Below are 56,746 nucleotides of genomic sequence, written 5' to 3'. Positions count from 1 at the left end.
TGACCCTCGCGGCGCTGCCGGTCTGGGCGGGTGAGGATATTATCAAAGTCAAATCCAACAAGGATGTGGCTGCCACCATGGACGCGCTTGAGGCCGCTGTGACCGGCGCCGGGGCCACTGTCTTTGCCCGCATAGACCATGCCGGCGGCGCGAAGAGTGCGGGGATGGAGCTGCCGGACAGTCAGCTATTGATTTTCGGCAATCCCAAGCTGGGCACGCCGGCAATGCAGGATGACCCGCAGGCCGGGCTGTATCTGCCGCTGAAGGTGCTGATATATATAGACGCGTCGAGCGATATCTGGTTGGCCTATGAGGACCCCAAGGAGATGCTGGACGATTTGCCGGGCATCAGCGACGACGCGGAATATATCCGCAAGATGAGCGGGGCGCTGGCCAAGCTGACGCAAAAAGCGGCGGGCATGTAAGCCCGGTGACTATCCGGTCTTGAGTGCTGCCAGCGCCGTCTTCAGATCAATCGCCCCGTCATAGAGCGCGCGGCCGGAGATGGCGCCGTTGAGTGCTGCACCGCAGTCGCGCAGGGCGATCAGGTCGTCCAGCGAACTGACCCCGCCAGACGCGATCACCGGGATGCTGACCGCCCGCGCCAGCGCCGCCGTGGCCTCGATATTCGGGCCCTGCATGGCGCCGTCGCGGTTGATGTCGGTATAGATGATCGCGGCCACGCCCGCATCCTCGAAGGAGCGCGCCAGATCGGTGACCATCACGTCGGTCTCCTCGGCCCAGCCCTTGGTGGCGACGCGGCCGTTGCGGGCGTCAATGCCCACGGCGACCTTGCCGGGAAACTCCCGCGCGGCCTCACGCACCAGATCGGGGTTTTCCACCGCCACGGTGCCCAGGATGACCCGCGCCAGCCCTTTCGACAGCCAGCGTTCGATCGTTGCCATGTCGCGAATACCGCCGCCCAGTTGCGCGGGCACGCGCGTCGCGGCCAGAATCGCCTCGACCGGGGCGGCGTTGACCGGCGCGCCGGCGAAGGCGCCGTTCAGGTCGACCAGGTGCAGCCATTCGCAGCCCGCGTTCACGAACTCCATCGCCTGCGCGGCGGGGTCGTCGTTGAAGATGGTGGCCTGGTCCATCTCACCCTTGAACAGGCGTACGGCCTGGCCGTCCTTGAGGTCGATGGCGGGATAGAGGATCATCGCGCGGCCCTTTCAGCAGAATTCTGCCTGCCGTTTTGCACGGGATCGCGGCAATTGCAACGCGACCCAACGTCAGACTTGATCGAAAACCGCGCCTTGGTCACTGTCGCGCAAGATGTCAGGGAGGAGAAGACCATGAAAAGATTTGCACTAAGCATCGCGGCGCTTGTTCTGAGCGCGGGCACCGGCCTGGCCGATCCGGTCGAAGGTATCTGGAAAACCCAGCCCGGCGATTCCGGCGGCTACCTGCACGTGGCCGTGTCGAAATGCGGCGATGCCATCTGCGGCGTGATCCGCAAGGCGTTCGAGGATGGCGGCGCGGAGTCCGCGGATTACGAGCATCTGAACAAGCGGATGCTGTGGGATATGCAGGCCAGCGGCGACGGCAGCTATGCCGGCGGCAAGATCTGGGCGCCTGACCGCAACAAGACCTACAAATCGAAAATGACGCTCAGCGGCAATACGCTGAAAGTGTCGGGGTGCGTGGCCGTGATCTGCCGCAGTCAGAACTGGACCCGCGTCAAGTGATCCGCAGGGGCGGCGGCCCCGGTCAGAACACCGACCAGCCGGTTTTCTCGGCCAGGGTCTGCATCGCCTGTGTGCCCAGCTTGGAATTGCCGTAGTGATCAAGCCCCGGTGACCAGACCGCGACCGAGGCGATGCCCGGAACGATGGTCAGGATGCCACCGCCAACCCCGCTCTTGCCGGGCAGGCCGACACGATAGGCATATTCGCCCGACCCGTCGTAATGGCCACAGGTCATCATCAGCGCGTTGATCCGGCGGACACGATTTTGCGAGACCATGCGGGGCGCGCCCGGCACTCCGGTCAGGAATTGCCCGGCCTTGGCCAGTTGCGCGCAAGTCATCTCGATTGCGCATTGGTGGAAATAGGTGCCCAGCGTCAGTTCGGGGGCGTTCCTGAGATTGCCGTGCGACAGCAGGTAATGGGCCAGCGCGAAATTCCGGTGTCCGGTGGCGATCTCGGACTGGGCGACGCTTTCATTCATGTGGATGTCGTCATCCCCGGCCGCGGCACGCACGAATCTCAGCAGGGCGCCCAGCGTTTCGCGGGGCGTCGCACCCTCGAGCACCGTGTCGGTGGTAACGATGGCCCCCGCATTGATGAACGGATTGCGCGGCCGGCCCTTTTCCTGTTCCAGCTGGATGATGGAATCGAAGGCCTGGCCCGATGGTTCGCGTCCGACCCGGTTCCACAGCCGGTCGCCGACCTTGCCCAGGGCAAGCGCCAGCGTGAACACCTTGGAAACCGACTGGATGGAAAACGGCGCGTGCGCGTCGCCCGCGTGCAGCGTGGGTTTTCCGGGCAGGGCCACGGCGATGGCAAAGCGATTGGGATCGATACGCGCGAGGTCCGGGATGTAATCAGCAACCTTGCCCTTGTCCTCGCTTGCCGCCGCGGTCTGCGCAATGTCGTCCAGGACGCGCTGCAACTGCGGCTCTGACAGGGGCATCAGGGTGTCCAGCGCAGGAAGTTGGCAATCACCTTCAGGCCGGTGGACTGGCTTTTCTCGGGGTGGAACTGGGTACCCACGATAGTGTCGCGCCCGACAATGGCGGTGATCTGGCCGCCGTAATCGACATGCGCCAGACGCTCTGCCGGATCGTCGACGCGAAAATGATAGGAATGCACGAAATAGGCGTGGTGGCCGGTGCTGATGCCTTCGAATACCGGGTGCGGATGGTCGATCACCAGGTCGTTCCAGCCCATATGCGGCACCTTCAGCTTGCGGTCATCGGGCGCGATCGCCTCGACCGTGCCGCCGATCCAGTCAAATCCGGGGGTCTCGGTATATTCCATCCCGCGGGTCGCCAGCATCTGCATCCCGATGCAAATGCCGAAAAACGGCCTGCCGCCGTCGCGCACCGCCTCGGACGCGGCCTCGAACAGGCCGCGATGGTCGAACAGTTCCTTGCGGCAGGCGGGAAAGGCTCCGTCACCGGGCAGCACGATCCGGTCGGCACCGCGCACCACGTCAGGGTCCGAGGTCACGCGGACCTCGCCGGCGCCCACCTCGTCCGCCATGCGCCGAAACGCCTTTTCGGCGGAATGCAGGTTGCCGCTCTCGTAGTCGATGATGACAGTTGTCATGGCAGGCTAGAGCGCCCCCTTGGTCGACGGGATGGCATCGGATTTGCGCGGATCGGTCTCGACCGCCTCGCGCAGCGCCCGCGCCACGGATTTGAATGCCGCCTCGGCGATGTGGTGGCTGTTGATGCCATGCAGCCCGTCCACATGCAGGGTGATCCCGCCATGGGTGCTGAACGCCTGGAAGAACTCGCGTACCAGCTCGCAATCGAAACTGCCGATCTTGGGGGTCGGCAGATCGACGTTCCACACCAGGTAGGGCCGTCCCGACAGGTCCAGCGCCGCGCGTACCAGCGCGTCATCCATCGGCAGAAGGCAGGCGCCATAGCGGCGGATGCCGGTCTTGTCGCCCAGGGCCTGCGTCAGCGCCTGCCCAAGCGCGATCCCAACATCCTCGACGCTGTGGTGATCGTCGATATGCGTGTCACCCTTGCAGCGGATTTTCATGTCGATCAGCGAATGGCGCGCCAGCTGATCCAGCATATGATCGAAAAACCCGATGCCGGTCTGGTTATCATAGGCGCCCGAGCCATCGAGGTCGATCTCGACCGTGATGTCGGTTTCAGCCGTCTTTCGCGTGATCTTGGCGCTGCGCATGTCGCATCTCCGCTGGGGTGGTCAGGCGGGTGTATAATCAGCCTTGCGGCGCGCGCCAAGAGGCACATGGCGCGGCGTGGTGCAGGCGTTGCCGAAACACCCCCAACCGGGGCCGGTGTCAAGTGAGGAGCCAAAGCTATTGATCCGTGCGATGACACCTCGAATACCGGTCTTTGGCAAACTTGCTGATGAGACCGCGATGCACAGAGGAGAGCGCGTCAAATTTCTGCCGAATGACTTGTTTCTCAACCAGCGATTTCTTCGTGTTGTTGACAGTAAAGCAGGGTCTCGAGTTGTCTCCCTCGCGGCCTGCACAAAATCGTACCAAGCCGCCCGCGCGAAGGCATGGAAAGGATTGCGTCGCTCAGTTCATGGCGATGAGAAAAGAAATCATCTTCAACAGGCAAGCTCAAAGTCCCGCAGAAGTCACTTTGAGTGACCTTCCGGATCTGGAGGTTTCATCCAAGGCGCGTCCTATTCTGGCAAACCGGCTTCGCGCAGGTCGTTCAGAACGCGCTCCAGATCCGAATCGACGACGTATTTTCCTTCGTAATTGTGCAGAACGTCCCGGAGCGAGTACTCGGGGTCGAATTTCATCAGTTGCTCAACTGCCTTATTCGCCTCACTTCGATCGCCGCGGCACATCTGGATGATCGCCAGCACCCGATACGCCATCGGAGGTATCTCGGACATGGCGTTCATGGTCTCCAGCGCATCGTCGCAATTGCGCGTGTGCCATTGCACCCATGCAAGGTTCCATTTGATCCAGTCCTGGTGGAGCGGGTCCAGACGGACGACGCGCAGCATCAGTTCTTCGGCCTCTTCTGCCCGGCCGCCATAGGTCAAGGCTTCGGCCAGCGCGGCCATAGCGCTCGTATCATTGGGATTGAGCTCCAGCGCCTTTCGAAAGCGCGCCACCGACTTTTCAAGCTCGCCTTCCTGAATGTGCATGTACGCCATGGCCGTATGCGCATCATAATACTCGGGCGCGACCTGGACGGCCTTGCGCGCATAGCTCCGTGCGGCATCCAGTTCAACGATCGGGTCTTCGTCCGTCCATCCCCAGCGGTACCTGTTGATATGAACAAATGTCAGCCCGACATACCCGTAGGGTTGCGTCGGATCCGCCTCCACAGCGGCCAGATTGGCCAGACGGGCCTTTTCATTGCCCTCGGGAGTGAAGGAAAAGAGATGCTGACGTGCTTTCCAATTCAGCAGCAGGGCGGTCAATTTCGCTTCGTCGGACTTGATCGCTTTCTGGCCTTCGAAGTTCATGACCTTTTGCGCGACCGTCGCGACGGTCCTCTGCACGATATCATCCTGCATCGCAAAAACATCGCCAAGGTCGCTGTTGTAGACATGGGACCAAAGGCTCCGGCCCTCGATGGCATCGATCAGTTGAACGGTCACGCGCAGCCGATCGCCGCTCTTTTGCTGAGTGCCCTCCAGCAGGTATCGCACGCCGAGCGCACGGGATATCTTTGACACTTCGGTTGGACTGTCTCGAAAGCTGAAACTCGAATTTCGCGCGATGACGAAGAGTTCGGAGTAACGGGACAAATCCACGATGATGCCCTCAGCGATGGCGTCGCTGAGGTAGTTGGCATCGGAGCCGACACTGAGGTCTTCAAATGCCAGCACCGCAATCGATGGCTTGGAGGGCAAAGGCAGTTCTTCCGGCGACGCGTGCTGCTTTCGCCCCAACCCCCAGAATGCACCAAGGGCCAGAACGACGACTGCGATAACGCCGAAAACGGCAAGCCTCAGCCGACCGACGCGCGCGACATCAGGCGGCGAGGGCTTCGGCTGTACCTCATCTGAAGAATGAGAGGCCGTGACCAGTCGATAGCCCTTCTTGGGAAGCGTTTGGACAATCCTGTGATCGGCATCATTCAGTGTCCTGCGGATGTCAGCGATGCACTGGGAAAGGCTGTCGTCAGTGACAGCCGTCTTGGCCCAGACACTCTCGAACAAATCGTCCTTTGAAACGGTTTCGCCGATCCGCTCCACGAGATAGGCAAGGACTTCGGAACTTTGATGACGCAGATGAACCGGGTGCCCGGACCGATCCAGCAATTCCCCGGTCTCTACTGAAAACACAAAGTCCCCCAATGGAACTCTGCCCGATGAATTCAGATCTTTTTCAGGGCTTTCTCCGGACATTTCAACTGCCTCCATGCCCCCATGAGCCTGCGAAGACTCGCACCGTGAGGCAAGAAAATTCTCCTGCTTCTCCATTTTTGGAAAGGAAACACCATGACATCCATTGCCAAATTCCCGGTCATCGCCGCCAGCCTGCTGTGCGCCACAGCAGCGTGGCCAGCGGATTTCGAGGTCAAGAGATCCCTTGAACTTCCGTCCTCAACGCCAAAGGTTTGGAATCTGATAGGCGACTTTTGCGACATTGATGATTGGCACCCCAATGTGACCAGGTGTTCGTTGAAGGCCGTGGACGGGTCACTGGTCCGTGTGTTGACAACGGACGCCGGGGACGAAGTGACCCAAAAGCGCATCGCCCGAGAGGAAGGGTTGTCTTACACCTACAAGACCGTCAGTTCCTCGTTGCCCATCGAGAAATTCACGGCAACGTTGTCGGTTCAGCCCGGGGAAAATCTGCTCGTCGAGTGGATTGCAAATTTCTCCTCAGATGACCCGGCGATGGAACGTGTTGTGGTCGACGACATCGAACGAGGATTGTCAGCGATAGAGGGCATCTTAACCTCGCGCTGACATCGGATACGCAATTTTCGATATGTCAGGCGGCGGAAGCCAGTAGTCCGACGCCTGACGTCGCCACGTGGCCCTGAGTGTTACGCGTTGACTGGCAAGAGATATCCCTGAACGCGTAGGGCTTCTTACGTTCTGAGTACTGGCGACAGTTGTCCTGAGAATTACAGGCAGTTTTCTCTCGGTTCATTATTTGGCGGGAATGGCCGCATTGTCGTTTGGACATGTAACGACATTCAAGTAGGCACCTTGGACTTGGCACCGCTTTTCACCTCTACGGGTGTAACTCAGGGATATAGCTGACGCTGCCGAAGCCAGCTTCGAGCAGTTTGCCAAGACCCCAGGATTCGAAACGCACAGAGGCCTTGCCAGTTTTTTGGTAGATTTAGGTCGCACTGATTGGTGTGAACGCCATCGCTTCTTCGGTCAATCGACGGGAATACGATGCCAATAAGTCTTTGAATTTTGTTGGAGCGGGTGATGAGATTCGAACTCACGACATTTACCTTGGCAAGGTAACGCTCTACCCCTGAGCTACACCCGCATCCTTGGGTGAGGCGTCAGATATAAACTATGGCCGCCCCCTGCAAGCGAAAATCGCATCCCCGGCGGAATTTTTTTGCCGATGATCGGGCGCGATCCGGCCGCGCGCGGGTTTGCGTATGGCTTTACCGCGAAGCGACCGGTAGCCTTGGATCAGTACAAAACCAAATAAGGGGGAGAGAAGGATGGCCGCTTACCTGATTGCGCAAGTGAAAGTGACCGATGATGCGTGGATCCCGGACTATGCCGCGAAGGTGCACGACCTGGCGGAGAAGCACGGGGGCCGGTACCTGAGCCGCAGCGCGAATGTGACAACGCTGGAGGGGGCGGCGCTGGACGTGGACGTTATTGCGCTGATCGAGTTTCCGTCGGTTGATGCGGCACAGGCCTTTGCCGATGATCCCGAATATGCGCCCTTTGCCAAGGCCCGGCAGGGCGGCACGGTCAGCAGTCTTGTGGTGATCGACGATAGCGATGCCACGGGCGGCATTCCCTATCTGCCATCGGGCGCGGCCTGACAAAAAACCGGCGCCCGCCGGGGGCGCCGGTCCGGATTGAGCAGGGCGGAGGCTCAGAGATTGCCGCGTGAAAGCTCTGCCGCGATGTGATCCGCCTGACGGATGGCAAGCGCCACGATGGTCAGCGTCGGGTTTTCCGCGGCACCGGTGGTAAAGACCGACCCGTCCGAGACAAACAGGTTTTCGATGTCATGGGTTCGCCCGTTTGCGTTGACCACGCCATCGGCCGGGTTTTCCGACATCCGGTTGGTGCCAAGGTTGTGCGTGGACGGATAGGGCGGGGTCGGAAAGGTCCGCGTGGCGCCCACCGCGTCATAGATCGCCGCGCCCTGCTTGTAGGCGTGGTTGCGCATGGCGATGTCGTTCGGGTGGTCATCGAAATGCACGTTGGCGACCGGCATGCCGAACTGGTCCTTCACATCCATGTTCAGCGTTACGCGGTTGCTTTCCTGCGGCATGTCCTCGCCCACGATCCACATGCCGGCCATGTTTTCATAGCCGTCCAATGCGGTGGTGAATTCGCGGCCCCAGGCACCGGGGTCGAGGAATGCGGCCATGAACGGCAGGCCAAGCGCCAGCGTTTCCAGCTCGTAGCCGCCGACGAAACCGCGCGACGGATCGTGGCGCGACTCGTCCTGAATGATCCCGGCCATGGTCGTGCCGCGCCAGAAGCGAACCGGCTCGTCAAAGACCGCGTAGACTGATCCGGTCATGTGGCGCATATAGTTGCGCCCGACCTGGCCCGAGCTGTTGGCCAGGCCGTCGGGATACATCGACGTGGCCGAATTAAGCAGGATGCGGGGGCTCTCGAACGAATTGCCCGCGACGCAGACGGCGCGTGCCATCTGCTTGTGCTCATTGCCCTCGGCATCGGCATAGACGACACCGTTGACCTTACCATCTTCGCCGTGCTCGATCCTCAGCACATGGGCGCGCTCGCGCACCTCCAGATTGCCCGTGGCCTCGCCATTGGGGATGTCGGTGTAAGCGGCTGACCACTTGGCCCCCCATTTGCAACCCTGGAAGCAGAAACCGGTCTGCTGGCAGGCCGGGCGTCCATCGTTATCGACCGAATTGATCGCCATCCGCCCGGTATGGACCTCCTTGTAGCCCAGCTTCTTGGCGCCGGCCTCGAACACCTTGTAGTTGTTATTGCCCGGCAGGCCCGGAAAATTGTTGGTCCGGGTGACGCCCAGCTTCTTTTCTGCCAGATCATACCACGGTGCCATTTCCGCCCCGTCTATGGGCCAGTCAAGCAGGTTGGCGCCTTCTACCTCGCCGTAGTTGGTCAATGCCTTCCACTCATGGTCCTGAAAGCGGATGGAGGCGCCGGCCCAGTGGGTCGTTGTGCCGCCCACGGCCTTGACGATCCAGGCGGGCAGGCCGGAAAAGTCCTTGGCGACGCGCCAATCGCCGGATGTGGTGCGCGGGTCAAGCCAGGCCAGTTGGCCGAAGCTTTCCCACTCGTCGTTGACATAATCCTCGGGCAGGTAACGCCCGCCTGCCTCAAGCGCCACGACGCTCACGCCGCGTTGTGCCAACTCGTTCGCCAGAACGCCGCCACCGGCGCCGGTTCCGATCACGACAATCACGTTGTCGTCGCTCATCTCAAATGGTGCAGCCATAGTCTTTTCCTCCTCGTTGGCTATGGCTCAAAGCCAGTTGATGTCGTCAAAGCCGCGGTCGATGTAACCGCCCTCGGAATAGGATTCGCCCTCGTAGCCAAACAGCGGCCAGACCGCCTTCTGGTTATAGAGGCCGGTCACCAGCCCGCCGCGGATCTTCTGGAAAAACGCGCTGTCTTCCATGCCGCGCAGGATATCCACGCGGTCACGTTCCCAGCCGACATCCAGGTAGCTGCCATGCCCGCTGGCCCGGGCCGCCGCGTTTAGCGCCTCGATCCCGGCTTCAATCTCGTCTGCACTGTCAGGGGTGTCATAGCCCTTGACCGCGGCGACATAATATTCGTCGCCCACATGATCATGCGGATAGATGTCGCGCGCCATTTGCACCAGCGTCGCAAACGTATCGGGCTTCAGCGCGTTCATCTCGGTCGCCCAGGCGGCATCGGTGCTCGCCACGAAACCGGCGCCTATGACAAAGCTTGTCCCGGCGGCGGCGCCGCGCGACAGCAGCTCGCGCCGCGTCAGCCCTTTCATCTTAATCCTGTTCATTGCGTTTCCTCCCGTTTTTTTTCATCACTTGAAGCGACCGCCCCGCTGCAGCACCTCGATCTCGTAGCCGTCCGGATCGGTCACAAAGAAGAACTTGCCAACCAGTTCCCCGTCCGGCGCAAATTCGACGATTTTTCGCGGGTTCAGCCCTTCTGCCTCGAAGCGCGCATGCTCGCTTGCCAGATCCTCGACCAGCACGGCGAAATGACCATAGCCGTTCCCCAGATCATAGGCGTCCGACTGACCCTTGTTGATGGTCAGCTCCAATTCGAACGCACTTTCGGGATTGCTGAGATAGACGAGCGTGAAATTCTCGAAATCCAGCCGGTCGGCGATCTCCAGCGCGAAAGCCCTGCGGTAAAAATCGACTGACCGCGCCTCGTCAAGGACACGAATCATGCTGTGAATGGCTTTGGCCATCGCTTCCTCCAGATCGTTTGGCGTCTGAGGAAGCGTAGCGCGTGATGACGACGCGCGGGTAGTAAACGGTTACTACGTTGTTGAGCCGCGCCTATTCGGCGGCGATCTGCGTCGCCTCGGCGCGTTCCTCCGCCTCGAGGCGCACCAGGCAGGTGCAGCGCAGCAGCGACGTGAAGTTCTTGGGTTCGCCATGCAACTCAAGCACTTCCGCGTGCAGTTTCGACACGAATGCCGGCGTCGTCAGGTCTTCGTTTGCGGCGATCTCGTCCAGAATGCCCCAGAACGATTTTTCCAGCCGGATACTGGTGCTCTGTCCATTCAGGCGCATCCTGCGTGTTTCCAATTCATAGCGCTCGGGGTCTTGTCCCGCGAACATTCGACACATGTTTGCTCCTCCCTGGCTGCCGATCACGGCGCTTGGTCATCGCAGAAAATAGCACGCTGGCAAATAAATTCACCCCGAAACGAATAGTCCACGCTCAGACGCGCTTGCGCCGCCGCCGCTGGCGCAGCAGGTTCAGCGTCTCGACCGCGCCGCCAAAGACCATCGCGGCGTAGATGAAGCCGCGTTCGACGTGATAGTGGAAACCATCCGCCACCAGCGCCATGCCGACCATGACCAGAAAGGCCAGCGCCAGCATCTTGGTGCTGGGATGGCTTTCCACGAAATCGGCGATTGGGTTGGCCGCCACGATCATTACCATGATGGCCACGCAGACGGCGGCGATCATCACCTCCAGATGATCGGCAATACCCACGGCGGTGATCACGGAATCGACCGAAAAGACCAGATCCAGCAGCATGATCTGGAAGATCACACTCATGAACACGGCCTCGACAACGCGCTCTTCGGCGGTGTGCAGGTGATCACCCTCGACCTCGTCAAAAATCTCGGTCGCCGCCTTGTAGATCAGGAACAGCCCGCCCGCGATCAGGATGAGGTCGCGCCAGGACATTTCCCAGCCCATCACGGTGGCAATCGGTTTCGACAGGCCGACGATCCAGGCGATCGAAAACAGCAGCCCGATACGCAGGATCAGCGCCCCCATCAGCCCCAGAAAGCGCGCCCGGGCGCGCTGATGTTCGGGCAGTTTCGACGCCGCGATCGAGATGAATATCACATTGTCCACGCCCAGCACGATCTCAAGTATCGTGAGCGTCAGGAAAGATGCCCATACGGCAGGATCATTAAGCAATTCCAACATGATATGACTCGTTCCTTACGTAATTGAATGGCCGATATTGGCCGCCGCTGCCACGATCAGCATGAGGAAGGTCAGCGCCATGCCGATCCAGCGCGCCCGCACGACCTGGGGTGTGGAGCCAAAACCATAAGCATGAAGCAGGCGTCCGGCCAGCAACATCAGCCCCAGCAGATGCACCACCCATCCCGGGGCCCCCTGCAATTCGGCCATTGCCAGCAGGATAAGGCCAATCGGCGCATATTCGGCGCAATTGGCCTGCGCGCGGATCCGTTTGCGCAGATCCTTGTCGTCGCCGGTCCCGACCGAAATGCGGGCTGCGCGGCGGCGCAGGATCACGCGCACACTCAGCAGGACAAAAAGCAACCCGACGAGACCGCCATAAAGCGGGGTAATGGAAAGTGTCATGCCGCGTTCTCCTTCGGGCTGGCGTAGCTGGTGGCGTTGCGCGGGGGCAGGCCAAAATCCTCGGTATGCACGATAACACCCGTCCCGGTCAGCAACAGCAAGCCATAAGCGCCGGGTTCATCCACGGACAGGTGCTCGTCTTCGTGCGAAAGTGCCATTGGCATCTGGTGGCATGGGCTCTTGAAGATGGCGGCCGGGATATTGCCTGCCGCGCCCGAGATGGTGCGGTGCACATGACCGGCGACGAGTTGGCAGACATTTGCATGATCCTGCAGAAACTCGGCGAACTGTGCCCGGTTGCGCAGCACGATACGGTCCATGGCGTTGAAACCTGTGGTGATCGGCGGGTGATGCATGAAGATGATGGCCTTGCGATCACCGGCTGAGGTCAGCGTCCGCGCCAGCCAGTTCAGTCTCGTGGCGCAGAGCGCGCCGCTGTGTTCGATGGCGGCGGTTTCGTCGACCGTGTCCAGAAATACCAGCCGATACCCCCCGATATCCAGATAGGACTGGACAAATCCGGCCTCATCAACCGGGGTGCCGGGAAAGCTTGCCCGGAATGCGGCTCGGTTATCATGATTGCCGATCAACAGAGATACGGGCAACGCGCAGCCCGCGAGCGCTGATTTCAGACGGGCATATTCCGCGGGCGCGCCATGATGGGCCAGATCGCCGGTGATGATGATGCGGGTGGCATCGGGGTGGTTGGCAAGCGCGTGATCCAGCCCCTGCCGGAACCGCGCCATCGGGTCCAGCCCGATGATATCCGCGCCCTCGGGAACGATGTGAATATCGGTGAATACCAGCAGCTTTTGCATGTCCGTTTCCTGCGCCAAAGGGACCGGATGCAAGACTTAGAAGATTCGCGCCCGCGCGCCAGTGGGAAAATCGGGCGTGCGGAAAATAGCCCGTGCCCGGCTCTTGTCGGGGCCGGGCCGCAGATGTGGTTTATTCCAGCTCGATCAGCAGATCCTTGGCGTCGATCTGGCCGCTGGCCTGGACGTGTACCGCTTTGACCACGGCGTCGCGTTCGGCATAGATGCCGGTTTCCATCTTCATCGCCTCGATGGTCAGCAGCAGATCATCGGCCTTGACTTCCTGCCCGGCGGTCACGGCCACGCTGGCCACCACGCCGGGCATCGGGGCGCCCACATGGTTGGCGTTGCCCGGCTCGGCCTTGGGCCGCTGCGCGGTCTGTGACTTGACCAGCCGGTTCGGCACCCGGATCACGCGGGGCTGGCCGTTCAGCTCGAAGAACACGCGCACCTCGCCATCGTCCTGGGTTTCGCCCACGGCTTGCAGGCGGATCTCGAGGATCTTGCCGGGGTCGATCTCGACGCTGATCTCCTCACCTGGCTCCATCCCGTAGAAGAAGGTGCGCGTGGGAAGGGTGCGGACCGGCCCATAGGTGCGGTGCCGGCCCATGTAATCCAGGAACACCTTGGGATACATCAGGTAGCCGTTCAGGTCCTCGTCATCCACCGGCTTGCCCTCCAGCTCCTTGCTCAGGGCGGTGCGGGTGGCCTCCAGGTCGACCGGCGGCAGGTGCGCGCCGGGACGTTCGGTGTTGGGCTTGTCGCCCTTCAGCACCTTGCCGACGATCGGATCGGGGAAACCGCCCGGCGGCTGGCCCAGATTGCCGCGCATCATGTCGACGACCGAGTCGGGGAAGGCCACGTCGACCTTGGGATCCTCGACCTCGTCGCGGGTCAGGTTCTGGCTGACCATCATCAGCGCCATGTCGCCCACGACCTTTGACGAGGGCGTGACCTTGACGATATCGCCGAACATCTGGTTCACGTCGGCATAGGTGCGCGCCACCTCGGGCCAGCGTTCCTCCAGCCCCAGAGAGCGCGCCTGCGCCTTGAGGTTGGTGAACTGCCCGCCGGGCATTTCATGCAGGTAGACCTCGGAGGCCGGGGCGGCGAGGCCGCTCTCGAACGCCACATACTGCGCACGGACCTGTTCCCAGTAATCCGACATCTCGCGGATGCGGGCCATGTCGAGGCCGGTGTCGCGCTCGGTATGGGCCAGCGCCTCGACGATCGAGCCCAGGCAGGGCTGGCTGGTGCCGCCGGAAAACGCGTCCATCGCCGCATCCACCGCATCGACGCCCGCATCGGCGGCGGCCAGGATGGTCGCACCGGCAATGCCCGAGGTGTCATGGGTGTGGAAATGCACCGGGATGTCCAACTCGTCCTTGAGCGCCTTGACCAGCACCCGCGCGGCGGCGGGTTTCAGCAGGCCCGCCATATCTTTCAGCCCCAGGACATGGGCGCCGGCGGCCTGAAGCTCCTTGGCCATCGAGACATAGTATTTCAGGTCATACTTGGCGCGGTCCGGGTCCAGGATATCGCCGGTATAGCAGATCGTGCCCTCGCAGATGCGGCCGGTTTCATTCACCGCATCCATCGCCACGCGCATGTTCTCGACCCAGTTGAGGCTGTCGAAGACGCGGAATACATCCACCCCCGTCTCTGCCGCCTGGCGGACGAATTCCTGCACCACGTTATCGGGATAGTTGGTGTAGCCGACGCCGTTCGAGGCGCGCAGCAGCATCTGGGTCAGCAGGTTGGGCATGGCCCGGCGCAGATCGCGCAGCCGCTGCCACGGGCATTCCTGCAGGAATCGATAGGCCACGTCGAAAGTGGCGCCGCCCCAGCATTCAACGCTGAAGAGCTGCGGCAGGTTGGCGGCATAGGCCGGGGCGGCCCGGACCATGTCGATCGACCGCATCCGTGTGGCCAGCAGGCTTTGATGCCCGTCGCGCATGGTCGTGTCGGTCAACAGCAGGCGTTTTTCGGCCAGCATCCAGTCGGCCACCGCCTTGGCGCCTTTTTCGTTCAGCAGCGTCTTGGTGCCGGCCGGCGGATCGCCCAGCAGGGCAGGGGGTTTAGGCAGTTTCACATCCGCCCCGGTCCCGGCACGGCCCTGGGTTTCGGGGTGACCGTTGACCGTGATGTCGGCGATATAGGTCAGCACCTTGGTGCCGCGGTCGCGGCGCTTGCCGAAATTGAACAGCTCGGGTGTCTGGTCGATGAACTTGGTGGTGTATTCGTTGCTGAGGAAGGTCGGGTGCTTCAGCAGGTTCTCGACGAAGGCGATGTTGGTCGACACGCCGCGGATGCGGAATTCGCGCAGGGCGCGGTCCATCCGGGCGATGGCCGCCTGAGGGGTCTGCGCATGGGCGGTGATCTTGACCAGCAGGCTGTCATAGTACCGCGTGATCACGCCGCCGGAATAGGCGGTGCCGCCATCCAGCCGGATACCCATGCCCGTGGCCTCGCGAAAGGCGGTGATGCGGCCGTAATCGGGAATGAAATTGTTCTGCGGGTCCTCGGTGGTGATCCGGGTCTGCAGGGCGTGGCCGTTCAGGCGGATATCCTCCTGCGAGGCCTTGCCGGTGGCTTCGGCCAGGGTCTTGCCCTCGGCGATGCGGATCTGGGCCTGCACGATGTCGATGTCGGTGACTTCCTCGGTGACGGTGTGTTCGACCTGCACGCGCGGGTTCACCTCGATGAAGTAGAACTGGCCGCTTTCCATATCCATCAGGAACTCGACCGTACCGGCACATTCGTAGTCGACATGCTTGCAGATCTTGTAGCCCAGTTCGCAGATCTCGGCGCGCTGTTCGTCGGTCAGGTAGGGGGCGGGCGCGCGTTCAACGACCTTCTGGTTGCGCCGCTGGACCGAGCAGTCGCGCTCATAGAGGTGGTACATGTTGCCATGCTTGTCGCCCAGGATCTGCACCTCGACATGGCGGGCGCGCTGGATCATCTTTTCCAGATAGCCCTCGCCGTTGCCGAACGCGGCCTCGGCCTCGCGCCGGCCTTCCAGCACTTTCTCTTCCAGTTCCTCGGGCTTCATGATCGGGCGCATCCCGCGCCCGCCGCCGCCCCAGCTGGCCTTGAGCATGAAGGGATAGCCGATCTCGTCCGCCTGGCGGCGGATCTCGTCCATGTCGTCGCCCAGAACCTCGGTGGCGGGGATCACCGGCACGCCGGCCTCGACCGCAACGCGCCGGGCGCTGGCCTTGTCACCAAGGGCGCGCATCGTCGCGGCCTTGGGCCCGATGAAGGTGATGCCGTTGGCCACGCAGGCATCGACGAAATCGGGGTTTTCCGACAGCAGGCCATAGCCGGGATGGATGGCATCGGCGCCGCATTCCCGGGCCACGCGGATGATCTCGTCAATCGACAGATAGGCGGCGACCGGCCCCAGGCCCTCGCCGATGCGATAGGCCTCGTCCGCCTTGAACCTGTGCAGGCCCAGCTTGTCCTCTTCGGCAAAGACCGCGACCGTGCGCTTGCCCATTTCGTTGGCGGCACGCATGATGCGGATGGCAATCTCGCCCCGGTTGGCAATCAGGATTTTCTTGAATTCTGCCACTGGCCCATCCCCTCTGTCGCAAATTCTCGGTTCGGAATGGGGCTGCGCCCGAGTGTTTTTCTGCGTTGCGGCGCCATCCCTGCCGCCTTGTAAGATTTGCGCAAGCTTTGTGCAATGCCCCAGCGGCAACGGGTAACCCGTTCGCGACAGAAATTACCCGATTGGGCAGCGGCACGGGGCCATCGGCATTTTAAAAGTAACTTCTCTATCAAAGGCTTGTGCGGCAAATATAATGTTGTCCGGGTGGGTTTGACCTACCCACTGGCGGGCGGCTGTCGGCGAATGTCCCGCAGCCGTCTTGCCCCCAGCTGACCCATGTTGGCGATCAGATCCGCCCGGAGGATATGGATCAGATGTTCGGGGCCGCTTTTCCCAAGGGCGGCAAGGGCGTAATGCCAGGCCCGCCCCAGCATCACGAAATCGGCCCCCAGGGCGATGGCGCGCAACATGTCCAGGCCACCTTCGATGCCGCCGTCCAGAATGAGCGGCAGTTTCGTCGCCGCGCGGATGTCCCCGATCACGTCGATCGTGGCCGGGGCCGCATCGAACTGCCGCCCGGCGTGGTTCGAGATCCAGAGCGCATCCATGCCCTCGGCCTCGAGCATTTGTGCGTCCGCGGCACGCATCACCCCCTTGACCACCATCGGCCCGTCCCAGGCTTCGCGCAGCCATCGCAGGTACTCCATATCGGGCGAGGTCCGCAGCATGTAGCCCGCATGGCTGGTCGAGGGCAGGCCCTTGAGATCCCCGGCGTAACTGTCGATCATCCGCATTCTGGGCATCCCCATCCGCGCCATGCCCAGGGTCCAGGCCGGACGGCAGGCGATTTGCGCCAACAGGCGCGGGGTCAGGCGCGGCGGCGTGGTCAGGCCCGACCGGACCTGCCGTTCCCGGCGCGAGGCGACCGGCACGTCAACCGTCAGCACCAGCACCCTGAACCCCGCCGCACGGGCCCGGTTCAGCATGTCGGTTCTGATCTCGGGGTCGCGCGGCGGATACATCTGGAACCAGCCATGCCGTCCGATCACCGGGCCGACATCCTCTGGCGCCTGGCTGGCGACGGTCGACAGCGTATAGGGGATGTCGGCCCTGGCCGCGGCCCGCGCCAGATGACGTTCGGCATCCGGCCAGATCAGGCCGGACATGCCCACGGGCGCGATGCCGAAGGGCAGGGGCAGGCGGTGGCCCAGCAAGTCGACCGACAGATCGGGTTCGAATTCCCCGTGCAGGATCGACGGCATCAACAGCCGCGCGTCCAGCGCCGTCCGGTTGCGATTGCGAGTCTGTTCCGAGCCGGTGCCGCTGTCCAGGAATTCCCACACGAAACGCGGCATGCGGCGCCGTGCGCGGTGGCGCAGATCGGACAGGGCGGGAAATCGTGCGTTCAGGTCCACGATCCTATCCGCCCATCATCAGGTGACCGGCCACGCCGACCGAAAACCCGCCAATCGCGCTGAGCGGCGGCGCGATGTGATGTTCCAGCTCTACCTGCGGCGCGATGTCCTGGAACAGCAGGAAGAGGATGCCCCCCGCCGCCGCACACATGATCGCGCCGGTCACCGCCGGCAGATCGGCGAGCAGGTAGTAGCCCGTCAGTGCCGCCACAGGGCCGACCAGCGCCAGCAGCGCAAAACTGCGCAGCCGATGGTCGGGCTTTGTCCGGTCCACCGGCCCGGCTTCGCGATAGGCGTTGAAAGCTTCGGGCAGGTTCTGCACGCCAATCAGAAGGGCCAGCAGCGGGGCGGATTTCGGCTTGGCGGCGAACAGCGCGCCCATCGCCAGCGCCTCGGGGGCGAAATCGCTCAGCATCGCCAGCAATTGCGCCCGCTGGACCTTGCGGCGCGCCAGCCACAGGTCCAGCGCCGCCATGCTGACGGCGCCCAAAGCGAAGAAGAACAGCGGCGACAGCCCCGGCAGCTCTACTATGCCTTCGGGGATCAGCACCAGCGCGACGGCGCTGAGCAGGGCACCGGCGCCGAACGCGATGATGCTGTGACGCAGCTCCCGCTGCAGCCACTCGGGCGAGATCGTTTCGCGGCGGGCCAGCCACCCCCCCAGCGGGATCATCGCGCCGGCGAAAAGGGAATAAAGCAGCACTTCGATCATGGCTCCTGCATAGCCGAACAGATGGGCGCCGAAAACCCGCGAGGCGTATATGGAACAATCCCCGAACATTTGCTTTAACTCGATTGTAACCCGCGCTATCGTTGCGACCATGAGCAGCTATGACGAATCCGACGCTTTCGAAGGCGCTTCGCTGGCGGCGCGCGCGATGGCGGCGCGCCCGATGCCCTATCTTGACGGTCTGAACCCCGAGCAGCGCAAGGCGGTCGAAACGCTGGACGGTCCCGTGCTGATGCTGGCGGGGGCGGGGACGGGCAAGACCAAGGCGCTGACCACGCGCATCGTGCACCTGCTGAACACCGGCACCGCCCGGCCCAATGAAATTCTTGCCGTCACCTTCACCAACAAGGCCGCGCGCGAGATGAAGGAGCGCGTGGGCCGGATGCTGGGCGAAGCGGTCGAGGGGATGCCCTGGCTGGGCACCTTCCATTCGATCTGCGTCAAGTTGCTGCGGCGTCATGCGGAACTGGTGGAGCTCAAATCGAACTTCACCATTCTCGATACGGACGACCAGTTGCGTCTGCTCAAGCAACTGGTGGCGGCGGCCAACATCGACGACAGACGCTGGCCCGCCCGGGCACTGGCCGCCATCATCGACAACTGGAAAAACCGCGCCTGGACGCCGGATAACCTGCCCGCATCCGAGGCCGGGGCCTATGACGGCAAGGCGCCGGCGCTCTACAAGCTCTACCAAACCCGTCTGAAGGAACTGAACGCGGTTGATTTCGGCGATCTGCTTCTGCACATGGTCACGATCTTCCAGACCCATGACGACGTGCTGGCGCAATATCAGAACTGGTTCCGCTACATCCTGGTCGACGAATACCAGGATACGAACGTGGCGCAGTACCTGTGGCTGCGGCTGCTGGCGGGCAAGCACAAGAACATCTGCTGCGTCGGCGACGATGACCAGTCGATCTATGGCTGGCGCGGGGCCGAGGTGGGCAATATCCTGCGGTTTGAAAAGGATTTTCCGGGTGCCCATGTGGTCCGGCTGGAGCAGAATTACCGCTCGACCCCGCATATTCTTGCCGCCGCCTCTGGGGTGATCGCGGGCAACAAGGGCCGGTTGGGCAAGGAGTTGTGGACCGAGGCCGAGGAGGGCGAGAAGGTGCGCCTGATCGGCCATTGGGACGGCGAGGAGGAGGCGCGCTGGATCGGCGAAGAGGTCGAAGCGATGCAGAGCGGCACGCGGGGACTGCGGCCGATGTCATTGAACGAAATGGCGATCCTCGTGCGCGCCAGCCACCAGATGCGCGCGTTCGAGGACCGGTTCCTGACCATCGGATTGCCCTATCGCGTCATCGGCGGGCCGCGATTCTATGAACGGATGGAGATCCGCGATGCGATGGCCTATTTCCGGCTGGTCACTTCGCCCTCGGACGATCTGGCGTTCGAGCGCATCGTGAACACGCCCAAGCGGGGCCTGGGCGACAAGGCACAACAGAAGATCCAGCGCGCGGCGCGCGACAATGGCGTGCCCCTGATCGACGGCGCGCGCATCCTGCTGGACGAGAAGGGCCTGACCGGCAAGGGCGCGACGGAACTGGCCAAGCTGCTCGACGGCCTCACACGATGGGGCCGGAAGACCGGCGACAAGCAGATCACGCATATGGAGCTGGCCGAGATCATCCTGGATGAAAGCGGCTATACCGAGATGTGGCAGAATGACAAGACACCCGAGGCGCCGGGGCGGCTGGAGAACCTCAAGGAACTGGTGAAGGCGCTGGAGCAGTTCGAGAACCTTCAGGGGTTCCTCGAACATGTCAGCCTGATCATGGACAATGACAACCAGGATGCGGGTGAGAAGGTCAGCATCATGACCCTGCACGCGGCCAAGGGGCTGGAATTCCCTGCGGTGTTCCTGCCGGGCTGGGAAGACGGGCTGTTTCCCTCGCAGCGCTCGATGGATGAAAACGGCCTCAAAGGGGTCGAGGAGGAGCGGCGGCTGGCCTATGTCGGCATCACCCGCGCCGAAGAGGTCTGCACGATCAGCTTTGCCGGCAACCGGCGGGTATTCGGGCAATGGCAATCCTCGATGCCCTCACGTTTCATCGACGAGTTGCCCGAGGATCATGTCGAGGTGCTGACGCCGCCCGGGCTCTATGGCGGTGGTTACGGCGCGGCGGGCATGAGCGGCGGGATCGAGGAACGCGCGGCGGAGGCCAATGTCTATAACTCGCCGGGCTGGAAGCGGCTGCAGGCCCGCGCCCATCAGCGCCCCGTGGCCCAGCCCGCCGAAAGCCGTCATCAGGTGATCGACGCGCAGGCGGTCAGCAGCCATACCATGGGCGAGCGCGTGTTCCACCAGAAATTCGGCTATGGAGAGATCATCGGGATCGAGGGTGACAAGCTGGAGATCGCTTTTGAAAAGGCCGGGACCAAGAAGGTCGTGGCGCGGTTCGTCAGCAGCACGGATGATGTGCCGTTCTGAACGGGACCGGCCGCGGCCGACGTTCACATTCCGCAAGAATCGGGTCGAGCGGCGCAGTGTCCTGTGCCACTGAGAAACCATGACAAACCAGGCCTCTACCTCGATCTCCGCGCCGGCGGCGCTGTTGCTGTTCGTGCTTGCCGCGGTCTGGGGCGGGTCGTTCTTCTTTGCCGAAATTGCCCTGCGCGAAGTACCGCCGCTGACCATCACCCTGCACCGGGTATTCTGGGCGGTGCCAGTGCTGATGGCGGTGATCTGGTGGCAGGGAATTGCCTGGCCGCGCGACCCGCGCATCTGGGGCGCCTACCTGGTGATGGGCGCGCTTAACAACGCGCTTCCTTTTTCGCTGATCTTCTGGGGGCAGACCCGGATCGAAAGCGGGCTGGCGTCAATCCTGAACGGCACCACGGCGGTTTTCGGGGCGGTGGTGGCGGGGATGTTGCTGAAAGATGAGCCGCTAACTGCGCGGAAAGTGGCCGGGGCGCTGGCCGGCCTGGCCGGGGTGGCGGTGATCATGGGGCCCGAGGCGATCAGCGGCCTGGATCCGCGAAACCTGGCTCAGCTGGCGATCCTCGGGGCGGCGCTGTCCTATGCGGTTGCCAGCGTCTGGGCCAAGCTGGCACTGGCCGGCATCCCGCCGCAGATGAATGCCCTTGGGATGCTGATCGGCAGCACGGTTCTGATGATCCCGGTTGCGGTCTTGTCGGATGGCGTTCCGCAGCTGGACCTTTCGCCGCCGGTCTGGGCGTCGCTGCTGGCGATTGCCGTGATCTCGACCGCCCTGGCATACCTGCTGTATTTCCAGATCCTGGTGCGGGCAGGGGCGGCCAACCTGATGCTGGTCACGCTGCTGATCCCGCCCTTTGCCATCGCCCTGGGAGCCCTGTTTCTGGACGAGGCACTGGGGCGCGACGCCTGGATCGGCTTTGGCCTGATCGCCCTGGGGCTGGGCATCACCGATGGCAGGCTCTGGGCGCGGATAAGGCGCCGGGCGCAAGTGGCGGACTGACTGCGGGCGGCTCTAGCGCCGGCGCGCGGTTAGCCACCTTTGCCACTGATCGGCACTGCCGCCAAAGACGTTCAGATCGACTTCCTTGCCGATCCCGTCGATCACGCCGGTGCCGCTATATTGCCAAAAGGTCCAGCCCTGATCCGGGCTATAGGCCTGGGCCGGCGTCTTGGCCGTGCTGCGCAGCCAGAATTCCTCGTTCGTCAGCCGATGCAGCCCGGCGTCCTCATAGAATTGCGGGGTGGTGTAGATGATCGGGCGTTGGCCATAGCGACGTTCCACGATGTCCATGAATACCTTCATCTGGCGCCGTACCTCGGCCCCGGGCGGGCGCACCGTGGCACAGGTGGGGGAAAACGGGTTCCACTCCATGTCCAGCACCGGGGGCAGGGTACCCTTGTTGCGCGGCACGTTGCGGATGAACCAGCGGGCCTGCACCTCGGGCGGGGTGCAGAAATAGTAGAAATGGTAAGCTCCGCGCGGGATGCCTGCGCGTTTGGCCCCGCGCCAGTGATCCTTGAACAGCGGGTCCAGCAGATCACCGCCCTCGGTCGCCTTCATGAACACGAAGCTGACCCCGGCGCGGCGGGCCTTGCGCCAGTCGATCTGGCCCTGGAACCGCGCCACGTCAATGCCGTGAACGGGAAACCTGCTGGGCGCGCGCCCGGTCCATTTGACCGGCTTGTTGTCACCGAACTTCACGGCTCCGGCGGTGGTGGTCTGTGCCTGTGCCGGGGTCGGCAGCGACAGCCAGCAGGCGATGAGAAACGTCAGAAGGAAATGAACTGCTCGGGGCATTTTAGGGCCTCTGGGGTTTTTCGCTGATCAGGGTCAGATTGTTGGCGGGCATGTCAATGGTATCGACCATCCGCATCCCGGTATCGGCCAGCCATTGCCGGACCTGTTCGACGTCCTTGTACCCGATCTCGGGGTCGGCGGCGCGCAGGCTGGCGTGGAATCGTGCGTCGCCCTCGGATGTGGCCCGGCCATCGCGCAGGAACGGCCCGTAGATCACAAGCCTGCCCGCAGACAAAAGCGCATGGGTAGCCTCTGCAATCAGCTGCCGGGTCTGCCCGGACGATATCAGATGCAAGAGATTGACCACGACGATCAGGGTCATCCCCGCATGATCCGCAGACCATCCCGGACGGGTGGCATCCAGGTGTTGTGCGGGCAGGATGTTTTCCGCCCCGCGTGACCAGCTGTCAATGCTGTTGCGGCGTTCCGCGTCAATCTCGGTCGGTTGCCAGAGCAGCTGCGGCATTGCCGCGGCGAACCCGGCCACGTGTTGGCCCGTACCGCTGGCGATCTCCAATGCGCGGCCTGCTCGCGGCGCGCAGGAGGACAGGACATCCGTGATGGCCCGGGCATTACGCTCGGCCGCCGGTGCATATAGCCGGTCATCCCCGCGCTTTTCAGCGACCGAGACATTTTCCGGCAAGGATCTGCGGGTAGTCATAGGGCTGGATCATCCTGTTGCGCGCGCCCAGCCTGCCATGTGCAAGGGCAAAGGAAAAGCCTCGGCATCCTGACCGGCGGGATTGCGGCGGGGCCGGGTCAGCGGGCAGAGCAGAAAGTTCTATTCAATTCGCAGGCAAATTCCTGTGCCCACCACGGCGGCGGGATCTGCGGCAGGCACCCGTCAGGCCGGCAAGCACATTGATTCGACTGGGGTTTTCCAAGGGGCCGCCGGGAAATGCCGAACTGTCACATTCTGTCCACACTCGGACCCAATTTCCGGCGTATTAACCTTGAAGAGTTATAGATGGACGGGATTTTGAGGAGTGGACCATGGGATTTGCCACGTCGTTGTCAGCAAGTTTGAAAACAGATCGGCGCTACCTGACCGGATTATGCGGCGGCGCCAACGTGCGAACCCCGCTGGGCGCGCGGCATGTCGACATCCTGCATCCGGGTGACATGGTGGTCACACGGGACAACGGTCTGCAACCGGTGCGCATGATCTGGACCCGCACAGTGACCGCCGCCGAGATGCGTGAACGCCCCGAGCTGGCGCCCGTTCGCCTCAAGCCCCGCGCGGTCGGCCCGATGATGCCCGTCCGCGATCTGCGCATTGCCTGCGGCCACCGTGCCCTGATCCCGGGATACCGGATTTCCGGCGTTGCCGATGAACAATCCTGCCTGATGCGTGTTGGCGCCCTGGCCGAGGCCAGTGATCAGGCCTTTGTCGATCCGGGGACCGACAGTGTGACCTACTACAACCTGATCTTCGACAATCAGGAAGTGTTCTGCGCCGAGGGCCTGCCTGTCGAGAGCTTCCGCCCGTCGCCCAAGGCAATCGCGGAAATGGATGTTACGACACGCGAGGAACTGATGGAAATCTTCCCGCATATCTCGCCCAAGCGCTGTGCCTATCCGGGCCTTCCGCATCCCACGGCCCAGGCCCGCGCCTATCGCCCCGACTGCGCCTGATTGACCCAGCCGGACAGGCTGCGTGTCCCGCCTTGCGGTGGTCACGCGCCTGCGGGTTTGGCAACACGCCGTCAAAAATGCATTTCCTGATCCGAACCGCGAAGCTTCGAGCGTGGCAGTTCGTCCGCGTGGATGAAACTGGCCGCGTCGATGGCGGGTTCAGTGCCCCTTAGCCGTTGGTACCAAACAGAAACGCCGCCCTCTGGGCGGCGCTTCGGAGGTCATGACCCCTGCGCGGGCGTCAGTTCTGAACCGTTGACACGTTGTCATAGGCGGCGGTGAAGCCGCTCAGTGACACGTTAATATTGACCTTCTGGTCAGGCGCCTGGGCCGGTACGATCTGCAAGTTGGCGCTTGCGCCACGTTTGAATGCGTCCACATCGCCTTCGGTCAGGCCGATACGGGCGAAACACCCGACTGCGCTGCAGAAGGAATAGGCAAAGCTGCGGGCCTTGCCGCCGTCAATCGAGATCAGCATACCCTCGGTCAACAGCGTCCCCAGGGGCACAACGATCGTGGCACCGGCCGATGCCTGCGCGCCTTCGGGCAGCTTGTAGAGGCTGAATTCGGCCACCGGGTTTCCGGTGTCCTCCCGCAACAGCTGGTACATCTGGCACAGGTCTTCCTGGCCTTCGCTACGGAAACATTTCAGCTGCCAGTCGCCGTAGGTTTCCTTGACATAGGTGGGATCCTCGACAACTTCCTGACCCATGTCGAGACCATCCGCATCGGCGGTGTTGCCTTCTTCGGCGGGCTCGGCATCGGCCGCCTCGGTTGTCTGATCTTGCGTGACCTCCTCGGTCTCCGCCTGAGCGGGGGCGTCGGCGCCGGACTCGGACGTTGCGGTTTCTTGCGCATGCACCGAGGTTGCGAACATCAGCGCGGCGGTCAGTGGCAGGAGATTGAATAGTCTGGGCATCGGTTCCCCGTTTGATGGTTACTACGTGTTTCGCTGCGCTCTAACATGGTGTGATTGGCCTGTCAGGTCAAAATCACGATTCCGGGAAAGCGTTGCGGCGGGAAACCGGTCTGTGCAGGTGTTGGTGGACGATGCCGGGGCCCGGAAACTGAAAAGAGGCCGGTCGGCCTCTTCTCATTGTATCTCCCTGCCGGACTGGCCGACTTATTTGTAAAAGCGACGCTAGGGCAGATAAATGCGTCGGTCAACAGGCAAGATGAAAAAATGTTTATCGAACAAAAAAGGGCCGCACCCAAGGGCGCGGCCAGTCTGACAGGGAGGAAGTCACCCGGTGCCAAGAGGACATGAGGCCCCGGGTCGATTTTCATACTGGCAGGAAAACATTAACCGAGTATGTTCAGACCGTGAAAAAAGTAAGACAGGGGGTGATGGCATTGGAAAATCAGGTTTTTATTGGTGGCGGCGGCGCGGAATACGGCGAAGCGCAGGGGTTGAACCTAGGGTATGCCAACCGTCATGGCCTTATTGCCGGGGCGACGGGCACGGGCAAGACCGTGACGTTGCAGATTCTCGCCGAGGGGTTTTCCGCCGCCGGCGTCCCGGTTTTCCTGTCGGATGTAAAGGGTGATCTTTCTGGTCTGGCCGCGGCGGGCAGCGAAGGGTTCAAACTGCACGATGCCTTCACCAGCCGCGCCCAGACCATCGGCTTTGCCGATTTCCGCTATGAGGCCTTTCCCGTCACCTTCTGGGATCTCTTCGGCGATCAGGGTCATCCCGTGCGGACCACCGTGGCCGAGATGGGGCCGCTGCTGCTGTCGCGCCTGCTGGAACTGACCGAGGCGCAGGAAGGGGTGATGAACATCGCCTTCCGCGTCTCGGACGAGCAGGGGATGCCGCTGCTGGATCTGAAGGATCTTCAGGCGCTGCTGGTCTGGGTCGGGCAGAACGCGGGCGATCTGTCGTTGCGCTATGGCAATATCTCGACCCAGTCGGTGGGCGCGATCCAGCGGCAGTTGCTGGTGCTGGAGAACCAGGGCGGCACCAAGCTCTTTGGCGAACCGGCGCTTGACCTGGACGACCTGATGCTGACCGACCCGGACGGGCGCGGGCGCATCAACATCCTGTCGTCGGACAAGCTGATGGGGGCGCCCCGGCTCTATGCGACCTTCCTGCTGTGGCTGCTGAGCGAGCTTTTCGAGACGCTGCCCGAGGTGGGCGACCCGGACAAACCCAAGCTGGTCTTTTTCTTCGACGAGGCACATCTGCTGTTTGAGGATGCGCCCAAGGCACTGGTCGATAAGGTTGAACAGGTGGCGCGGCTGATCCGGTCCAAGGGGGTCGGGGTCTATTTCATCACCCAGAACCCCGACGACGTGCCCGAGGATATCCTGGGACAATTGGGCAACCGGTTCCAACATGCGCTGCGGGCTTTCACTGCGCGGGATCAGAAAGCGCTGGTGCGCGCCGCCGAGACCTACCGCCCGAACCCGCGGTTCGATACCGCCGAGGCGATCCGCGATGTGGGCGTCGGCGAGGCCGTGACCTCGATGCTGCAGAAAAAAGGCGTGCCGGGGATTGTCGAGCGTACACTCATCCGTCCGCCGTCGTCGAAACTTGGCCCGATTGATGCGGCCACGCGCGGGCAGGTCATGGCGGCCTCGCCGCTGGCGGGCAAATACGACACCACGGTGGATCGCAAGTCCGCCTACGAGATCCTCGCCGCGCGGGCCGAGGAAGCCGCGAAAGAAGCCGAGACGGCCGAGGAACAGGCCGAAGCGCAATCCGCCGCCGAGCGTGAATTCAACGCAGGCCGGCGCTATACCGGGATCAAGGTGTCGCGCTCATCCTCTCGCCGGGGGGCGCAGGACAGGTCGATGGGCGAAAGCCTGGGCCGGGCGGTGACCGACGTGGTGCTGAAGGAACTCAAGGGCACGACCGGCCGGCGCATCGTGCGTGGCATCCTGGGCGGGCTTTTCAAGGGGCGTTAGGCCGCATCGGTTCCGGGAGCGTTCGCTGGCAGCCTGGCCATGTTCTGCCGGTCCGGCCGCGCCCCCACGCCGGGCAGTCCACCGTTCGGGAAATCCCGGTATCCGCGATCAATCACGCCAACCGAATTGAACACTGAAAGCCGCGCGACTATGCTGCGCGCGAAACGTCGACCCACAGGACCAGATCATGACCGATACCCCGATTTCCGAGATGACCTTTGAAGCCGCGATGCGCGAGTTGGAGAAGGTCGTGGGCCAGCTGGAACGCGGTGATGTGGCGCTGGAGGATTCGATCTCGCTTTACGAACGCGGGGCGGAACTGAAAAAGCGCTGCGAGGCCAAGCTGAAAGAGGCCGAGGAGAAGGTGGCGGCGATCACGCTGGATGGTGACGGTCAGCCCACCGGGACAACGCCGGTCGAGGGCCAGTAGGCTCGATGCAGGACGCGCGCGCCGCGGTCGCGGCGGAGGTTCAATCGCATTTCGACAAGGTGCTGGCGCCGTTCGGCGACGGCGCGGTGGCGCAGGGGATGCGCTATGCCACCCGGGGCGGCAAGCGGGTGCGCGCCCTGCTGGTCATGGAAGGCGCCCGGCTGCATGGTATCGCGCGGGCCCGCGCGATCTGGCCCGCCGCCGGGATCGAGGCGATGCACGCCTACAGCCTCGTGCATGACGATCTGCCCTGCATGGATGACGATGACATGCGCCGGGGGCAGCCCACCGTGCATGTGAAATGGGACGAGGCCACCGCCGTTCTGGTCGGCGATGCGCTGCATTCGCTGGCATTCGAGCTGGTCAGCCACCCCGAGGGCGCACCGACGCCCGAGGCGCGTGCCGACCTGACGCTTGGGCTTGCGCGCGCGGCGGGCGGGCAGGGGATGGTGCTGGGTCAGGAGCTTGATATTGCGGCTGAAACCGCCGATGCGCCCCTGACGCTGGAAGAGATCACCCATCTTCAGGCCGGCAAGACCGGCGCGCTGATCGAATGGGCGGCGACCAGTGGCGCGGTCATGGCGGGCGCCGATACCGGGCCGCTGTCGGCCTATGCCGGGGCGCTCGGACTGGCGTTTCAGATCCAGGACGACGTGATCGACGTGACCGGCTCTGCCGAGGCGGTGGGCAAGGCCGTGGGCAAGGACGCCGCCGCCGGAAAGGCCACTTTTGTGTCTCTTCTGGGGCTGGATGCGGCAATTACACGCGCCCAGACCCTTGTTGATGCGGCCTGCGATGCCCTATCTCTATATGGTGACGATGCCGAAACCTTGCGGCAGATCGCGCGTTTCGTTATTGCGCGCAAATCCTGAATGAATGTGGGTACGCCCAGAATGCCGAACCGCCCCGAAACGCCCCTCCTGGATCAGGTCCACGGCCCGGCCGACCTCAAACGTCTGTCGGATGCCGAGCTGTCCAGGCTGGCGGGTGAGCTGAGGGCCGAGACGATCAGCGCCGTGTCCGAGACCGGCGGGCATCTGGGCGCGGGCCTGGGCGTGATCGAGCTGACCGTGGCGCTGCACGCGGTCTTCGACGCGCCGCGTGACAAGATCATCTGGGACGTGAGCCACCAGTGTTATCCGCACAAGATCCTGACCGGACGGCGCGACCGGATCCGAACCCTCAGGCAGAAGGACGGGCTGAGCGGATTCACCAAACGGTCCGAATCCCCCTATGACCCGTTTGGCGCCGCCCATAGTTCAACCTCGATCAGTGCCGCGCTCGGCTTTGCCGTGGCCCGCGATCTGGGCGGCGCGTGCGAGACCGGCCATGGCGATGCCATCGCGGTGATCGGCGACGGCGCGATGAGCGCGGGCATGGCGTTCGAGGCGATGAACAACGCGGGCCACCTGAAGCGCCGTTTGATCGTCATTCTGAACGATAACGAGATGTCGATTGCGCCGCCCGTCGGCGCGCTGTCCTCTTACCTGTCGCGGCTTTATGCCGGTGAGCCGTTCCAGGAATTCAAGGCCGCCGCCAAGGGCGCGGTGTCGCTGTTGCCGGAGCCGTTCCAGGAAGGGGCCAGGCGCGCCAAGGAAATGCTCAAGGGCATGGCCGTGGGTGGCACGCTCTTCGAAGAGCTCGGGTTTTCCTATGTCGGTCCCATCGACGGGCATGACATGGATCAGCTCTTGCCCGTTCTGCGTACGGTGCAGCAGCGCGCGACCGGGCCGATCCTGATCCATGTAACCACGAAAAAAGGCAAGGGCTATGGGCCGGCCGAGGCCGCGCGCGACGGCGGCCACGCCACCGCCAAGTTCGACGTCGCCACCGGCGAGCAGAAAAAGGTGCCTTCGAACGCGCCCAGCTATACCAAGGTCTTTGCCAATAGCCTGCTGAACCTGGCCGCGCGGGACGACAAGATCTGCGCGATCACCGCCGCCATGCCCGACGGGACCGGCCTGGACCTCTTTGCCGAACGCTACCCGTCACGCTGCTTTGACGTGGGCATTGCCGAACAACATGCCGTGACCTTCTCGGCGGGGCTGGCCGCAGGCGGGATGAAACCGTTCTGCGCGCTTTATTCGACCTTCCTGCAGCGTGGCTATGACCAGGTGGTGCATGATGTCGCGATCCAGCGCCTGCCAGTGCGCTTCGCGATTGATCGCGCCGGGCTGGTGGGCGCGGACGGGGCGACCCATGCGGGCAGCTATGACGTGGCGTTTCTGTCCAACCTGCCGGGATTTACCGTGATGGCTGCCGCGGATGAGGCGGAGCTTGTGCATATGGTGGCGACCGCCGCCGCGCATGACAGCGGGCCCATCGCCTTTCGGTATCCGCGCGGCGAAGGGCAGGGGGTTGAGATGCCCGAGACGGGCCAGCCGCTGGAGATCGGCAAGGGCCGGATCATCTCGCGCGGGGCACGGGTGGCGCTCTTGTCCTTCGGCACGCGGCTGGGCGAGGTGCGGAGAGCCGCCGAGGCGCTGAGCGCGCGCGGTCTGACCCCCACGATTGCCGATGCGCGTTTCGCCAAACCGCTGGACGAAGATCTGATCCTGTCTCTGGCGGCAGACCACGAGGCGCTGATCACCATCGAAGAGGGCGCGATTGGCGGGTTCGGCAGCCATGTGGCGCAGCTTCTGGCTGAACACGGTGTCTTCGACCGCGGGTTCAAATTCCGTTCGATGGTGCTGCCGGATATCTTCATCGACCAGGCCAGCCCCGAGGATATGTACCACGTGGCGGGTCTGGATGCGACCCGGATCGAAGCCAAGGTTCTGGAGGTTCTCGATATTGCGCAGATCGGCGACCTGCGCGCCTGACACGGATATTGAGCACGCCTTCGGCTCAATAAGGCTCTCCACAGTCCAGACCTATTGCAATCGGGTTTTCGGTGTCGCCGTCCGGCGCGTGTACCCAAACGAACCCGTCGATGTTTCGCAGTACCTTGTCTTTGGGCAGTTCCTTCACATCCCCCAGGACCTTTCCGTCATAGGCCGCGATCCCAATCTCTCCGGGTAACCTGAGATGCACAGGGAAGTAACCGTAGCCGACATGCGAGAAGGTGAGCCATACCGTCGTACCCTGTTGCAAATCAACGGGGTTACCGTCAACGCGAACACCGGTTTCATCGCGTAGCGTCCTACAGTTGTATTGCGGATCAAAGGCGGCGGCTGACTGCTCCGGGTTGCATAGGACAATCGCTGTGATGGCAAGGCAACGGGTAATTGGGATCAGCATTAATAAATTACCGCTTCATGGATTTCTTTTCGCCCCAATCGGCCTACATTCCCTAGCATACATGACTGGAAGGGGTAAAGTACCCGTGCTGAAATCTTCAACAGTGATAGCGCTGCTTTTTCTTGCGTTTCTTCATGTCTCCCCGGTTCTTGCGCTGGATACCAGTCAGGGCAAACTTACACTTTCCAAAATGGCCAGCGGTCTGGACGAACCCTGGGGTTTCGGCTTCCTGCCGGACGGCTCGGTGCTGATTACCGAAAAGGGCGGCACGCTGTGGCGGCTGGTGGATGGCGACCGCCATCTTGTGGACGGCATGGCGGAGGTGGCAGAGCAGGGTCAGGGCGGGCTGTTGGATGTGATGATCCCCCGCGATTTCCAGGCCAGCCGCGAGGTTTTCTTCACCTATTCCAAGTGGCAGCCTGACGGATCGGGCACGGCCGTGGGCGTGGCGCGTCTGTCCGAGGACGGTCGGCGGCTGGACGGCTGGACCGAGATCTTCGAACTGACGCCCGGCTCTTCCGGGGGGCGGCATTTCGGCAGCCGGATCGTCGAGGCGCCGGATGGCACGCTTTTTGTCACCATCGGCGAGCGTGGCGACCGCCCCTCGGCCCAGGATCTGAGCCGCGAGAATGGTTCGGTCATCCGGATCAACCGTGATGGCTCGATCCCCGTCGACAACCCGTTTGTGGATGACCCCGCTGCCCGGCCCGCGATCTGGTCCTATGGGCATCGCAACCCGCAGGGGGCGGGGCTGGACCTGGACGGCAATCTCTGGGTCAGCGAACACGGTGCGCGCGGCGGAGACGAGGTGAACGCCGTGCGCAAGGGGGCGAACTACGGCTGGCCGGTGATTTCCTACGGGCGGCACTATTCCGGCGCCAAGATCGGCGAGGGCACCGCGAAGGACGGCATGGCACAGCCCGAATTCTACTGGGATCCCTCGATCGCGCCTTCGGGGCTGATGGTTTATTCCGGCGCGCTGTGGCCTGAGTGGGAGGGTGATATCTTTGTCGGGTCGCTGAAATTCGACTATATCGCCCGGCTGGGCGGCGACCCCTTGGCGGAAGAGGAACAGTTGCAGTCCGGGGAAACCGAGCGCGTGCGCGACATCCGCGAGGCGCCTGACGGGTCGATCTGGTTTCTCAGCGTGGGCAGGGGCGCGCTCTATCGGATGTCACCGGGTTAAACGCTGGTGGCAGGGCAACCCGGCCCTGGTGCCACGCGGGGGTACAGGCGCGCCGCGATTGCCATCGCAAGCAGGCGCTCAGCCCCAGCCGTCGGTCCATTCATCGTATTTGGCTTCGATCCGGTTCTTGCGGAACCTGATCCAGCGCACGCGGATCGCCCAGTATGTGGCAAAGAGAATGGTCAGCACGGCGATGTTGAACCACGGGATAATCGTGACCTCCGGCCCATCGACCTGACGGACACTGACCGCGTTGGGAAAGATCGACAGGAACTCGTTGCGCCAGCCGTAATGCTTGATCGCCACCCATTTCGGCGCCTCGGCGGATGATTTCAGGTCCGCCGCCTCGGCCTGCAGGTTCGAGGTGTCGAACTTGAAATAGGGCGGCCAGCCCCAACCGGTATCCTCGTTGCGATAGACCATCACCCGGCCATTGCTGAGCCGGGACTGGATGAAGAAAACGTCACGGTTCGTTACCGTGGGATCATTGCCGACATCCGCGCTGGACCAGAAGATTGAGTTCTCACCGAAATCTATCCGCTTCTCATAGGTGTCTGTCACGCGGGCAATGTCATGCTGCGGTAATGTGTAGTGAAAGAAGGCGATGACCAGCAGCCAGAAGCACACTCTGAACACCCATTTCACATAGACCATGCAGGCCCCCTATCTGATACGCTTCAAGACATTGATCGCCGTTCTCGGGAACATCGCCCAGATGTGACTCGACCGTGTCCCAGCCCGTGCTACCCTCTTCTCATCTATAACCGGAAACGACTGGAGAAAACCATGTGCGATATATGTGTCCTGAACTCAGTGAAGGAGAAAATGCTGTCACGGCGCGCGTTTTTTAGCGCAACCGCCGCAGCCGGGACCGCCGCCGCGCTTGGCGCCGCGACCGCCCCGCCCGCACTGGCCCAGGGGCATGGTACGATCGAAGACATGACACATGCCTTCGATGCGGATTTTCCAACCTATCTGGGCGCCCCCGGCATCGAGATGGAGCAGAAATTCAACTTCGCCGAAAATGGTTTGAACCTGTTCACGATGAACCTGAACGAGCATACCGGTACGCATATAGACGCCCCTCTGCATTTCTCCGCTGACGGTGCATCGGTCGATGAAATACCGGTCACATCGCTGGTGGCGCCGCTCTGCGTGGTGGATATCGCGGCCCGCGCGGCCGAGGACGCGGATACGCAGCTGACCCCGGATGACCTGAAGGCATGGATCAGCGCGAATGGTGACATTCCGGACAATGCCTGTGTCGCGCTCTACTCGGGCTGGGGCACCAAGACCGGGGGTGAGGGCTACCGCAATTTCGACGGCGAGAAGATGCATTTCCCGGGGTTCCATGTCGAGGCCGCGCAGATGCTGCTTGAGACCGGCGCCGGGTCGATCGCAAGTGACACGCTGTCGCTCGATCACGGGGCGTCGGGCGATTTCGCGACCCACTACGCCTGGTTGCCAACCGGCCGGTTCGGGATCGAGAACATCGCCAATCTCGACAAGATGCCGGCCAGCGGCGCCACGATCCTGGTCGGCGCGCCCAAGCACCGAGGCGGCACCGGCGGCCCGGCACGCATCTTCGGAATGATCTGATTGGTAAAAAGGGCGGCCATTGGGGCCGCCCTCACCACCTTGAACCGGGTGTCACCCGACCACGTTGAACTCGGGTCCGTAGGGATAGCCGGTGATGTTTTCGTTGCCGTCCTCGGTGATTACCAGCACGTCGTGTTCGCGGTAACCGCCCGCGCCGGGCTGGCCATCGGCGATGGTCAGCATCGGCTCCATCGAGATCACCATGCCCGGCTCCAATACCGTATCGATGTCCTCGCGCAGCTCCAGCCCGGCCTCGCGGCCATAGTAGTGGCTCAGCACGCCGAAGGAATGGCCATAGCCGAAGGTGCGGTATTGCAGCAGGTCTCGCTCGGCGAAGAAATCGTTGATCTTGTGCGTGACCTCGGCGCAGCTGGCACCGGGTTTCAGCAGCGACATGCCGTATTCATGGGCGGCCACGTTCGCCTCCCAGATCGCCAGCGACGCATCGTCGACCTCGCCCACGAACATGGTCCGCTCCAGCGCCACGTAATAGGCGCTGACCATCGGGAAGGTGTTGAGGCTCAGGATATCGCCGCGCTGCAGGACGCGTCCCGTCACCGGGTTATGCGCGCCGTCGGTGTTGAGGCCTGATTGGAACCAGACCCAGGTGTCGCGGTATTCCGCATCCGGGAAGACGCGCGCGATCTCGGCCTCCATCGCGTCGCGGCCCGCCATCGCCACGTCGATCTCGCGCGTGCCGGTCCGCACCGCGTCGCGGATCGCGTAGCCGCCCACATCGGCAATCGCGGTGCATTGGCGGATCTGCGCGATTTCTGCCGCCGATTTGTGCATCCGCTGGCGCATCGTGTGGCCCGCGATATCGACGGTCTTTGACGGAATCAGGAACGCCTCAAGCTTGTCCCGTTGCATCAGGGTCAGGTGATCGCCCTCATACCCCACCACGCGGCCTTTGCCGCTGACCGACAGGATCGCCCGCCAGTAATTGTCGCGCTGCCAGTCGGTATAGGTGATGTTGTCGCAGAACGACCGCCGCCAGGGTTGGCCGGCGTCGATGCCCGCGCTGATCGTCACGCAGTCATCCTTGGTGACGACCAGACCATAAGGCCGGCCGAAAGCGCAATAGAGAAAGCCCGAGTAATAGGCGATATTGTGCATCGATGTGAATACCGCGGCCTCGACGCCCGCCTCGGCCATGAGCCGGCGCAGGCCGGCGATACGGGCCTCGTATTCGGATAAGTCAAAGGCCAGCGGTGCCTTTTCGCCATTGTGGAAACGGTACATCTCGGGGCGGGCGGTGCCGCCAAAGCGGGTGATGTCTTGATATGCAGTCATAGTGACCTCCTGCGAAAGAGGTCCCGGCGTTCAGGACTGTTGGGATATAGGCGGCCAAGACCCTGTATAAGAGCGGGCGACGCCATCGCCCCGGCCTGACGCCCTTCTTGCCGATCCCGCGCAATCTGGCAAGATGTTTTGCGACACCAAAAGGGACGTTTTCATACCATGAGCGCAAAACCGGGAGTTTTGAACCTGATCACCGATGTGGCGGGCCTGCGCGTCGGCAACGCCGAGGATGCCACCCGCAAGACGGGCGTGACCGTTTTGCTGGGCGATGCGCCCTTCACCGCCGGGGTGCATGTGATGGGCGGGGCGCCGGGCACGCGCGAAACCGACCTGCTGGCGCCGGACAAGACGGTCGAGCAGGTCGACGCGCTGGTGCTTTCCGGCGGGTCGGCCTTCGGGCTTGATGCCGCCTCGGGCGTGGCGGACGGGCTGCGCGCAATCGGGCGCGGCTTTGCCGTGGGGGGCCAGCGCGTGCCGATCGTACCCGGCGCGATCCTGTTTGACCTGCTCAATGGCGGCGACAAGAACTGGTCAGACAATCCCTATAAATCGCTTGGCAGGCAGGCGCTGGACAGGGTCTCTGCCGATTTCGCGCTGGGCAGTACCGGCGCGGGCACCGGGGCCACGACCGCCAACCTGAAGGGCGGCCTGGGCTCGGCCTCGCTGGTGCTTCCCTCGGGCCATACAGTCGGCGCGCTGGTCGCGGTGAATGCGCTCGGGTCGGCCGTGGTGGGGGACGGCCCGCATTTCTGGGCCGCGCCCTTCGAGATCGGGGAAGAGTTCGGCGGGTTGGGCGTTGCCGAGGCGTTCCCAACGGTACAGATCCCGCGCACCAAGCTGGCGCAACATGCCAATACCACCATCGGCATCGTCGCCACCGATGCAGCCCTGACTCAGGCGCAATGCGCGAGGCTTGCCACGGTGGCCCATGACGGTTTTGCCCGTGCCCTGGTGCCGTCGCACACGCCGATGGATGGCGACCTGATCTTTGCCGCCGCCACCGGAACGGTGCCGGCTGAGCCGCCGGTTTCCGACCTGCTGATGATCGGCCACGCCGCCGCATCCTGCATGGCGCGTGCCATCGCGCGGGCGGTGTTCGCGGCCCAACCGGCCACAAACGACGCGCTACCCTGCTGGTCCGCGCGCCAATGGTAACTTCACCGTTCCGAAAATACTCATTCCGTTTCCGGGCGCCGCAAATGCCAGGATTGAGTATTTCTGGAACGGTGAAATCAGCCCAGCAGTGTCCGGATCATACGGCTTTCGGGATCTGTCAGACCGTCTATCACGTCGAAATGGTGGCGATGATCCTCGATCACATGGGCTGCATCCCAGGCCTCGGCAAGCCAGCGCGCCTGATCCAGGAACACGGGGCGTTCGTCGGCCCCCACCCAGACCGTGACCGGCACATCCTGGGGTGACATCAGCGCCGGGCTTTCGGCAACAGCCAGCGCATCGTCCAGATTGAAATCTGCGTTCATCGACGTGTTGATCAGCGGTCGCAGGTCCGATACGGGCGAGATCGGCATCACATGACGGATGCGCCCGAAGACCGGCGCGGGCAACAGGCCCTGGATGCACATCCGCGCGACCAGATGACCGCCGGCGGAATGCCCGGCCAGGATGATCGGGCCGTCGACCTGACCGGCTGCCTGCGGGATCGCCCGCGCGATCTGTCCGGTAATATCCGAGATCCGCACATCAGGGCAGAGATCGTAGGACGGCATTGCCACCGCCCATCCCCGCGCCACCATCCCCGCCGCGAAATGCGACCAGAAGCTGCGGTGGAACTTCAGCCAGTAGCCGCCGTGAACAAACACGAACAGGCCCTGCGGCGTGCCCTCGGGGTGGAACAGGTCGTAGCGCTGCCGTTCGGACGGGCCGTAAGACTGCCCAAGCTCGGCCCGCCCTGCGGCGCTAAGTTCGTCGCGGTAGGCGGCCGCCTGTTTGGCCCAGCGTTCGGGATAGGCGTCGGCCCCCGCTATGTAAGGCGCGTTGGCATAGGCATCGTCCCAATCCATCGGCATAACTCCCCTCCGGTACTGGACAAGCCTAGCGCAAGATGCTTTGGCTGTGCGAGACCAATTTCAGGGGAAAACCGACATGACCGAGACCAATCTGAAATCGCTGCTGAAAGACCCGTCGCTGCTGGCCGAGAAAGCCTATGCCGGCGGCCAGTGGGTGGACGGCGACGGCGGCACTTTTGACGTCACCAACCCCGCCCGTGGCGACGTGATCGCCAAGGTAGCGGACATGAGCCGGGCACAGGTCGCCGACACCATCGCCGCTGCCCAAGCGGCCCAGAAGGACTGGGCCAAGTGGACCGGCAAGGAACGCGCCGCCGTGCTGCGCAAGTGGTTCGACCTGATGATGGAGAACGCCGATGACCTGGCGACCATCCTGACCGCCGAGCAGGGCAAACCGTTGGCCGAGGCCAAGGGCGAGATCGGCTATGGCGCGGCGTTCATCGAGTTCTTCGCCGAAGAGGCCAAGCGTATCTATGGCGAGACCATTCCCGGTCATCAACGCGACAAGCGCATCACCGTGATCAAGCAACCCATCGGCGTGGCGGCCTCGATCACGCCCTGGAACTTCCCCAACGCGATGATCACCCGCAAGGCCGCCCCGGCGCTGGCCGCGGGGTGCACCTTCGTGGGACGCCCGGCCGCGGAAACGCCGCTGTCGGCCACGGTGATGGGGGTTCTTGCCGAACGCGCGGGCATCCCGAAGGGCGTGTTCAACATCGTCACCTCGTCACGCTCTTCGGACGTGGGCAAGGAATTCTGCGAGAACCCGGCGGTGCGCAAGCTGACCTTCACGGGCTCGACCGAGGTGGGGCGCATCCTGCTGCGTCAGGCTGCCGACAGCGTGATGAAATGCTCGATGGAGCTGGGCGGCAACGCACCTTTCATCGTCTTTGACGACGCCGATCTGGATGCCGCGGTCGAAGGTGCGATCATGTGCAAGTTCCGCAACAACGGCCAGACCTGTGTCTGCGCCAACCGGATCTACGTGCAGGCGGGCGTCTATGACGCTTTCGCCGCCAAGCTGAAAGAGAAAGTCAGCCAGATGAAAATCGGTGACGGGCTTGAGGAAGGCACCGCCCTTGGCCCGCTTATCAACGCCGACGCCATCGACAAGGTACAGGAGCACGTGGCGGATGCGACATCGAAAGGCGCCGAGGTGATCCTGGGCGGCGGCGCGCCGATGGAAGGCACGGGCTATTTCCTGCCGCCCACGATCGTGACCGGCTGCACGCAGGACATGCAGGTGGCGACGGACGAGACCTTCGGCCCCTTTGCGCCGCTTTTCAAGTTCGAGGACGAGGATGACGTGATCGCCATGGCCAATGACACGATCTTCGGCCTTGCAAGCTATTTCTACGCCAAGAATCTGAGCCGCGTCTACAAGGTGGCGGAAGAACTGGAATACGGTATCGTCGGGGTCAATACCGGCATCATCTCGACCGAGGTCGCGCCGTTTGGCGGTGTCAAGCAGTCCGGCCTTGGCCGCGAAGGCAGCCATCATGGGATCGAGGATTACCTGGAGATGAAATACATCTGCATGTCGGTCTGAAATCGCCCGCGACAGGCAATAAGGCGCGGCGAGAAATCGCGGCGCCTTATTTTGTTCGAAATGCCCGGACTGAGACTTTGCTGTAATCGCGCCGTTGATGCCGGGACCGTTTTCTTCGAAGAAAACGGGATGGAAAATTACAAATTTTCCAAGACGGAATTTTCGAAAATTCCGTTGTCGCCAATGGTGACTTCGACCGTTTGTTCGATCTTTCCATCTGTGCTGACCGGCCAAAGGCACGGGTGGCGGCGAGGTTTGGTGATTGCAAGAAACCGGTAAACCGGGGGGTTTCGGGGGTTCAGGTCGGTGTGAAAATCAGGCTAACTGGCGCCGATCGCAACAACAGCACAGGTAGCACCGACGATGACAGCCCATTGGCAACAGGCCCTTTCCGAGACCTGGGGGATTGAGGCCCCGCTGACGCGGCTTGACGGCGAATACGATCTGAATTTTCGCGTCGGCGGCACGCCGGGTCATATCCTCAAGGTCATGCGCGCGGGCTGCGCGCCGGCGCTGGTCGAGATGCAGTGCCGAGCGATCGCGCATATCAACGCGGCGGCGCCAGATGTGCCGGTGCCGGGCGTGGTGGCGACCGCCGGAGGTGACCTGTTCGCTACGCTGCCCGATGAGACGGGACAAGACCGCCTTGTCTGGCTGCTGCATCGCGCAGGGGGCATTTCCTATGCCGACTTTCGTCCGCACATCGCGGCACTGGCCGGTCAGTTGGGACGGCATCTGGGGCGCATGAACAAGGCGCTGGCGGCATTCGACCATCCCGGGTTGCAGCGTGATTTCAAATGGAACCCGATGCAGGCGGCTTGGATCATTGACCAGACCACCGTCATCGAAGACGCATCGCGCCGGGCACTGCTGGAGCGGGTAATCGCCGGGTACCGATCTGTCCAACCGGCGCTTGAGCGCCTGCCGCAACAGGCGATCCACAACGACGTGAACGACTACAATATTCTGGTCGACGGCGGTCTGGGGGCGGCGCCTGAAATTACCGGCATCATTGATTTCGGGGATATGTGCGCCGCGCCGCGCATTTGTGAACTGGCCATTGCCGGGGCGTATCTGGTGCTGGACCACGAGGCCCCCGAGGTGATGCTGGAGGCGCTGGTGGCCGGCTATCATGCGGTGAACCCGCTGACCCCGGCCGAGGTTGATCTGGTCTGGCCGCTGATCGAGATGCGGCTGGCGGTGAGCCTGGTGAATTCGACGCGGATGGCGTTGGAAAACCCCGATGATCCCTATGTGGTGATCTCGCAGGCGCCCGCCTGGAAATTCCTTGAGGCCGGGCGCGTCGATCCGGCGCTGATCGGGGGGCGCCTGCGCGTCGCCTGCGGGCTGCCGGTGACGGATGCCGCGCCTCGGGTGATGGCATGGCTCGATGCCGAGCGCGGAAATTTCGCCCCGCTGATCGGCCAGGCGCTGGAGGATGTGCCGATGGGCGCGCTTGCGGTCGAGGCCAGCACGACGCCGCGCGACCCGTTCCGGATCACCGCCGAGGAGGCGGCGACCGCCGGGGCCGAATACCATGCCGATACGCCCGTCTGGATGGGATATTTTGCCGAGCCGCGCCTGATCTATACCGAAGACTTCTTTCGCCTTGGCCCGTGGAAGGCCAGCGACCGGCGCAGTGTGCATATCGCGGTGGATGTCTTTGCCAAGGCGGAAACGCCGCTATATGCGCCATTGCCGGGCGAGGTGGTGTTCGCCGGGTATCGCGATGCCAATCTGGATTATGGCGGGCTGGTGATGCTGCTCCACCAAACGCCCGCGGGCGACGCGTTCTTCACGCTCTATGGCCACCTGTCGAAGGCGTCGGCGACCGCGCTGAGACCGGGCCAGCAGATTGCCAGGGGGCAGGAATTCGCCCGGCTGGGCATCCCGGCCGAAAACGGCCGCTGGAGCCCGCATGTGCATTTCCAGTTGTCGCTGGCCTTCGACGGGATCGAAGATGACCTTCCCGGTGTCGCCGCGCCCGATCAACTGCCCTTCTGGGAGGCGCTTTGCCCCAACCCGGCGGCGCTGTTGAACCTGCCCGATGACAAGACCCGGTACCGGCCCGTCGACCGGTCGGAGATTCTGGACAAACGGCAGCGCCATTTCGGCGCCAACCTGAAGCTGAGCTATGACCAGCCGGTGATGCTGATGCGCGGCTGGAAACATCACCTGTTCGATGAATGGGGGCGACCCTACCTGGACGCCTATAACAACGTGCCCCATGTCGGCCATGCGCACCCGCGCATCCAGGCGGTGGCGGCGGACCAGCTTCTGCGGATGAATTCGAACACCCGCTACCTGCACCCGGCCCAGACCGCCTTTGCCGACAAGATCCTGTCGAAGATGCCCGAAGGGCTTTGCGTCTGCTATTTCGTCAATTCCGGCACCGAGGCAAATGAACTGGCCCTGCGGCTGGCCCGGGCCGCGACCGGTGGCAAGGATATGGTGACGCCGGACCACGGCTATCACGGCAACACCACGGGCGCGATCGACATCTCCGCCTACAAGTTCAATGCAAAGGGCGGGGTGGGGCAGCCGGACTGGGTGCAACTGATCGAGGTGGCCGATGATTACCGCGGCTCGTTCCGGCGTGACGATCCGGCGCGGGCGGAGAAATTCGCGGCCCTGACCGATGATGCGCTTGGCCATATCACCGCGCGGGGCGGCACGCTGGCCGGGTTCATCGCCGAGACCTTCCCCAGCGTCGGCGGCCAGATTATCCCGCCCGAGGGGTATCTGGCCGGGGTCTATGCCCGTATCCGCGCGGCAGGGGGCATCTGTATCGCCGACGAGGTCCAGACCGGGCTGGGCCGGCTGGGCACGCATTATTTCGGGTTTGAACAGCAGGGTGTGACACCGGACATCGTGGTGCTGGGCAAGCCCATCGGCAATGGTCATCCGCTGGGCGTGGTGGTGACGACTTCGGCGATTGCCGGGGCGTTTGCGCAAGGACCCGAATATTTCTCGACCTTCGGCGGCTCGACCCTGTCCTGCCGGATCGGCAGGGAGGTGCTGGAGATCGTCGATGACGAGGGGCTGATGGAGAATGCCCGCCGGATGGGCGCCGTGCTGATGGACGGGTTGCGCGGTTTGCAGAACGATTTCGAGGTGATCGGGGATGTGCGGGGCATGGGGTTGTTCCTGGGCGTAGAGCTGGTCAGTGACCGTGAAACCCGCACGCCGGGAACGGCTATTGCAGGTTACATCAAGAACCGGCTGCGCGACGCCCGGATCCTGATCGGCAGCGAGGGGCCGCATGACAACATCCTGAAAATCCGCCCGCCGCTGAGTTTCGACGTCGAAGGCTGCGACATGATCCTGACGGTGCTGCGGCGTGTGCTGGCCGAGGTGGAAATCCGGCGGCAACTGGGCTGAGCAACTGGTTTCGCGGCTTTCCACTGCCGGGGCGATCCGCTAAGGAAAGCGCATGAACGCGATGGTCGCCAGATACGTTTTTCTTGGTTTGCTATGCCTAGGCATCCTCCTGCCTCAGGGCTCGGCCCTGCTGGCCGCGGCGGGGCTGGCGGATGGCCGGGTGCTGGTGATCTGCACCGGCGACGGTTTGCGGACCATCCGCATCAGCGACGAGGGCGAGCCTGTCGAGATATCGCAGGAGGCAGAGCTTTGTGCGCTGGTGGACACCACCGATACATCCGCCATGTCCCGACTGCCCGGCAGCGCGCCACATCTGCTTTACGCCACGGCGCCCGCGTTGCCACACCCGCCGGAAGCGTTTGTTTTTGCAAGGTTTCTGCCCCGGTCCAGGGCGCCTCCCGTCTCGTGATACCCGCCGTCATCGGCGGGCATTTTTCAACACTGACATCACCGCCTCCGCATATTCGACGGGGCGGGAGCTGAAAATTCAGGAGACATATCATGAAACTCACCCCTGTTATGGTGGCGCTTGCCCTTGGTCTGCCCACGCTTGCCACGGCCCATGACTTCAAGCTGGCAGATCTGGAAATCCAGCATCCGGTGGCCTTCGAAACCCCGGTCGCGGCCAAATCCGGCGCCGGGTACCTGACGGTCGTCAATCACGGCGAGACCGATGATAACCTGTTGGAAATCCGCGCCGATTTCCCCAGGGTCATGCTGCATCTGTCAGAGGAAAAAGACGGGATCGCCACGATGACTCATGTCGACAGCATCACCATCCCGGCCGGACAATCCGTCGAACTGGCGCCGGGCGGCTATCACGTGATGTTCATGGGGCTGGGCGGCGACCCGTTCGAGTCCGGTGAGAAAATCAAGGCAACGCTGGTCTTTGAGAAGGCGGGCGAGCTGGACGTTGTTTTCACGGTCGAGCCTCGGTCGGACGCGGCGACACAGGCCGGTCATTCGGGCCATTCCGACAGCAACTGACCGCGACGCCGGACGCCGGCCAGACCGCTGGTCCTCCAACCGGTCTGGCCTTCGGCCGTTTTGCCATTGCAATTTGATCAAATTATTCACCGACCCCCCGGAATCCGGTTGTTTCGTCCGGCAGCTTTGATAAACGATTGTCTATCCGGTGTGCCGCCCGGCCGGGCGGCCCGGACAAGATGAGGATTTTACCATGCTGAATACGGAAATGAGCAGCCGGCGTGATACGGCGATTGCCCGTGGTGTCGGGATGATGACGCAGGTTTATGCCGAGAAGGCCCGCAATGCCGAGGTCTGGGATGTCGAAGGCAACCGCTATATCGACTTTGCCGCCGGTATCGCCGTGGTCAATACCGGCCATTGCCACCCCAAGGTGATGGCCGCGGTGGAAAAACAGCTGCAGTCTTTCACCCATACCTGCCACCAGGTCATGCCCTATGCCAACTATATCCAGCTGGCCGAGCGGCTGAATGATCTGGTGCCGGGCGATTTCGAGAAAAAGACGATCTTCGTCACCACCGGTGCCGAGGCGGTCGAAAACGCGATCAAGGTTGCCCGCGCGGCGACGGGTCGTCCGGCGATCATCGCCTTTGGCGGCGGCTTTCATGGCCGTACCTTCATGGGGATGAGCCTGACCGGCAAGGTCGTGCCCTACAAGAAAGGCTTTGGCGCGATGATGCCCGATGTCTATCACGTGCCTTTCCCGGTCGAACTGCATGGCAGCAGCCCTAAGGATGCGATGGACGCGCTGACCGGCCTGTTCAAGGCCGATCTCGATCCCGGCCGGGTGGCCGCGATCATCATCGAGCCGGTGCAGGGCGAGGGCGGGTTCTATCCGGCGCCGGCCGAGCTGATGCGCGGCATCCGGGCGCTTTGTGACGAACATGGCATCGTCATGATCGCTGACGAGGTGCAGACCGGTTTTGCCCGCACAGGCCACATGTTCGCGATGGAAGGCTACGACGTGGCCGCCGACATCACGACGATGGCCAAGGGGCTGGCGGGCGGCCTGCCGCTGGCTGCGGTGACCGGCCGGGCCGATCTGATGGATGCCGCCGATCCGGGCGGGCTGGGCGGCACCTATGCGGGCAATCCGCTGGGGGTGGCCGCCTCCCACGCGGTGCTGGACGTGATCGAAGAGGAAGACCTCTGTGCGCGTGCCAACGAACTGGGCTCGCGCATGAAACAGCGTCTGGAAGCAATCCGTGAGAACACGCCGCAACTGGTCGACATCCGCGGACCCGGCTTCATGGTAGCCGCCGAGTTCAATACCGCGGATGGCAGCGCCCCGGATGCGGATTTCGCCAACCGCGTTCGGGCCGAGGCGCTGAGCCGCAACCTGGTGCTGCTGACCTGTGGTGTGCATGGCAACGTCGTGCGTTTCCTGGCGCCGATCACGATCCAGGACGAGGTGTTTGCCGAAGGTCTGGATATCCTCGAAGCGTCGATCGAGGCCGCCAAGGCCGCGTGAACGCCTGGCGATCGACTACGGAACGGCGCCGGATCTTTCCGGCGCTGTTTTGCCGCCACGCCTGCGCCCGCCTAACCGGACAGGGCCTTGGCATGGGCGGGTTGATCCTCGATCGCGTACATGCTGTCCGAGATGATCCAGTTTTCGCCGATCTTGCGCAGCACTGACATCACTGGATAGGGCTTCTGGACCAGTCTTGCGCCGCTGACCACGCGGGACATATGCGTTGCGACGATTGTGTCGTCGTCTCGAAATTCGGCCTCGACGCAGTGCCGGGCCAGTTCGGTGACGTTCTTCTGTCTGAAATACGCGGTAACGCCGTCAAACACCTTTTTCAGATCATCGACGGTTTCAACCGTCCGGCGTCCCTGAAATGTCTCTATCACATGCGGCAGCACGAAGCATGATGCAAACAGGTCGAAATCACCGCTCATCAAAGCCTTGCCTGTCCGATCCAGCAGATATTCGGACACGTCTTTGGCCGTGGTGAAATCGGGTGTCATCCAGTCATTGCAAGCAGCTGTAATTCCTACAACTGTCGCGCAACTGGTGGTCATTCACAACAATGACAGCCTATGCGGGATCGCCCGCGGGGGAATGCCCGGAAATATCAACCTGTGGTAGCAGATTTCGCGGTCTGGCCGGCTCAGTCTGTCGAGAGCGCGTAGCCAAATCCGCGGATCGTGCGGATCAGGCCCTTGCCTCCGGCGCCATCCAGAACCCGCCGCAAACGCCCCACATGCACGTCAACCGTGCGCGTATCGACATCCGCCGTAATGCCCCAGACCATGTCCAGCAACTGATCGCGCGAGAACACCCGCCCGGGGCTTTGCATCAGCGTGATCAAAAGCCGGAATTCGGTCGGGCTGAGTGTGACATCCTTGGCGCCGACAGTGACCCTGTGCTTCTCCAGGTCGATCTCGATCTTGCCGCTGGCCAGTTTGCTGTCGGCCACGCGCGCGGCGGGCCGGCGCAGCGCAGCGCGGACACGGGCGATCAGTTCCTTGACCGAATAGGGCTTGGTCACATAGTCATCCGCGCCCACATCCAGGCCACGCACCTTGTCGCGCTCTTCCGAGCGGGCGGTCAGCATGATGATCGGCACTTCGCGCGTGGCCTTGTCGCGCCGCAGCTGCCGGCAAACCTCGATCCCCGAGAGATTGGGCAGCATCCAATCCAGCAAAATGAGGTCCGGCGGGTCCTCTCTTGCCGCGTCCACGCCCTCTTCCCCGTCCATGGCGACACGGACGTCAAACCCCTGTTTCGTCAGGTTGTAGCGCAGGAGTTCAACCTGCGAAGGCTCATCTTCGATGAGCAGGAGGCGGGGATTGGAAAGGTTCAAGCGTCGCGTCCGTGGGGTGGCGTTGTCCGGTTCCTTACTAACGAGATCAAAGCGCATCGGCAAACCTGTCAGTCCGCAGCTTTCAGATCGATGCCGGTGACGATCTGGTGCACGTGGCGGGCGATATTGACGATGTGATCGCCGACGCGCTCGAAACCACGGGCCAGCAGAACGAGGTGAAACTGTACCTCGCCGTCCTTATGTGACCCCGAGATCGTCTCGACCTGCATCTCGAAAATGGCCTTGTTCATCTGGTCGATTTCCCGGTCGCGGTCGCGGATCTCCGCGGCAAGCTCGATATCGCCGTTTTCATAGGCGCGCAGGACGTCGTTGAGCATCTCCTGGAGCTTTTCGCTCATGTCCTGAAGCACGGCCCGCGCCGGCCCGCCAGTGTCGGACTGGGCCAGCTGGCCCGCGCGTTTGGCCGTCGATTTGGCATGGTCGCCGATGCGTTCCAGCTCGTGGGCGATATTGATCGGCAGCAGCACCTGCCGCAGATCCAGCGCCATCGGCTGACGCAGGGCGATCAGCCGTTCCGACCGGCTATAGATGTCCTGGTAGAGACCATTGATCGTCCGGTCGAATGCGACCAGACGTTCCACGTCGCCGGCGTCGAAATTCTCGAGCGCCTCGGTAGCTTCGCTGAGCTGGTCACGCACCTGGCGGCCCATTTCAAGGATCCGGCGTTCGAGTTTTCTCAGATCCTTGTCGTAGCGCGACATGATATGTGGGGTAGCTTCCATGATTGCGATCCTAGCCAATACGTCCGGTGATGTAATTCTGGGTCTGTTCTTCGCGCGGGTTGGTGAAGACGTCCTTGGTGTCGCCGACCTCGATCAGTTTTCCCAGGTGGAAAAACGCCGTGCGCTGCGAGATCCGCGCGGCCTGCTGCATCGAGTGGGTGACGATGACGATGGTGTAATCCTTGCGCAGGCTGTCAATCAGGTCTTCGACCTTGGCGGTCGCGATCGGATCGAGCGCCGAGCAGGGTTCGTCCATCAGGATAACCTTGGGGGCCACCGCGACGGTCCGGGCGATGCAAAGACGCTGCTGCTGACCGCCCGACAGGCTGTTGCCCGGCTGATCCAGGCGATCGGCGACCTCGTCCCAGAGCCCCGCGCTTTTCAGGCTCCATTCCACCCGGTCCGCCATCTCGGATTTCGAGCTTGAAAGCCCGTGGATCTTGAGGCCGTAGGCAACGTTCTCGAAAATCGACTTGGGGAAAGGGTTGGGTTTCTGGAACACCATCCCGACCTGTGCCCGCAGCGCGACGACGTCGACGGCCGGGTCATAGACCTCTTGCCCAGCGATCGACAGGCTGCCGTCGAAACGGCAGATCGGGATCAGGTCATTCATGCGGTTGATCGCCCGCAGGAAGGTGGATTTGCCGCAGCCCGACGGGCCGATCAGCGCCGTGACGCGATTGGCCTCGATATCGAGGTTGATGTCGAAAAGGGCCTGCTTCTCACCGTAGAAGACTTTGGCATCCCGTGCCTGGATGAAGGGTTTTTCCATTGTCTGGGCCTCTTCTTGCGGACCTGGCGCGGCGGGCTTGTTCGCGGTAGCGTCCGGCGCTTTCGGAGCGTTGACTACAGTCTGATCCATTTTCAGAACCTCGTTTCAAGTTTGCGACGCAGCAGGATCGCGATCAAGTTCATGATGATGAGAAAGGTCAGCAGGATAATGATCGCCGCTGCGGTTTTCTCGGTAAAGGCGCGTTCCGGCGCATCCGCCCAGAGGAAGATCTGAACCGGCAGCGCGGTGGCGGGTTCCAGCACCGAGGTGGGCACGTCGACGATGAAGGCCACCATGCCGATCATCAGAAGCGGCGCGGTTTCTCCAAGCGCCTGCGCCATGCCGACGATGGCACCGGTCAGCATGCCGGGCATCGCGACCGGCAGCACATGGTGGAACACCGCCTGGACCGGCGTCGCGCCCAGGGCCAGGGCGGCCTCCTTGAACGATGGCGGGACAGAACGCAGCGCCGCGCGCGAGGCGATGATGATGGTGGGCAGTGTCATCAGCGCCAGCACCATACCCCCGACCAGCGGGGTCGAGCGCGGCAATCCCATGTACCCCAGGAAGATGGACAGCCCCAGCAGGCCGAACACGATGGACGGCACCGCCGCGAGGTTGTTGATATTCACCTCGATCAGGTCGGACATGCGGTTTTTCGGTGCGAATTCCTCAAGATAGATCGCGGCACCGATCCCGAGCGGGAAAGACAGGAGGAAGCAGACCAGAAGCGTCAGCGCCGATCCCGCCAGCGAGCTGAGAATGCCGGCGATCTCGGGTTCGCGGCTGTCGCCATTGACGAAGAAGCCGCGGTTGAAGGATTCGCGCGCCTTGCCCTGTTCGATCATCGTGTCGAGCATCGCGATCTCGGCATCGGAAATCCGGCGCTGTTTCTCGGGCAAGTCGGTATCGACCTGGCCGCTGATGTACAGGTCGGCATCATCCGAGGCGGTAACCCACAGGGTCTGTTCCTCCCCCAGCAGCGTGGGATCGTTGCTTACCTGGCGCTCGATCTCAAATGCCGCTTCCGAGCTGACAAGGCCATAGAGAAGCTTCTTGTCGCTGCGCTTTTCGACTTCGGGGAAGGCATCGCGCAGCCCCTTCTTGACGATGCTGTTGAAGCTCGCGCCGCCGATATCCTCGGGATCAACCTCGTCCGGCCCCAGGTCAACCGTCACGGCGATCTGCGATTGCCAGACGACCCCCAAACCGTTGCTGATGATCGATGCGAACAAGGTGACAAGAAAGGCCAGGGATATGATGATCGCACCACGCCCGGCCCATTGGAAACGGGTTTCGGCCCTCTGGCGGCGGCGCAGGCCGAAGCCTGCCTGTTGTGTGAAGTTAATCATATTGTTCCCGGTACTTCTTGACGATCCTGAGGGCGATGACGTTCATGATCAGCGTCAGAACAAAGAGCAGCAGACCAAGCGCGAATGCCGACAATGTCTTGGCGCTGTCGAATTCCTGGTCGCCGGTCAGCAGGGCGACGATCTGGACGGTGATGGTGGTCACCGCCTCGAACGGGTTGAGGGTCAGCTGCGCGGCAAGCCCGGCGGCCATCAGCACGATCATCGTTTCGCCGATGGCGCGCGACGTGGCCAGCAGCAGCGAACCTGCGATGCCGGGCAGGGCGGCGGGCATGATAACTTTGCGGATGGTCTCGGAATGGGTGGCGCCCATGCCAAGCGATGCGTCGCGTAGCGATTGCGGTACGGCGTTGATCACATCGTCCGACAGCGACGAGATCAGCGGCACGATCATGATGCCCATCACGATCCCGGCGGCCAGGGCGCTTTCCGACGCGACCTCGAGCCCGAACTGGCCTCCGGTCATGCGGATGAAGGGCGCGACGGTCAGCGCGGCGAAAAAGCCGTAAACCACGGTGGGGATACCGGCCAGGATCTCGAGGCCCGGCTTGACCCAGTCGCGGGCGCGCTTGCTGGCGTATTCCGAAAGGTAGATGGCCGATGTCAGCCCCAGCGGCGTGGCGACGGCCATGGCAATGGCGCTGATAAGCAGCGTGCCGTTGATAAGCGGGAGAACCCCAAAACTTCCCTCGGCGCCCACCTGGTCCGCGCGGATCGCGGTCTGGGGGCTCCATTCCAGGCCGAAAAGGAAATTTCTCAGCGGAACTTTTTCAAGGAAAAGAAGGGTTTCGAAAACCAGGGACAACACGATGCCAAGCGTTACCAGAATAGCCACACCGGCGGCGGCGGCCATGATCCCGATGATGATGTTGTCGCGCCAGCGTGGCCGGTCCGACCGGGTGATGATCAACGTCCCGTCAGGCATGGGCATGCTCTCTTTTGGATATTTGGCAGCGGTGTTCCGGCCCGGAAAATCCATCCGGGCCGGAAGCAGGAAGTCTTACATGCTGAGCGGCGACAGCGACTTGACCTTGTCGGCCCATTCCTGACGCTCTTCTTCGCCAAGCGGGATCAGGCCCTTGTCAGTCAGGTAGCCTTCGTCGCCCCAGGCGTCTTCCGAGGTGAATTCAGCCAGGAATTCCTCGATGCCCGGCACCTGGCCGATGTGATCTTTCTTGACGTAGAAGTAAAGCGAACGGGCGATCGGATAATCGCCGGCAGCGATCAGTTCGAACTCGGGCGCAACGCCGTCGATGATCGAGCCCTGAACCTTGTCGCTGTTCTGCTCGAGGAAGCTGAAGCCGAAGACACCGAAGGCGTCGGGATTGGCTTCGAGTTTCTGAACGATCAGGTTGTCGTTTTCGCCGGCTTCGATATAGGCGCCGTCTTCACGAACGGTGTGGCACAGCGCCTTGTAGGCGTTCTTGTCTTCCTTCTTCAGGGCTTTGATCCAGTCGAAGGTCTTGCAGCCGCCTTCCAGGGCCAGCTCGGCAAAGGCGTCGCGGGTTCCCGATGTCGGGGGCGGTCCCAGAACCTCGATCTTCACCGCCGGCAGGTCGGGGTTGATCTCGTTCCACATGGTGTAGGGGTTGGGCTGGGTTTCGCCTTCGCCGTTGGGAACGTCCTTGGCAAGCGCCAGGAAGACGTCTTGCAGGGTCATTTCAACATTCTCGCTGTTCAGCGAGTTGGCCATGACGATGCCGTCAAAGCCGATCTTGACTTCGACGATGTCCTTGACGCCGTTTTCGGCGCAAAGTTCGACTTCGGACGACTTGATGCGGCGCGAGGCGTTGGTGATATCGGGCGTGTCGATGCCGGCACCCGAGCAGAACAGTTTCAGACCGCCGCCCGAACCGGTGCTTTCAACGATCGGGGTGTTGAAATCGGTGGTTTTGCCGAATCGCTCGGCTACGGTGGTCGAGAACGGGAATACGGTTGACGAACCGACGATGTTGATCTGATCGCGCGCAATGGCAGGCGCGGCGATGGCAGCGGTCAACACGGTGGTGGCTGCAAGTGTTTTCAGGCGAACAGACATGATGTCTCCTTAACGTGTCTCATAGGCCCCGGCTGGGACGGCGCCTGTGTGGGCGGCGCGTGAAACACGATTACGACGATTCTGTAACAGTTTGGTGACAGCGTTAAGTTTTCTGCAGTGCAGCGACGGGCAGGTATGCGGTGAATGTCGAACCCTTGCCAACGGTGCTTTCGATGGTCAGGACGCCGCGGTGGCGCACAAGGATGTGCTTGACGATCGCCAGCCCCAGCCCTGTTCCGCCGACATTGCGCGAGCGGCTCTTGTCCACGCGGTAAAACCGTTCGGTCAGACGCGGGATTTCATTGGCGGGGATGCCTTCGCCTTCGTCCCTGACGGAAACATGCACGGCCTCGGTGCCCAGGGGGTTGTCCTCGGGTGCCAGCCCGGCGGCCAGGGTGATCTTACCGGTTTCACGGCTGTAATTGATCGCGTTTTCAAGCAGGTTTATCAGCGCGCGTGCCAGATCGTCACGCTTGCCCCGGATCGAGGGCAGGGACGGTGCGACCTGACATTCAAGCGCCTTGCCGCGTTTCCGCGCGAGCGAGGCGACCGATTCGACCGCCTGGTCAATCACCTGGTTCAGATCCAGCGGATTCTTGGGGGCACGGCGTTCCTTGGCCTCGACCTTGGAGAGCGACAGGAGGTCCGAGACCAGGTTGGTCATCCGTGCAACCTCTTTTTCCATCAGCTCCAGAAACAGCTTGCGCGCCTCCGGGTCGTCGCTGGCATCTCCCTGAAGGGTCTCGACAAATCCCGAGATTGCCGTCAGCGGCGAGCGAATTTCATGTGACACGTTGGCAACAAAATCGCTGCGCATGGATTTGGCCACGCGCAGGGGGGTCTGATCTTCGAAGGTCACCACGAGGGTCGGCTCGGGGAAATCCGCGAGATCGGCAACCGTTGCCACCGACACCAGAAACTCTCGCTGGAAGGTCTCGTCGGTCACGATGGTGATCGAAGCAGAGCCACGGTTGGCCAGGGTCTCGCCCAGGAGCGTGTCAATATCGCAGTCGATATCGCCCAGCCTCTCCAGCCCGGCGCCTGTCTTGAGCTCGCTGAAACAGGCAAAGGCCGCCTTGTTCGCGATCGATATATGCAGATCGTTGTCCAGCACCATGACAGGTACTGAAATGCCGTCGATGACTTTTTGCAGGTTCTTCATCAGGGCCTCGGGGTTGGGCGTTCGGTGTCGGGCGTGAAGCTAGAAGCCATTTGCTTCAGGAGTGCAACAATTATCGGACAGGTAGCCACGACAAGAAATATGCCGTGGATATGGACAGTTGACCGTATTTGTGGTTTTTTGACCGTTTAAGAGAGTAATTCATGCAAAAACCCAACAAGCACACAAGCAATCACCGCGAGATGGAAGTTCTGGATGCACTGCGCCGTCTGGGCGGGTCGGCGCGCAACTCGAACATCGCCGAATTGCTGGGTGTGTCCGAGGAAACCGTGCGCCGCAGCACCAAGGCCCTGGCCAAGGCCGACCTTGTGCGCCGGGTCCACGGGGGCGCCTACCTGCCCGAGGCGCATGCGGGGGCGGGTGTGTTTTCGCGGCTCGGGCAGCGATCCGACGAAAAAGCCCGGATCGCGCGGGCCGCGGCACGGCTGATTCCGGACGGTGCCAGCGTGTTCCTGGATGTCGGATCGACGACCGCGTTCGTGGCCCATGCCCTGCGCAAGCATGAGAACCTCTTTGTCGTGTCCAACTCGTTGAACGTAGCGCAGTCGCTTGCCAAACGGCGCGGTAACCGCGTTTTTCTGGCGGGCGGAGAACTGCGCGAGACGGAATGGGGCACGTTCGGGCAGGAAACCGAGGCTTATGTACAGGGGTTCCGGTTCGATTTCGCCGTGTTCAGCGTGGACGGGATTGATCCGGTGACCGGGTTCCTGCTGTCGGCCCCAAGCGAAGCGGCCCTTGCCCGGACAGTCATTGCGCAGGCCTGTCACGCGATCGTGGTGGCCGATCACCAGAAATTCGGCCAGCCGGCCCCGCTGGTGATGTGTGATGGCGGGGATGTGGATACCGTTGTCACGGACAGGGCGCCGGGCAAGGAATTTTCGGCCAGTTTCGACGCCTGGCAGATCAATGTGGTGACGGTAGTGCCTGAGGCGGCGACATGCTGACGGCGCCGATCACACCTGTCCCGGTGACAGCAACAGGGGCCCTTGAATGACCATACTCTATTTCCTGGTGCAGCTGATGGGGGCAACGATGTTGCTTCTCTATGCCGTGCGCATGGTGCGGACCGGGATTGAACGGGCCTTCGGCGCATCGTTCCGCCGGGTCGTCACCACCGCCGGCTCGCCCGTAAGTTCGGCGGCGACCGGTCTGGTGCTGGCGGTGGTGCTGCAAAGTTCCGCCGCCGTGGGCCTGTTGGTCGCGGGGTTCTTCGGCACCGGCACCCTCGCCTTTCCGGCCGGGCTGGCCGTGGTGCTGGGGGCGGATCTGGGCTCGGCCCTGCTGATCCAGATCCTGTCGTTCAAACTGGAATGGCTGGTACCGTTCCTGCTGGCGCTGGGGGGCGGGTTCTTCATCAAGTCCGATGGCCGCAAGCTGAAACAGGCGGGCCGTATCATCCTGGGGGTCGCCTTCATCCTGATCTCGCTGCGGTTCCTGCGCGAAACCATGGACCCGATCCGCGACAGCGCCTTCCTGCCTTCCATCGCGGGTTATCTTGAACGCGATTTCGTCACCGCCTTCATCGTCGGCGCGGTGCTGGCCTGGGTGATGCATTCCAGCGTCGCGGTCATCCTGATGTGCGTGACACTGGTGGCGATTGATGCCATTCCGGTGGCGGCGGGCGTCTCGCTCGTGCTGGGGGCAAATCTTGGCAGCGCGATCATCCCGGTCTGGCTGACGCGCAACATGGGTCCGGTCGCGCGCCGCGTGCCGGTAGCCAATTTCGTGATCCGCGGAAGTGGGGCGATCGTGGCGCTCCTGGTGGTCAACCGGTTGCCGGTGCTGCCCTATCTGGCCTGGATGGGCGAGCAGCAGACCTTGATAAACGCGCATCTCGCGTTCAACGCCCTCCTGTTGTTGACCCTGCCGTTCTGCCGTCTGCTGGAGCGCCCGGTGCAGAGCTTCCTGCCCGCCGCCGACGTGCAGCAGGAGGATCTGCCGCAGCTGCACCGGTCGGTCCTGGACGAGGCGTCGCTCAAGAGCCCCAGCCTCGCGCTTGCGAACCTGAAACGGGAGGTTCTGCGCATGGCGCAGATCGTCGAGGGAATGGCCGCGCCGATCATGGATTTCTTCGGCACCTACGAAAAAAACCAGGCCAATGCCATCACCGCCCGCGATACGATCGTCAACGATGGCCTGGACGGTATCCGCCGGTTCGTGGCGGATTTTCCGGCCGATGCTGCCACCAAACAGGAAAAGAAACGTGCGCGCGAATTGACGGAATACGCCATCGCGCTGGAAACCGTGGGCGATCTGGTGGTCAAGCTGATCCTGCCGCTGGCCGAGGAAAAATCGCAGAAAGGCATTCAGTTTTCCAAGGCTGGACACCAGGAGCTGACCGACATTCACGAACGGATGATGGCCAACATGACCCTGGCGTCGAATGTCCTGATTTCGGACGATCTGGAAAGCGCACGCCTGCTGCTGGAAGAAAAGTCGGAAATGACGCGGCTTGAGCGGTCAAGCCGGAAGAAGCACCTGAAGCGGCTGACGGAAGGAACCCAGACCAGCTTCGATTCCAGCGATATTCATCTTGAGGTGGTGCGCGCCCTGCGCGAGATCAACAGCCATATCGCGTCTGTCAGCTATCCGATCCTCTATCGCGGTGGTCAGCTGCTTGAGACACGGCTGATCGAGACAATGTCGGAGAGTGACCAGGACTAGGCTCAGCCGGATCGCGCCCGGGCGAAGTCCATGAAAGCGCGGATCACCTTGACCTCGCGGCGCTGCGACAGGTGCAGGATGGATTCGCCCATGCGCAGATCCGTGTCCTTCAACGCGATCTGAACCAGCCTTTCGTCATGGCCGAACTCGGCCTGCGAGACAAACCCGACGCCGGCCCCCGAGGCCACGACCTCGCGCACCGCCTCACGTCCTTCGGCCTCGATTGCCGGGGTCAGGTACAGCCCCTGTTTCGCGGCCTCCTCCTCCAGCTTCTGCCGCGTCTTTGAACCGGTTTCGCGAAAGATCAGCGGCAGGTCCGCCAACTCGCGCAGGGTGATGCTGGACGTGCCCTTCGGCAACAGCCCTTTCGCCGCGAAGGCCACGATAGGCGTATCGCCCAGGCTGAGCGTGTCCATGTCGCGCCCCGGTGTCAGGCTGCCGGCAACGCCCACCTCGGCGTTGAAGGCGCGCAGCTCTTCAATCACCTCGTCCGAGTTTCCGGTGCGCAGCGATACCCTGACATTGGGATATCGCTGGCGGAAGGCGCTGAGGATGTCCGTCACGTGATGGGCGGAATCCGCAATGATGCGCAGCGACCCGTCCACGGCGGCGCGGGTTTCCGACATGTATTCGCCGATCTGCTCCTCGATCTCGAAATAATGCTTGGTCAGGCGAAACAGGCGTTCGCCGGCCCCGGTCAATTGGACCCGCTTGCGTTCGCGGTGAAACAGCAGCACGTCATGATCCTGCTCCAGCTTGCGCACCTGTTCCGAGATCGCGGGCTGGGTCAGGAACAGCGCTTCGGCCGCGCGCGAAAACCCGCCATGCAGGGCGACGTAGTGGAATGCTTTCAACTGGCTGTGGCGCATGAATGGGCCCTCGGAAAATGTATTGGTGCTGCTTATGGATCAATCGTTATTTGCAATTTCACATATGGAAAGAAATCCTGCAATGGTGAATGCAAGATGCCGATTAGGAGGCTGAAGATGACGACCCCCCGGACCGCAATCACCCCTCCCGAACTGGGCGAACCCTACCTGCTGACGCCGGGGCCGCTGACCACGTCCTATCCGGTAAAACAGGCGATGCTGCGTGACTGGGGCAGCTGGGATGATGATTTCCGCGCCATGACCCGCGAGATGCGATCCCGGCTGCTGGCCCTGCTTGGGCCGGGGGCAGAGGAATTCGACTGCGTGCCGATGCAGGGCAGCGGCTCTTTCGCGGTCGAGGCGATGCTGGGCAGCTTCGTCCCCCGCGACGGCAAGGCGCTGGTGCTGGCCAACGGCGCCTATGGGCAGCGTTCGGCGCTGACGATGAAATATCTTGGGCGCGACCATATCGTTCTGGACAAGGGCGATTACCTGCCGCCACGTGGCGACGAGGTGGCCCGAATTCTTGCCGATGATCCGGCGATCACCCATGTGGTGGCGATCCATTGCGAAACCAGTTCGGGCATCCTGAACCCGGTCGAGGAAATCTCCGAAGTCACCTATGCCGCGGGCCGCAAGCTGCTGGTCGATTCCATGTCGGCCTTCGGGGCGATCCCGCTGGAAGTGGCGCAGGTGCGCTACGAGGCGATGGTGAGTTCCGCCAACAAATGTATCGAGGGCGTGCCGGGCTTCGGCTTCGTCATTGCCCGCAAGTCCGAGCTGGCGGCGGCAAAAGGCAACAGCCATTCGCTCAGCCTGGATGTTCACGCCCAATGGGCGCATATGGAAAAGACCGGCCAGTGGCGTTTCACCCCGCCGACCCATGTGGTCGCGGCCTTTCTCGAGGCGCTGAAGGCGCACGAGGCCGAGGGGGGTGTCGCCGGGCGGGGCGCGCGCTATGCGCAGAACCGCGATGTGATGGTAAGCGGCATGCGCGATCTGGGCTTCGAGACATTGCTCAGGGATCGCTGGCTGAGCCCGATCATCGTGACCTTCTTCTGCCCGGCCGCGGCCGGTTTCGAATTCTCGAAATTCTACGAACTGATGAAGGCCAGGGGGTTCATCATCTATCCCGGCAAGCTGACCGTGGTGGACAGTTTCCGCATCGGCTGTATCGGGCAGATGGACGAAAACGTGATGCGGCAGGTCGTGGCCGCCGCCGCCGAAACCCTTTCGGAAATGGGGGTCAACGATGCTGCGCCGCCGCAGGCGGCACTGGATGAACGCGCCAAACTGGCTGCTTGAGAAAGAGGAACGGGAATGAACATACAGAAGCCGATATTTGCGAATGATCGGGTGTATCCGGTGCCGAAGGTTTGTGCGGTTGCGATATGTCTGGACGGGTGTGAGCCGGCGTATCTGGAGGTTGCGATTGCGGAGGG

52 protein-coding genes, 1 tRNA gene and 1 pseudogene (1 of these 54 cut by a window edge) are annotated in these 56,746 nt (G+C 62.7%); 22 read left to right on the top strand and 32 right to left on the bottom strand.

From position 1 onward, the window contains the following. Positions 1-425: the 3' portion of a DUF302 domain-containing protein gene (locus AAFO92_RS11170; RefSeq protein ID WP_347535057.1), read on the top strand. Its footprint begins 28 nt before the window's first position; only the last 425 of its 453 coding nucleotides appear in the window; its start codon lies off the left edge, out of view; it ends in the stop codon at positions 423-425. Between the two features lie 9 nt (positions 426-434). Here the strand turns inward: AAFO92_RS11170 and hisA are convergent, their stop codons facing one another. Beyond that, on the bottom strand, positions 435-1,160 hold the full coding sequence (gene hisA, locus AAFO92_RS11165; protein WP_347535055.1) for a 1-(5-phosphoribosyl)-5-[(5-phosphoribosylamino)methylideneamino]imidazole-4-carboxamide isomerase: 726 nt from the start codon (positions 1,158-1,160) through the stop codon (positions 435-437). Between the two features lie 135 nt (positions 1,161-1,295). Here hisA and AAFO92_RS11160 point away from each other — a divergent pair, with 135 nt between their 5' ends. Continuing rightward, positions 1,296-1,688: a DUF2147 domain-containing protein gene (locus AAFO92_RS11160; protein ID WP_347535053.1), complete on the top strand. Its 393-nt coding sequence runs from the start codon at positions 1,296-1,298 to the stop codon at positions 1,686-1,688. Positions 1,689-1,710: 22 nt separating this feature from the next. Here AAFO92_RS11160 and AAFO92_RS11155 read toward each other — a convergent pair whose 3' ends face one another. From AAFO92_RS11155 to AAFO92_RS11140, 4 genes are all read right to left on the bottom strand, one after another. Then, positions 1,711-2,634: a glutaminase gene (locus AAFO92_RS11155; protein ID WP_347535051.1), complete on the bottom strand. Its 924-nt coding sequence runs from the start codon at positions 2,632-2,634 to the stop codon at positions 1,711-1,713. Continuing rightward, positions 2,634-3,272: an imidazole glycerol phosphate synthase subunit HisH gene (hisH, locus tag AAFO92_RS11150; protein ID WP_347535049.1), complete on the bottom strand. Its 639-nt coding sequence runs from the start codon at positions 3,270-3,272 to the stop codon at positions 2,634-2,636. Before hisH ends, AAFO92_RS11155 begins: the two co-directional genes overlap by 1 nt. A gap of 6 nt (positions 3,273-3,278) precedes the next feature. Then, on the bottom strand, positions 3,279-3,866 hold the full coding sequence (hisB, locus tag AAFO92_RS11145) for an imidazoleglycerol-phosphate dehydratase HisB (protein ID WP_347535047.1): 588 nt from the start codon (positions 3,864-3,866) through the stop codon (positions 3,279-3,281). A gap of 474 nt (positions 3,867-4,340) precedes the next feature. Continuing rightward, positions 4,341-6,029, bottom strand: coding sequence for a winged helix-turn-helix domain-containing protein (locus tag AAFO92_RS11140; RefSeq protein WP_347535045.1), 1,689 nt, complete (start codon positions 6,027-6,029; stop codon positions 4,341-4,343). A 93-nt stretch (positions 6,030-6,122) separates the two neighbouring features. Here AAFO92_RS11140 and AAFO92_RS11135 point away from each other — a divergent pair, with 93 nt between their 5' ends. Then, a complete protein-coding gene (locus AAFO92_RS11135; protein WP_347535043.1) occupies positions 6,123-6,596 on the top strand; it encodes an SRPBCC family protein in 474 nt (157 codons plus the stop codon). Between the two features lie 466 nt (positions 6,597-7,062). On the opposite strand, the gene AAFO92_RS11130 is transcribed toward AAFO92_RS11135, so the two are convergent. Continuing rightward, a tRNA-Gly gene (locus AAFO92_RS11130) sits at positions 7,063-7,137 on the bottom strand. 184 nt (positions 7,138-7,321) lie between these two features. On the opposite strand from AAFO92_RS11130, the gene AAFO92_RS11125 reads away from it, so the two are divergent. Further along, positions 7,322-7,654 carry a DUF1330 domain-containing protein gene (locus AAFO92_RS11125; protein ID WP_347535041.1) on the top strand — a complete coding sequence of 111 codons (333 nt, stop codon included), beginning with the start codon at positions 7,322-7,324 and terminating at the stop codon, positions 7,652-7,654. A 53-nt stretch (positions 7,655-7,707) separates the two neighbouring features. Here AAFO92_RS11125 and AAFO92_RS11120 read toward each other — a convergent pair whose 3' ends face one another. The 10 genes from AAFO92_RS11120 to AAFO92_RS11075 all read right to left on the bottom strand — a co-directional run bounded on the left by AAFO92_RS11120 (position 7,708) and on the right by AAFO92_RS11075 (position 18,353). Beyond that, positions 7,708-9,279 (bottom strand): GMC family oxidoreductase, encoded by a 1,572-nt coding sequence (locus tag AAFO92_RS11120; protein WP_347535039.1) that lies wholly within the window; start codon positions 9,277-9,279, stop codon positions 7,708-7,710. 27 nt (positions 9,280-9,306) lie between these two features. Beyond that, entirely contained in the window at positions 9,307-9,828 is a 522-nt protein-coding gene (locus AAFO92_RS11115; protein WP_347535037.1) for a Twin-arginine translocation pathway signal, read from the bottom strand. 24 nt (positions 9,829-9,852) lie between these two features. Further along, positions 9,853-10,248, bottom strand: a complete 396-nt coding sequence (locus tag AAFO92_RS11110; protein ID WP_347535035.1) for a VOC family protein — start codon at positions 10,246-10,248, stop codon at positions 9,853-9,855. A 91-nt stretch (positions 10,249-10,339) separates the two neighbouring features. Next, a complete protein-coding gene (locus tag AAFO92_RS11105) occupies positions 10,340-10,633 on the bottom strand; it encodes a ribbon-helix-helix domain-containing protein (protein ID WP_347535033.1) in 294 nt (97 codons plus the stop codon). Positions 10,634-10,727: 94 nt separating this feature from the next. Then, the gene (locus AAFO92_RS11100) at positions 10,728-11,453 is read right to left on the bottom strand and encodes a TerC family protein (protein WP_347535031.1); all 726 of its coding nucleotides are present in this window, start codon (positions 11,451-11,453) and stop codon (positions 10,728-10,730) included. Positions 11,454-11,468: 15 nt separating this feature from the next. Then, positions 11,469-11,858, bottom strand: coding sequence for an MAPEG family protein (locus AAFO92_RS11095; protein ID WP_347535029.1), 390 nt, complete (start codon positions 11,856-11,858; stop codon positions 11,469-11,471). Next, a complete protein-coding gene (locus tag AAFO92_RS11090) occupies positions 11,855-12,676 on the bottom strand; it encodes a phosphodiesterase (protein ID WP_347535026.1) in 822 nt (273 codons plus the stop codon). Before AAFO92_RS11090 ends, AAFO92_RS11095 begins: the two co-directional genes overlap by 4 nt. A 130-nt stretch (positions 12,677-12,806) precedes the next feature. Beyond that, positions 12,807-16,247, bottom strand: coding sequence for a pyruvate carboxylase (locus AAFO92_RS11085; protein WP_347535024.1), 3,441 nt, complete (start codon positions 16,245-16,247; stop codon positions 12,807-12,809). 254 nt (positions 16,248-16,501) lie between these two features. Beyond that, positions 16,502-17,641 (bottom strand): alpha-hydroxy acid oxidase, encoded by a 1,140-nt coding sequence (locus AAFO92_RS11080; protein WP_347535022.1) that lies wholly within the window; start codon positions 17,639-17,641, stop codon positions 16,502-16,504. Between the two features lie 4 nt (positions 17,642-17,645). Then, on the bottom strand, positions 17,646-18,353 hold the full coding sequence (locus AAFO92_RS11075) for a hypothetical protein (protein WP_347535020.1): 708 nt from the start codon (positions 18,351-18,353) through the stop codon (positions 17,646-17,648). Between the two features lie 109 nt (positions 18,354-18,462). Between AAFO92_RS11075 and AAFO92_RS11070 the strand changes: the two genes are divergently transcribed. Further along, on the top strand, positions 18,463-20,805 hold the full coding sequence (locus AAFO92_RS11070) for a UvrD-helicase domain-containing protein (protein WP_347535018.1): 2,343 nt from the start codon (positions 18,463-18,465) through the stop codon (positions 20,803-20,805). Positions 20,806-20,884: 79 nt separating this feature from the next. Next, the gene (locus tag AAFO92_RS11065; protein WP_347535015.1) at positions 20,885-21,814 is read left to right on the top strand and encodes a DMT family transporter; all 930 of its coding nucleotides are present in this window, start codon (positions 20,885-20,887) and stop codon (positions 21,812-21,814) included. Positions 21,815-21,826: 12 nt separating this feature from the next. Here AAFO92_RS11065 and AAFO92_RS11060 read toward each other — a convergent pair whose 3' ends face one another. Both AAFO92_RS11060 and AAFO92_RS11055 read right to left on the bottom strand, forming a co-directional pair. Next, complete coding sequence (locus AAFO92_RS11060) at positions 21,827-22,612, bottom strand: GH25 family lysozyme (protein WP_347535013.1); 786 nt, start codon at positions 22,610-22,612, stop codon at positions 21,827-21,829. A gap of 1 nt (position 22,613) precedes the next feature. Continuing rightward, positions 22,614-23,273 carry a DUF938 domain-containing protein gene (locus AAFO92_RS11055; protein ID WP_347535011.1) on the bottom strand — a complete coding sequence of 220 codons (660 nt, stop codon included), beginning with the start codon at positions 23,271-23,273 and terminating at the stop codon, positions 22,614-22,616. A gap of 332 nt (positions 23,274-23,605) precedes the next feature. Between AAFO92_RS11055 and AAFO92_RS11050 the strand changes: the two genes are divergently transcribed. Continuing rightward, positions 23,606-24,247, top strand: a complete 642-nt coding sequence (locus AAFO92_RS11050) for a Hint domain-containing protein (protein WP_347535009.1) — start codon at positions 23,606-23,608, stop codon at positions 24,245-24,247. Positions 24,248-24,488: 241 nt separating this feature from the next. Here AAFO92_RS11050 and AAFO92_RS11045 read toward each other — a convergent pair whose 3' ends face one another. Then, on the bottom strand, positions 24,489-25,166 hold the full coding sequence (locus AAFO92_RS11045; protein WP_347535007.1) for an invasion associated locus B family protein: 678 nt from the start codon (positions 25,164-25,166) through the stop codon (positions 24,489-24,491). Positions 25,167-25,600: 434 nt separating this feature from the next. Between AAFO92_RS11045 and AAFO92_RS11040 the strand changes: the two genes are divergently transcribed. The 4 genes from AAFO92_RS11040 to dxs all read left to right on the top strand — a co-directional run bounded on the left by AAFO92_RS11040 (position 25,601) and on the right by dxs (position 30,406). Continuing rightward, complete coding sequence (locus AAFO92_RS11040; protein ID WP_347535665.1) at positions 25,601-27,154, top strand: helicase HerA-like domain-containing protein; 1,554 nt, start codon at positions 25,601-25,603, stop codon at positions 27,152-27,154. Positions 27,155-27,341: 187 nt separating this feature from the next. Next, entirely contained in the window at positions 27,342-27,584 is a 243-nt protein-coding gene (locus tag AAFO92_RS11035) for an exodeoxyribonuclease VII small subunit (protein ID WP_347535004.1), read from the top strand. 5 nt (positions 27,585-27,589) lie between these two features. Then, positions 27,590-28,456, top strand: coding sequence for a polyprenyl synthetase family protein (locus tag AAFO92_RS11030; RefSeq protein ID WP_347535002.1), 867 nt, complete (start codon positions 27,590-27,592; stop codon positions 28,454-28,456). A gap of 21 nt (positions 28,457-28,477) precedes the next feature. After that, entirely contained in the window at positions 28,478-30,406 is a 1,929-nt protein-coding gene (gene dxs, locus AAFO92_RS11025; protein WP_347535000.1) for a 1-deoxy-D-xylulose-5-phosphate synthase, read from the top strand. A 25-nt stretch (positions 30,407-30,431) separates the two neighbouring features. Here the strand turns inward: dxs and AAFO92_RS11020 are convergent, their stop codons facing one another. Next, on the bottom strand, positions 30,432-30,824 hold the full coding sequence (locus AAFO92_RS11020) for a hypothetical protein (protein WP_347534998.1): 393 nt from the start codon (positions 30,822-30,824) through the stop codon (positions 30,432-30,434). Between the two features lie 85 nt (positions 30,825-30,909). Here AAFO92_RS11020 and AAFO92_RS11015 point away from each other — a divergent pair, with 85 nt between their 5' ends. Then, entirely contained in the window at positions 30,910-32,010 is a 1,101-nt protein-coding gene (locus AAFO92_RS11015; protein ID WP_347534996.1) for a PQQ-dependent sugar dehydrogenase, read from the top strand. A 78-nt stretch (positions 32,011-32,088) separates the two neighbouring features. Here AAFO92_RS11015 and AAFO92_RS11010 read toward each other — a convergent pair whose 3' ends face one another. After that, positions 32,089-32,664: a DUF1523 family protein gene (locus AAFO92_RS11010; RefSeq protein WP_347534994.1), complete on the bottom strand. Its 576-nt coding sequence runs from the start codon at positions 32,662-32,664 to the stop codon at positions 32,089-32,091. A 132-nt stretch (positions 32,665-32,796) separates the two neighbouring features. Here AAFO92_RS11010 and AAFO92_RS11005 point away from each other — a divergent pair, with 132 nt between their 5' ends. Beyond that, positions 32,797-33,609 carry a cyclase family protein gene (locus tag AAFO92_RS11005; protein WP_347534992.1) on the top strand — a complete coding sequence of 271 codons (813 nt, stop codon included), beginning with the start codon at positions 32,797-32,799 and terminating at the stop codon, positions 33,607-33,609. Between the two features lie 51 nt (positions 33,610-33,660). Here AAFO92_RS11005 and AAFO92_RS11000 read toward each other — a convergent pair whose 3' ends face one another. Beyond that, positions 33,661-34,902: an aminopeptidase P family protein gene (locus AAFO92_RS11000; RefSeq protein ID WP_347534990.1), complete on the bottom strand. Its 1,242-nt coding sequence runs from the start codon at positions 34,900-34,902 to the stop codon at positions 33,661-33,663. A 168-nt stretch (positions 34,903-35,070) separates the two neighbouring features. Here AAFO92_RS11000 and AAFO92_RS10995 point away from each other — a divergent pair, with 168 nt between their 5' ends. Continuing rightward, a complete protein-coding gene (locus AAFO92_RS10995) occupies positions 35,071-36,066 on the top strand; it encodes a P1 family peptidase (RefSeq protein WP_347534988.1) in 996 nt (331 codons plus the stop codon). Positions 36,067-36,143: 77 nt separating this feature from the next. Here the strand turns inward: AAFO92_RS10995 and AAFO92_RS10990 are convergent, their stop codons facing one another. Next, positions 36,144-36,932, bottom strand: a complete 789-nt coding sequence (locus AAFO92_RS10990; RefSeq protein ID WP_347534986.1) for an alpha/beta hydrolase — start codon at positions 36,930-36,932, stop codon at positions 36,144-36,146. Between the two features lie 82 nt (positions 36,933-37,014). Here AAFO92_RS10990 and AAFO92_RS10985 point away from each other — a divergent pair, with 82 nt between their 5' ends. The 5 genes from AAFO92_RS10985 to AAFO92_RS10965 all read left to right on the top strand — a co-directional run bounded on the left by AAFO92_RS10985 (position 37,015) and on the right by AAFO92_RS10965 (position 44,326). After that, complete coding sequence (locus AAFO92_RS10985) at positions 37,015-38,487, top strand: NAD-dependent succinate-semialdehyde dehydrogenase (protein WP_347534984.1); 1,473 nt, start codon at positions 37,015-37,017, stop codon at positions 38,485-38,487. 333 nt (positions 38,488-38,820) lie between these two features. Further along, positions 38,821-41,868 (top strand): aminotransferase class III-fold pyridoxal phosphate-dependent enzyme, encoded by a 3,048-nt coding sequence (locus AAFO92_RS10980; RefSeq protein ID WP_347535663.1) that lies wholly within the window; start codon positions 38,821-38,823, stop codon positions 41,866-41,868. 52 nt (positions 41,869-41,920) lie between these two features. After that, positions 41,921-42,277, top strand: a complete 357-nt coding sequence (locus AAFO92_RS10975; RefSeq protein ID WP_347534982.1) for a hypothetical protein — start codon at positions 41,921-41,923, stop codon at positions 42,275-42,277. A 92-nt stretch (positions 42,278-42,369) separates the two neighbouring features. Next, entirely contained in the window at positions 42,370-42,855 is a 486-nt protein-coding gene (locus AAFO92_RS10970) for a copper chaperone PCu(A)C (protein ID WP_347534980.1), read from the top strand. A 193-nt stretch (positions 42,856-43,048) separates the two neighbouring features. Then, positions 43,049-44,326 (top strand): 4-aminobutyrate--2-oxoglutarate transaminase, encoded by a 1,278-nt coding sequence (locus tag AAFO92_RS10965; RefSeq protein ID WP_347534978.1) that lies wholly within the window; start codon positions 43,049-43,051, stop codon positions 44,324-44,326. A gap of 71 nt (positions 44,327-44,397) precedes the next feature. On the opposite strand, the gene AAFO92_RS10960 is transcribed toward AAFO92_RS10965, so the two are convergent. From AAFO92_RS10960 to AAFO92_RS10925, 8 genes and pseudogenes are all read right to left on the bottom strand, one after another. Continuing rightward, positions 44,398-44,829 carry a hypothetical protein gene (locus AAFO92_RS10960; RefSeq protein WP_347534976.1) on the bottom strand — a complete coding sequence of 144 codons (432 nt, stop codon included), beginning with the start codon at positions 44,827-44,829 and terminating at the stop codon, positions 44,398-44,400. 143 nt (positions 44,830-44,972) lie between these two features. After that, positions 44,973-45,668: a phosphate regulon transcriptional regulator PhoB gene (phoB, locus tag AAFO92_RS10955; RefSeq protein WP_347534974.1), complete on the bottom strand. Its 696-nt coding sequence runs from the start codon at positions 45,666-45,668 to the stop codon at positions 44,973-44,975. A gap of 68 nt (positions 45,669-45,736) precedes the next feature. After that, positions 45,737-46,411, bottom strand: coding sequence for a phosphate signaling complex protein PhoU (phoU, locus tag AAFO92_RS10950; protein WP_347534972.1), 675 nt, complete (start codon positions 46,409-46,411; stop codon positions 45,737-45,739). A 10-nt stretch (positions 46,412-46,421) separates the two neighbouring features. Continuing rightward, positions 46,422-47,183, bottom strand: a complete 762-nt coding sequence (gene pstB / locus AAFO92_RS10945) for a phosphate ABC transporter ATP-binding protein PstB (protein ID WP_347535661.1) — start codon at positions 47,181-47,183, stop codon at positions 46,422-46,424. 92 nt (positions 47,184-47,275) lie between these two features. Then, complete coding sequence (gene pstA / locus AAFO92_RS10940) at positions 47,276-48,535, bottom strand: phosphate ABC transporter permease PstA (RefSeq protein ID WP_347534970.1); 1,260 nt, start codon at positions 48,533-48,535, stop codon at positions 47,276-47,278. Then, positions 48,528-49,418 (bottom strand): annotated as a pseudogene (pstC, locus tag AAFO92_RS10935) (phosphate ABC transporter permease subunit PstC); the annotation flags it as partial. The pseudogene pstC and the gene pstA, both read right to left, overlap by 8 nt. A 135-nt stretch (positions 49,419-49,553) precedes the next feature. Continuing rightward, positions 49,554-50,591: a substrate-binding domain-containing protein gene (locus tag AAFO92_RS10930; protein WP_347534968.1), complete on the bottom strand. Its 1,038-nt coding sequence runs from the start codon at positions 50,589-50,591 to the stop codon at positions 49,554-49,556. Between the two features lie 103 nt (positions 50,592-50,694). Beyond that, entirely contained in the window at positions 50,695-51,753 is a 1,059-nt protein-coding gene (locus AAFO92_RS10925; protein WP_347534966.1) for an ATP-binding protein, read from the bottom strand. Between the two features lie 161 nt (positions 51,754-51,914). Between AAFO92_RS10925 and AAFO92_RS10920 the strand changes: the two genes are divergently transcribed. Continuing rightward, on the top strand, positions 51,915-52,715 hold the full coding sequence (locus AAFO92_RS10920) for a DeoR/GlpR family DNA-binding transcription regulator (protein ID WP_347534964.1): 801 nt from the start codon (positions 51,915-51,917) through the stop codon (positions 52,713-52,715). Positions 52,716-52,761: 46 nt separating this feature from the next. Beyond that, on the top strand, positions 52,762-54,435 hold the full coding sequence (locus AAFO92_RS10915; protein ID WP_347534962.1) for a Na/Pi cotransporter family protein: 1,674 nt from the start codon (positions 52,762-52,764) through the stop codon (positions 54,433-54,435). A 2-nt stretch (positions 54,436-54,437) separates the two neighbouring features. On the opposite strand, the gene AAFO92_RS10910 is transcribed toward AAFO92_RS10915, so the two are convergent. Next, positions 54,438-55,304, bottom strand: coding sequence for a LysR substrate-binding domain-containing protein (locus AAFO92_RS10910; protein WP_347534960.1), 867 nt, complete (start codon positions 55,302-55,304; stop codon positions 54,438-54,440). A gap of 117 nt (positions 55,305-55,421) precedes the next feature. Here AAFO92_RS10910 and AAFO92_RS10905 point away from each other — a divergent pair, with 117 nt between their 5' ends. Beyond that, a complete protein-coding gene (locus tag AAFO92_RS10905) occupies positions 55,422-56,609 on the top strand; it encodes a 2-aminoethylphosphonate--pyruvate transaminase (protein ID WP_347534958.1) in 1,188 nt (395 codons plus the stop codon). Positions 56,610-56,746: the final 137 nt, after the last annotated feature.

Source organism: Roseovarius sp. CAU 1744, assembly GCF_039839345.1.
Classification (GTDB): domain Bacteria; phylum Pseudomonadota; class Alphaproteobacteria; order Rhodobacterales; family Rhodobacteraceae; genus Roseovarius.
The sequence above is the reverse complement of the archived record's forward strand: the minus strand, read 5'-3'. Positions and strand labels throughout refer to the sequence as shown.

Coding starts and splice junctions, on each gene's coding strand:
- pstB (WP_347535661.1), bottom strand. CDS start 47,183: ATGGAAAAACCCTTCATCCAGGCACGGGATGCCAAAGTCTTCTACGGT.
- pstA (WP_347534970.1), bottom strand. CDS start 48,535: ATGATTAACTTCACACAACAGGCAGGCTTCGGCCTGCGCCGCCGCCAG.
- AAFO92_RS11075 (WP_347535020.1), bottom strand. CDS start 18,353: ATGATCGAAGTGCTGCTTTATTCCCTTTTCGCCGGCGCGATGATCCCG.
- AAFO92_RS11005 (WP_347534992.1), top strand. CDS start 32,797: ATGTGCGATATATGTGTCCTGAACTCAGTGAAGGAGAAAATGCTGTCA.
- AAFO92_RS11095 (WP_347535029.1), bottom strand. CDS start 11,858: ATGACACTTTCCATTACCCCGCTTTATGGCGGTCTCGTCGGGTTGCTT.
- hisH (WP_347535049.1), bottom strand. CDS start 3,272: ATGACAACTGTCATCATCGACTACGAGAGCGGCAACCTGCATTCCGCC.
- AAFO92_RS10995 (WP_347534988.1), top strand. CDS start 35,071: ATGAGCGCAAAACCGGGAGTTTTGAACCTGATCACCGATGTGGCGGGC.
- AAFO92_RS11160 (WP_347535053.1), top strand. CDS start 1,296: ATGAAAAGATTTGCACTAAGCATCGCGGCGCTTGTTCTGAGCGCGGGC.
- AAFO92_RS10930 (WP_347534968.1), bottom strand. CDS start 50,591: ATGTCTGTTCGCCTGAAAACACTTGCAGCCACCACCGTGTTGACCGCT.
- AAFO92_RS10960 (WP_347534976.1), bottom strand. CDS start 44,829: ATGACACCCGATTTCACCACGGCCAAAGACGTGTCCGAATATCTGCTG.
- AAFO92_RS10975 (WP_347534982.1), top strand. CDS start 41,921: ATGAACGCGATGGTCGCCAGATACGTTTTTCTTGGTTTGCTATGCCTA.
- AAFO92_RS11125 (WP_347535041.1), top strand. CDS start 7,322: ATGGCCGCTTACCTGATTGCGCAAGTGAAAGTGACCGATGATGCGTGG.
- AAFO92_RS11000 (WP_347534990.1), bottom strand. CDS start 34,902: ATGACTGCATATCAAGACATCACCCGCTTTGGCGGCACCGCCCGCCCC.
- dxs (WP_347535000.1), top strand. CDS start 28,478: ATGCCGAACCGCCCCGAAACGCCCCTCCTGGATCAGGTCCACGGCCCG.
- AAFO92_RS11070 (WP_347535018.1), top strand. CDS start 18,463: ATGAGCAGCTATGACGAATCCGACGCTTTCGAAGGCGCTTCGCTGGCG.
- AAFO92_RS10965 (WP_347534978.1), top strand. CDS start 43,049: ATGCTGAATACGGAAATGAGCAGCCGGCGTGATACGGCGATTGCCCGT.
- AAFO92_RS11055 (WP_347535011.1), bottom strand. CDS start 23,273: ATGACTACCCGCAGATCCTTGCCGGAAAATGTCTCGGTCGCTGAAAAG.
- AAFO92_RS10910 (WP_347534960.1), bottom strand. CDS start 55,304: ATGCGCCACAGCCAGTTGAAAGCATTCCACTACGTCGCCCTGCATGGC.
- AAFO92_RS11105 (WP_347535033.1), bottom strand. CDS start 10,633: ATGTGTCGAATGTTCGCGGGACAAGACCCCGAGCGCTATGAATTGGAA.
- AAFO92_RS11155 (WP_347535051.1), bottom strand. CDS start 2,634: ATGCCCCTGTCAGAGCCGCAGTTGCAGCGCGTCCTGGACGACATTGCG.
- AAFO92_RS10990 (WP_347534986.1), bottom strand. CDS start 36,932: ATGGATTGGGACGATGCCTATGCCAACGCGCCTTACATAGCGGGGGCC.
- AAFO92_RS11020 (WP_347534998.1), bottom strand. CDS start 30,824: ATGCTGATCCCAATTACCCGTTGCCTTGCCATCACAGCGATTGTCCTA.
- AAFO92_RS10970 (WP_347534980.1), top strand. CDS start 42,370: ATGAAACTCACCCCTGTTATGGTGGCGCTTGCCCTTGGTCTGCCCACG.
- hisB (WP_347535047.1), bottom strand. CDS start 3,866: ATGCGCAGCGCCAAGATCACGCGAAAGACGGCTGAAACCGACATCACG.
- AAFO92_RS11035 (WP_347535004.1), top strand. CDS start 27,342: ATGACCGATACCCCGATTTCCGAGATGACCTTTGAAGCCGCGATGCGC.
- AAFO92_RS11065 (WP_347535015.1), top strand. CDS start 20,885: ATGACAAACCAGGCCTCTACCTCGATCTCCGCGCCGGCGGCGCTGTTG.
- phoU (WP_347534972.1), bottom strand. CDS start 46,411: ATGGAAGCTACCCCACATATCATGTCGCGCTACGACAAGGATCTGAGA.
- AAFO92_RS11060 (WP_347535013.1), bottom strand. CDS start 22,612: ATGCCCCGAGCAGTTCATTTCCTTCTGACGTTTCTCATCGCCTGCTGG.
- AAFO92_RS11135 (WP_347535043.1), top strand. CDS start 6,123: ATGACATCCATTGCCAAATTCCCGGTCATCGCCGCCAGCCTGCTGTGC.
- AAFO92_RS11030 (WP_347535002.1), top strand. CDS start 27,590: ATGCAGGACGCGCGCGCCGCGGTCGCGGCGGAGGTTCAATCGCATTTC.
- AAFO92_RS10905 (WP_347534958.1), top strand. CDS start 55,422: ATGACGACCCCCCGGACCGCAATCACCCCTCCCGAACTGGGCGAACCC.
- AAFO92_RS10925 (WP_347534966.1), bottom strand. CDS start 51,753: ATGAAGAACCTGCAAAAAGTCATCGACGGCATTTCAGTACCTGTCATG.
- AAFO92_RS10915 (WP_347534962.1), top strand. CDS start 52,762: ATGACCATACTCTATTTCCTGGTGCAGCTGATGGGGGCAACGATGTTG.
- AAFO92_RS11115 (WP_347535037.1), bottom strand. CDS start 9,828: ATGAACAGGATTAAGATGAAAGGGCTGACGCGGCGCGAGCTGCTGTCG.
- AAFO92_RS10985 (WP_347534984.1), top strand. CDS start 37,015: ATGACCGAGACCAATCTGAAATCGCTGCTGAAAGACCCGTCGCTGCTG.
- AAFO92_RS11045 (WP_347535007.1), bottom strand. CDS start 25,166: ATGCCCAGACTATTCAATCTCCTGCCACTGACCGCCGCGCTGATGTTC.
- AAFO92_RS11110 (WP_347535035.1), bottom strand. CDS start 10,248: ATGGCCAAAGCCATTCACAGCATGATTCGTGTCCTTGACGAGGCGCGG.
- AAFO92_RS10920 (WP_347534964.1), top strand. CDS start 51,915: ATGCAAAAACCCAACAAGCACACAAGCAATCACCGCGAGATGGAAGTT.
- AAFO92_RS11120 (WP_347535039.1), bottom strand. CDS start 9,279: ATGGCTGCACCATTTGAGATGAGCGACGACAACGTGATTGTCGTGATC.
- AAFO92_RS11050 (WP_347535009.1), top strand. CDS start 23,606: ATGGGATTTGCCACGTCGTTGTCAGCAAGTTTGAAAACAGATCGGCGC.
- AAFO92_RS11010 (WP_347534994.1), bottom strand. CDS start 32,664: ATGGTCTATGTGAAATGGGTGTTCAGAGTGTGCTTCTGGCTGCTGGTC.
- AAFO92_RS11090 (WP_347535026.1), bottom strand. CDS start 12,676: ATGCAAAAGCTGCTGGTATTCACCGATATTCACATCGTTCCCGAGGGC.
- hisA (WP_347535055.1), bottom strand. CDS start 1,160: ATGATCCTCTATCCCGCCATCGACCTCAAGGACGGCCAGGCCGTACGC.
- AAFO92_RS11100 (WP_347535031.1), bottom strand. CDS start 11,453: ATGTTGGAATTGCTTAATGATCCTGCCGTATGGGCATCTTTCCTGACG.
- AAFO92_RS11140 (WP_347535045.1), bottom strand. CDS start 6,029: ATGTCCGGAGAAAGCCCTGAAAAAGATCTGAATTCATCGGGCAGAGTT.